Here is a 56,615-nt window from a genome sequence, read left to right on the forward strand (position 1 = left end):
CGATGTAATCCCAGCCGACGTGGGCGAGCCATTCCGTCGACACCGGGCTGTCGATCACGGACCAATAGCCGACGATCCGTTCCCGGCCGCGGAGGCGGGCGGCGAATTCCTGGGCACTCATGAGGGCGTTTCTCCTAGCGGTTGTAGTGGGGCATGGGTCCGCGCAGGGCGCTGCCCACTTCGTCGCACGCGTCGATCAGTTCGTCGTCGAGTGTGCCCTTCGCGACGGCGGCGATGTTCGACTGCAGGTGTGCCACCTTGGATCCACCGAGGAGGATCGGGCCCGCCGCCGGCTTGGACACGAGCCAGCGCAGCGCCAGTTCGGTGAGCGGGATGCCGGCCTTGTCGGCGATCACGGACAACTGCGTGATCGCATCGAAGATCGCGGTGTTCCAGTACCGCTCCTTGTACATCTGCGCCAACCGCGAATCACCGAAGCGGCCGTCGGCCGGCTGGGCGTCGAACGAGTGCCGTCCGGTGAGGAGACCGCCGCCGAGTGGGTTGTAGACCATCGTGATCAGTCCGGTGACTGCGGCGAATTCGACGTACTCCTCCTCGATCCGCCGGGCCAGCAGGTTGTACAGCTGCTGGGCCACGATCGGGCGGGGTGCGCCGACGGCGTCGGCCGTGTGGTTCAGTTCCGCGATCTGCCAGGCCGCGAAGTTGGAGACACCGAGGGCGCGGATCTTGCCCTCCGACACGAGATCGGCGACGGTGGACAGAGTGTCGGCGAGGGGTGTGGCCCGGTCGGGCTGGTGGAGATAGAACAGGTCGACGTAGTCGGTGTCAAGTCTCTTCAGGCTCGCCTCGACGCTCGCGCGGAGGCCCGCGGGGGACAGCGGTGAGTGGTCGCCCGCGTCGGGGTGGGGCATTCCCGCCTTGGTGGCGAGGGTGACACGGTCGCGACGCGTGCCCAGCAGTCGGGCGAGGATGCGTTCGGACTCTCCGCCGGCGTAGCCGTTGGCGGTGTCGACATGGGTGATGCCGGCGTCGAGCGCGGCGTCGACCATTGCGGCGGCACCGTCGAAGTCGACGGTGTCGCCGAACGTCATCGTGCCGAGAACGAGTGAGGTCAGGTCGAGTTCGGGCATCAAGCTACTCCTCGGGATACGGTTCGGGGAACCTCGGTTGCGCCGGGTGGGCGCGAGACGATGTGACGGGGTTTGATCCCGACCATGGTGGTGGGATCGAGCGCGGCGGCGCGGAGGGCCTGGGTGTACGGCTCGGCGGGACGTTCGAGAACATCGGTGGTGGAACCGCTTTCGACCACCCGTCCGCGCGACATGACGATCACGGTGTCGCTGATCTCGCGGACGACGCCGAGGTTGTGGGAAATGAAGACGTAGGTCAGGCCGGTGTCGTGCTGGATCTCGCGGAGGAGGTCGAGCACCTGAGCCTGCACCGACACGTCGAGCGCGCTGGTGGCCTCGTCGCACACGAGGAGTTCCGGTCCGCTCGCCAGAGCCCGGGCGATACCGATGCGTTGCCGCTGACCGCCGGAGAACTCGGCGGGTCGACGGTGGAGCGCCGTGGTGGGCAGGCCGACCTGATCGATCAGCGCCGCCGCCCTGCGCGCTCGCTCGGACTTGCTCCGGACGCCTTGGAGGCGGAGCGGCTCGCCGACGATGTCGACGGCGGTCAAGTGCGGGTCCAGCGATCCGTACGGGTCCTGGAAGACCATCTGCACGCGGGACCGGAAGGGACGCAGCGCCTTCTCCGACAATTGCGCGATGTCGGCACCGTCCACGAGGATGCGGCCGGACGTGGGCGTGAGGAGCCGGACGATCGCCTTCGCGATGGTCGATTTCCCGCACCCGGACTCGCCGACGACGGCGAGCGTCGCCCCCTTGTCCACCGCGAAGCTGACGGTGTCGACCGCGCGGAACACACCGTCGGGGACCGGGTATTCGACGACGAGATCTTCGACGGACAGCAGCGGTGCGCTCATGTCGATGCTCCTACGGTCGTGGTGTAGTCGCCGAGCCGCGGCACGGCGTCGAGCAGCTTCTTGGTGTAGGCGCTGCGAGGATGGAGGACGAGGTCTTCGGCCCCGCCGTTCTCGACGAACCGGCCGTCCTTCATGACGTAGATGCGGTCCGACATCAACCGGGCGACGCCGAGGTCGTGGGTGATGACGAGCAGTCCGACGCCCGTGCGCTCCTGCAGTTCGAGCAGCAGGTCGAGAATGCTCGCCTGCACGGTCACGTCGAGGGCGCTGGTGGGTTCGTCGGCGACGATCAGTTCGGGACCAGACGCGAGCGAGCAGGCGATCAGTACACGCTGCAGCATGCCGCCGGACAGCTGGTGGGGGTACTTCCCGAGTTGTCCCGCCGGATTCTGGATCCGTACCTGCTCGAGCAGTTCCACGGCCCGCGCGGTTTCCTTCGCCTTTCCGGTGATGCCGCTGTGGCGCACCGCCTCCCGCAGCTGGGACCCGATGGTGTGCACCGGGCTCAGTGCCGTCATCGGATCCTGCGGGATCAGGGCGATGTGCCGTCCCCGGACCTTCGCGAGAGCCTTCTTCTGTCCGAGGATGTCGCAGTCCTTGAACCGGACCGCGCCCGAGAGGACGGCGAGGTCGTCGGGCAGCAGACCGAGGATGCCCATCGCGGTGGTCGATTTACCCGACCCCGACTCGCCGATGATGGTCACGGTTTCGCCGGCGTCGATGCAGAAGGACACGCCGTCGACTGCGCGGATGACGCCCCGGGCGGTGATGAGTTCGATCTGCAGTTCGTCGACTCTGAGGAGATTCCCCATGTCAGACCTCTTCCTTCCGCAACGAGAATCGGTGCAGGAGCCCGCGACGCTTCCCGGGCGACCGAGCCGGGCGGTCGCGGAGCCCGTCGCCGAGCAGGTTCACGCCGATCACGAGCAGCACGATGACGAGGCCGGGGAGGGTCACGAGCCACCACGAGGTGGTGATGTAGTCCTGGCCGTCGGAGATGATCCGGCCCCAGGTGGCGAAGGGGCGTTGCGGTCCGGCGCCGAGGTAGCTCAGTGCGCTCTCGAGGAGGACGGCCTGCGCGAGCAGCAGCAGGACGACGAGGGATGCCTGCTTGATGATGTTGGGGATCACGTGGCGCAAGAGGATGGCGGTGCGTCCGAGTCCGAGTACCCGGGAGGCAGCCACGTACGGCTTCTCGCGTTCGACGAGGACGAGTGAGCGGGTCAGCCGCGCGATCTCCGGCCACTGGGCGATCGCGATGACGAACGTGATGACCGGGATCGACGGGCCGAACAGGGCGACGACGAGCAGCAGCATCATGAGGAGCGGCAGCGACAGCTGGGCCTCGAGCAGCCTGCTCACGACCGTGTCCGTCCAGCCGCCGAGGTAGCCGGCGAGTGCGCCGAGGCACAGGCCGATCAGTCCGGAGACGACGACCGCGAGAATTCCGATCGTCAGCGACACCTGTCCGCCGTAGAGGACGCGGGAGAGGAGGTCCCGGCCGAGCTGGTCGGTCCCGAAGAGGTGACCGTCCGTCAGCGGTGGCAGGCGGCGCTGGGCGAGGTCGGTGGCGTCCGGGGAGGGCAGGGGAAGTAGTTGCGCCAGTGCGACGGGCATGATGACGGCGAGTGCGCAGACGGTGCCCACCCAGATCTTCACGCGGCTGTCGCGGGCGCGCCGGGTGGCACCGGCCCGGGCGATGTCCCGGGTGGTCACGGCGCTCGGCCGCTCCTGTGCCGGGGGATCGATGACGGTGGTCATTTCGTCGTTCCCTTTCCGAGTCGGACGCGCGGGTCGAGGAGCGGATAGCAGAGGTCGACGAGGAGCTGGACGAGGACGGCGAGAACCGCGGTCACCAGGACGGTGGCCTGGATGAGGGGGTAGTCCCTCGTCTCGAGTGCACGCACGACCAGCGATCCCACGCCGGGCCACGCGAAGACGACCTCGACCACGACGACGCCGTTGAGCATCGAGGCGAACCGGGTACCGAGAGCGGTCAGCACCGGGATCGCGGAATTCCGCAGGGCGTACCGCCAGATGAGTTCGCGCTCCGGGACGCCCCGCGAGCGGGCCACGGTCATGTACGGCGAGGAGAACGCGCCGACCATCTCGCGGCGCACCATGCGGGAGATGAGGGCGATCTGTAGCACGGCCACGGTCACGGTCGGCAGCACCAGGCTCGACCACGTCGTGAAACCGGCGGCGGGAAAGATCGGGATCAGGACCGCGAACAGAGTGATGAGCATCAGTCCGGTCCAGAAGTCGGGCATGGACTGACCGGCGATCGTGACGACGTTTGCGCCGAGTTCGCGCCTCGTGTCCGCGCGGCGCGCCATCCACACACCCAGCGGAATCGCGACCAGCGTGGTGAGCAGGATCGCCGAGACTGCCAGGGTGATCGTGTAGGGGAGCCGGGCGAGGACGACGTCGAAGGCGGGTGCCTGGAACGAGTACGAGGTGCCGAGATCGAGGTGCACCAGGCCGCGGAGATACAGCAGGTACTGGGTGAACACGGATTGGTCGAGGCCCATGTCCGCTCTGATGCGGGCGAGGTCCTCGGTGCTGGCCAGCGGGCCGGCCATCGAGTAGGCGGGGTCGCCGGGCGCCATCCGGATGAGGACGAACACGGTGGTCAGTGTCAGGAAGACGGCCAGCGCGCTCTGTGCGAGGCGTTTTGCGACGTAGCGGGGCATGGCCGCCGTCAGCACCCTCGGGACACGGGAGGTCGGGGTCCGGCGGGGAGCCGGTGATGCCGAGCCGGTGGGCTGGGCTGCAAATGCCGTGTCGGCGGCGTGCTGCGTCATGAGGTCACCGGCCGTTCGGTGTCTGCGTGAGGGGTCATCGTCGACCTTTCGATAACGCCGGCGATGGAGGTGTCGACACCGCGGCGTGTCGGGTACAGCAGCTTCGTTTGTAACTCAGCTCACAATCGCACTAATGCGCGTTGTGCGCAAGTCTTGCCGTCATCTTGCGCATCTCAAGCAACTTTGAGTAGAGTTCGGATGTGCCGGCGATCACATCGTCTGGTGGGCAACCACCTCGCGCCGTGCCTGATCGCTGCGCCCCATACCCATAGTCCCGAGAGGTCGATGATGACCAATTCTCTTTTCGAACAGCGCTTTTCGAGGAGAACGCTGCTCAGGTCGGGTCTCCTGCTCGGAGCCGGCCTCACATTCGGATCCGCGGCGGGATGCGCGACGCCGACCGGAACGCCCGGACCGAAGACCGTGAGCCTGGCCCTCAACCGCTCGCTCGTGAGCCTCGACAACAAGCTGAACCAGTTCGATGCCGCGCTGACGGTGCAGCGGGGAGTGCGGCAGGCCCTCACCGAGATCGACCGGGACCTGCGCCCCCAGCTGGTGCTGGCCGACCGGTTCGAACTCGTCGCACCCACCCAGTGGTTCGTGCACCTGCGTCCCGGCATCCGGTATTCGGACGGCACCCCGGTGCAGGTTCAGGACGTCGCGACAGCCCTGCAGATGTACAGCCAGGTCGACGGCTCCTTCGTCGGGGGGTTCTTCCCCGAGTGGCCCACGGTCGAGCAGATCGACGACACCAGCTTCACCCTGAACACCCGGCGACCCGTCCCGGTCCTCGACTACCTCATGTCGAACATCCTCATCACCCCGGCGGCCGCGAACGTGCCGGAGGAACTGCAGTCCGGCGTGGGATCCGGACCGTACGTCGTGACGGAGAGCGACCGCGGTACCGGAAACTACACCCTGGTGCGTAACGAGAACTACTGGGGAACACCGGCACAGATCGAATCGGTGCGCGTCCGCTTCGTTCCGGACGAGTCGAACCGTGTCGTGACGTTGCGGAGTGGGGAGGTCGACGTGATCGACTCCATCACCCCGGATGCGGCCGACCAGCTCGCCGGGCTGTCGGGTGTCGCGATCGATCGGATCGACGGCGTCCGACTGAATCAGCTCTTCTTCAACTTCCGAAAGCCGCAGGGGCACCCGCTGGCCGACGCTCGGGTGCGCAGGGCTCTGACATATGCGATCGACGGGCGGGCCCTCGTCGACCAGGTCCTGCAGGGCTCCGCCACCCAGTCGCGCGGCGTCATTCCCCTCACTCTCGACGGTGCGGTCGAGACCGGCGAGTACAGCTACGACCCGGCCCGTGCCCGTGGCGAACTCGACGCCCTCGGTGTCCGCGATCTCGAGCTGAAGATCATCTGGGAGACAGGCGAGTTCGCGGCCGACACCGACATCATGGAGTCGGTGCTGCAGATGCTGTCCGCGGTCGGCGTGCGAACCACTCTCCAGCAGTTCGAACCCGGTGGCGACATCTCGCAGTGGCGGCAGGGCAAGGTCGGCGACTGGGACGTGCTGGGCAACGGCTTCCCGAGCCCGACCGGTCTGGCCCTGACCATCATGCAGGGCATGTACGCCGGCACGGCGGAGAAGGAAGCGACCCGGGATACCTACCACGGGTATATCTTTCCCGAGATCACCCGAATCATCACCCAGGCCTCGGAGGAGGCTGACGCCGTCCGGCGCGCCGAACTCCTCGCGGACGCGCAGCGCCAGATCTGGGACACGTGCCCGTGCCTGTGGGCGTTCGTTCCGAAAGCGGTTCTCGCGCGCCGCTCGCGGATCGACGGTGTCGCGCTGCGCCCCACGAACTCCTACGACCTGAGCGTCGCGGCGCTGCACACGTCGACGTGACCGCCGCACCGACAGCTCGCCCCATCCTCTCGACGCACAGGAGACGCAGATGACCACACCGAGTCCCGCAACCGATACCCGATCCGCCGACGGTGTCGTTCGACCTGCCGTCGAGGCGGGTCGACGCGACGCTCTGCTTCCCGCACCGCAGGTGCAGAACCACGCGGCCAATCTGACGGTCCTGCCGGACGGTTCCCTCGGCTGTGTGTGGTTCGCCGGCACCCAGGAGGGCGTGCCGGACATCAGTGTCTGGTTCTCCCGGCTCGCCCCGGATGCAGACGCATGGTCGGAGCCGGTGCAGCTGTCCGGCGATCCGACGAGGTCGGAACAGAATCCTGTTCTCCACGTGACGAATACGGAAACCGTGTGGTTGATGTGGACCTCCCAGCACGCCGGAAACCAGGACACCGCACGTGTCATGCGGCGCATCTCCGCCGACGGCGGCCGAACGTGGGGCGAGGCGCACACGCTGCTGCCGGAGACGGACGCCGGCGGTGTGTTCGTGCGACAGCCGGTGGTCGCACTCCCGACCGGGCGGCTTCTGCTCCCCGTGTTCCACTGTGTCCGCATCGAGGGCCGCAAGTGGGTGGGCGATCGCGACTACAGCAGCGTGATGATCTCCGACGATCAGGGCAACTCCTGGCGTGAGGTGACTGTGCCGGGCAGCGTCGGCTGCGTGCACATGAACATCGGCCGCCTCGCCGACGGCACCCTCGTGGCCCTCTATCGCAGCCGCTGGGCGGACTCGATCTACCGCAGCGTCTCGACGGACGACGGCGACACCTGGACCGAGCCGGAGGCCACCGAGCTTCCCAACAACAACTCGTCCATCCAGTTCGTCGTGCTGCCGGACGACCGCCTCGCTCTGGTGTTCAACGAGTCCAGCGCCGCCGACGCCACCGCGCGGCGGACGTCGCTCTACGACGAGATCGACGACGACGGACTCGCCGACGCGGTACCCGCAGCGGCGGAGGCGGAACCGGAGCCCCTCGACGACGGCGACAGTCGCAGCGCGTTCTGGGGTGCGCCCCGGGCGCCGATGACGCTGGCGATGTCCGAGGACGGCGGCAGGACGTGGCCGCTTCGCCGGGACATCGAGATCGGCGACGGGTACTGCCTGTCCAACAATTCTCGTGACGGGCTGAACCGCGAGTACTCGTACCCCAGCATCACCGCCGGGAACGACGGCCGCCTGCACGTCGCGTTCACCCGGTTCCGGCAGGCGATCGAGTACGTCGAGCTCGATCAGGCCTGGGTCTCCGAGGGGAGCCGGTCGTGACGCACGGCGACTCGATGCGTGCGGTCGTGACCGGGGTCAGCTCCGGCATCGGCGCCGCCACGGCCCGCCGGCTTCTGGACGACGGATGGTCGGTCACCGGATTCAGCCGGCGCGACCCCGGCATCGACGACGACCGATTCTCCTGGACGGCCGTCGATCTCGGCGACCTCGACGCACTCTCGGAGCACGCCGCCGCGGCCGGTTCGGTGGACGCCGTCGTGCACGCCGCCGGCCTGCAATCCTCAGCACCTCTCGGGAAACTGCAGGTCGACGACGGCCTGAAGATGTGGCGGATTCACGTCGCAGCCGCGGAGGTTCTCGTCAATGCACTCGCTCCGTCGATGCGCAACGGCGGCCGGGTGGTCCTGGTCGGCAGCCGCACGATGTCCGGAGCGGCGGGCAAGAGTCAGTACGTCGCCACCAAGTCGGCGCTCGTGGGAATGTCGCGGTCCTGGGCTGCGGAGTTGGTGGACCGGGCGATCACTGTCAACGTGGTTGCCCCCGGTCCGACGGACACCCCGATGCTGAACGATCCGGCTCGCACGTCGACGCCTCCGCGGGTCCCGCCGCTCGGTCGCTTCATCGCCCCCGACGAGGTGGCGGGACTGATCGGATTCCTCCTGGGACCGTACGGCGGGAGCATCACGGGTCAGGCGATCGTGCAGTGCGCGGGAGCGTCCCTGTGAAGAATCTGCGCGTAACGCGCAAAACTGCTACCATGAACTGCACGAAACACGCAGATTCTCGGGCGAAGGTGGCATCATGAGACCGAAATCGATCGGATCCGATCCGACCGTCGCGGTCTTCGCCGACGACCTGTCCGGTGCCGCCGAAGTGGCGAGCGCGTTCCTCGATCGGAGTGCGCCCGTATCGCTCCTTCTCGGCGCCGCCGAAACGCATGAACCGGGCGGAGTCGTCATCGCCGATCTCGATACGCGGTCGATGAGCCCGGAGGACGCGGCACGCGCGGTTCGACACGCGCTCGCCCGAGTTCCGTCAGACGCGCTCGTGGTGAAGAAGATCGACTCCCTCCTCCGCGGAAACATCGGGCCCGAGGTGGGGATCCTCGCCGAAACCGGTCCGGTGGTCGTCGCGGCAGGCCTGCCGGCGCTCGGCCGGACCGTTCGCCACGGCGTCGTGCACGTCGGAGCGACGCCGCTCCACCGTGCCGGGGTGTGGTCGGCGGAATCCACGCCGCCGCCGGAGTCGATAGCCGAACTCTTTCCGGGCACTCCCACGCAGTGCGTGCACCGCGGTCCCGGTGTCGAACGGTCGCTCGCCCGCGCGGCGTCCGCCGGCGCCATCGCGGTCTGCGACGTCGAGACCGACGAGGATCTCGACTCGATCGTCCACGCCTGCCGGGCAATCCCCGGAGTGCGACTGGTCGGGACTTCCGCCCTCGCGGCGGCGGTGGCACGCACGCTGCCGCTCCGGCACGTCCCCACCACGGAGGCCAAGCGGGCGGAATCCCTCCTGATCGTCGTCGGGACCGCAGAACCCGTTGCCGTGCAACAGGTTGCGTCGCTGGTCGCCGACGGCGTACGGCACGTGCCGGTCGACGCGACGCAACTTCTCCGCGGCGATGTGGACACGACACCACTGCGGCACGTTCTCGACGACGGTCCTGCGGTCGTGACGGTCTCCGGCGACGTGGAGCCGTCGAATGCCCGGGCGTTGTCGGCGGCGCTCGGACGGCTGGTCGCAGCCCTGCCGAACGACCGCCGAGCCGACCTCGTGCTCACCGGCGGTGAGACGGCCCGCGCCGTCGTCGACGCACTGGGGATCACGTCGCTTCGGCCGGTCCACGAAGTGCACCACGGCGCCGTCGCCTCCCTGGCGTCCGACGGACGGCGAGTCGTCACGAGGCCCGGCAGCTTCGGCGACGCGACCAGTCTCTCCGCGATCGCGGCCTACCTGCGCGGCGCTCAGCCGCCCACCCACACCCCCACACAGCGAGGACCTCACATGACAGCGTCAACTGATACCGCGAACCTTCCCGTCGTCGCCGTCACCATGGGCGACGGCGCCGGAATCGGCCCCGAGGTGATCGTCCCCGCCCTGCTGGACGAGGCCACTCGATCCTGGTGCAACCCCGTCGTCATCGGCGATGCCAAGCGGCTGCGGCTCGCGGCGAACGTCCTCGGCATCGACGCCGACATCGTGACCGTCGAGTCGGTCGCGGACGCGCAGTCGGTGCCCGGACGCGTCAACGTGATCGATCTCGACCTCCTTCCCGACGACCTGCCGTGGGGCGAACTGTCGCCGGTCGCCGGTCACGCCGCATACGAGTACATCCGCGTCGCCAGCGAACTGGCCGTCCGCGGAGAGGTGCAGGCCATCTGCACCGCCCCGCTCAACAAGGAGGCGCTGCACGCCGCCGGCCACATCTTCCCCGGGCACACCGAACTCCTCGCGCACCTCACCGGCACCGAGGAGGTGTCCATGATGCTGTCGACGCCCAAGCTGAAGGTGATCCACGTGACCACCCACATCGGCCTGCTCGACGCCGTCGCGAAGATCGAACCCGGGCTCGTCGAGCGGACGATCCGGCGTGGGCACGACGCGCTGGTGCGCTCCGGCATCCCGGAGCCGAAAATCGGGGTGTGCGGCATCAACCCGCACGCCGGCGAGCACGGGCTGTTCGGCTATGGGGAAGAGGAGCAGAAGATCATTCCCGCGGTCGAGGTGCTGAAGGCTGACGGTATCGACGTCCACGGACCCTTGCCTGCGGATACCGCGTTCTTCCTCGCGGGGCGCGGCGACTACGACCTCATCGTGGCGATGTATCACGACCAGGGGCACGGGCCGGTGAAGGTCCTCGGCATCGAGGCGGGGGTCAACATCACGGTGGGACTGCCCGTCATCCGGACGTCCGTCGACCACGGCACCGCCTTCGACATCGCAGGCAAGGGTATTGCCGAGGCCGGTAGTATGGTCGAAGCTCTTCGTCAGGCTGCCGAATTGGCAACCAGCACAGCGGTTGTGAAGTAGGGGGACGAAACATGGCGGTTCGCGAGTCGGAAGCACGCCGATCCGAGATCGTGCGACTGGCCCGGTCGAGCGGGTTGGCCAGCGTCGACGACCTGTCGGCGCAGTTCGGTGTCACCGCCTCCACCATCCGGCGGGACCTGAGCCAGCTCACGTCCCAGGGTCTGATCGCCCGAACCTACGGTGGCGCGATCGCGCTCGACCCCCAGCAGGAATCGTCACTCCGCCAGCGCGCTCTCGAGGGATTCGACGCGAAGCGCGCGATCGCGGAATGGGCCGCGAGCCAGGTCCGGCCAGGCGAGACCATCCTGCTCGACGCCGGCACCACCGTGGGTGCGATGGGGGAGTTTCTGCGCGAGATCGACGACATCACCGTCATCGCGGCCGGTCTGACCGCCCTCGAATCGCTGGCCGACGCGGACTCCGTGCGGGTCGAGTGCATCGGCGGCACACTCCGCCACCTCAGTCAGGGGTTCGTCGGACCGTTGGCCGAGGCCACGCTCCAACGCGTCACGTTCGATCGCGCGTTTCTCGGCGCGGACGCCGTCACCGCGGATCTGGGGATCTGTGAAGCAGAGCTGGAGCAGACGCGCCTCAAGGAGATCATGATTGCCCGCGCCGACGAGGTGTACGTGCTCGCGCATGCGGCGAAGCTCGGGCAGCGCCCGTTCCATGCGTGGGCGCCGATCCCTCCGGGAACCACGATCGTCACCGACGACTCGGCCGACACCGGGGAGACCGCGTCTTTCGAAGCCGCGGGGATGCGCGTGGTGCGCGTCTGACGAAGGGCGACGGGGACTTACCGCTTGTCCTTCTTCGCTTGACGTCGTGCGCCTGCGGCGATGGTGGATGCTTCGAACTTCTTGCGGCCGGATGATTTCCGGGTGGCGTCGACGCGTGCCTTGCCGGACGAGCCGACCTTGCCGTTGCTGTCGCCGAGTTCGCTGAAGGACGGGGAGTCGCTGCGGGCGCGGGCGAGGCGTTCGCCCTTCAGTTCGCGGGCACTCGCGCGGGCCGCCGACGCGAGTTGGCTGCTCACCCTGCTGAGTGCCGCCTCGAAGACTTCTGCCTTCTCCGAGTTTCGTATGTTGGCCGATTTACCGGCTCCGCGCGCGCCCTTGTCCGCGACCTTCGCTGCGCCTTCCTGGCGGTACAGCTTGACGTGCTTGTTGCGGGCACGGCGGATGCGAGTGTGCAGTTTGATCAGCTTGTCCTCGTCCAAGCCGGCCATCTGCGCCTTCTTGGTCTCGCGGATCAGCACGAACTCTTCTTCGGACAACGAGTTCAGGATCTTCTTCATGTCGGCTCCGATCCGGCCACAGGCCGTGAGTTGTAGTCATGGTAGCTGGGAAACGTTCGTGTCGGTCCGTTTTCGTGAGGTCGGGGTCGCTTGCCGAAGCAGGCGCTGATTGGTCTGTGCAAGTTGCCATTCCGTCTGCCTGCGCAACCGCTCCACCCGATCCGGATCGAGACGGTCGCACACGAAATCCCAGTGCACCGCCACCCGGTCACCCACGGTGAGATCGGCGACGAAAGCACCCTCGGGCACGCGGTAGTCGGCCGGGTCGTCCTGTTCGGGCCCGAGGGCCAGCCGGGTGCCGTCCCACGACAGGCGGCGGGACCGGACGACGGCCCGGTCGTGATCGATGCCGACGACCTCACCCCAGCGGATGCGGCACGAGTCGAGAACCTGCAGCGGCTGCGGCATTCCGGTGTCCAGCAGCCGCGACCACGGATACACGCCGAACACGTGAAAGTTGTGGGTGGGCGCCGCCTCCCCGAGCAGGTCCTCGGTCAGGTGCTTCCAGTAGTGGCCGGCCTGCGACGCGAGGCGGGCGAGCAGTGCCGCGCCGAACTCGGCGCGGTCGATGCGGTCGGAGAGTTCGTCCGAGGTCCAGTAGGCTCGAACGACGTTCTCGTCCAAGGGGTCCGGTATTCCGGCGAGCTGGGCGATCACCTCCTGGTACGGCCAGGCGCCGCTGAACTGCTTCGCCAACGCCACCACGTCGGTGTCCGGTGCCGCACCGCACGCGACCGCCTGCAGTCGCTCCGAACCGGGAGGACCGCAGTAGCCCAGGGCATTCGGGGCGTGTGCATACTGCGCGAACACGCGATGCCCGGACGGCATCCTGTGTTCGCGCGGCATCACCGGTCAGCCTCGCTGACCCAGCAATTGCGCCGTCTCGCGGTGGAGCCGGCCGAAGTTGTAGTACGCGGCGCACGCGCCCTCGGGGGAGACCATGCACGTGCCGATCGGTGTCTCCGGTGTGCAGGCCGTCCCGAAGACCTTGCATTCCCACGGTTTGATGACGCCTTTGAGAACCTCACCGCACTGGCAGGCCTTCGGATCCGCCACCCGCACACCCGGCATCGAGAACTTCTCCTCGGCGTCGAACTCGGCGTAGTTCCGGTGGACCTTGAGCGCGCTCTGCGAGATGAACCCGAGTCCGCGCCACTCGAAGTGTGGTCGCAGTTCGAATGTTTCGGCCATCAGCTTCAGCGCCTGCACGTTGCCCTCCGCGCGCACCACCCGCTTGTACTGGTTCTCGATTTCGCAGCGACCCTCACGGATCTGCTGGAGCAGCATGTGCACCGACGCGAGGATGTCGAGTGGCTCGAAGCCCGCGACCACCATCGGTTTGCCGTACACCTCGGACACGAACCGGTACGGCCGCAGCCCCACCACGGTGGACACGTGGCCCGGACCGAGGAAACCCGACAACCGCAGGTCGGGGGACTCGAGGATCGCCTTGATCGGCGGCACGATGGTGACGTGGTTGCAGAACACACTGAAGTTCTCGACGCCCAGCGCCCGCGCGCGCACCAACGTCACCGCGGTGGACGGTGCCGTCGTCTCGAACCCGACGGCGAAGAACACCACCTGGTGGTCGGGATTGTCGAGCGCCACCTTCAGCGCGTCCAGCGGTGAGTACACGAAACGGACGTCCGCGCCGCGGGCCTTGGCCTCGATGAGGTTGCCCTTGGATCCGGGCACCCGCATCATGTCGCCGAACGTCGTGAAGATGACGCCGGGCTGTTCGGCCAGCCACATGGCGTCGTCGACGCGGCCCATCGGGATGACGCACACCGGACATCCCGGTCCGTGCACCAGTTCGACCGATTCCGGCAGGAGATGCTCGATGCCGTGCCGGTAGATGGTGTGGGTGTGGCCGCCGCACACCTCCATGAATTTGAACTCGTCGCCACGGGCCAGTTCGGTGATGGACTTGACCAGGGCGCGTGCCGCCGCCGGGTCCCGGAATTCGTCGACGAACTTCATCCCTGTTACCTCGTTCTTGCTGTAGTCACGCGATTTCGGACGAGTTGAACGCGTCGATCTCGTTCACGTAGTCGGCGCCCATCTTCTGCACCTGATCCAACGTCAGCTGCGCCTCGATCTCGTCGATCTTCGCCATCGCGAAACCGACGTGCACGAGCACCCAGTCACCGACGACGAGACCTTCTTCGGCGAGCAGTCGCACACTGATCGTTCTCTGGACGCCGTTCACGTCCACCTTGGCCAGATGCTGTTCGGCGTCGACGATGTCGACCACCTGACCGGGTATCCCCAGACACATCGTGGTTCTCCTTCTCGGGCTGTTCTTCAGCAGATTCGGGGGAGCGGGTCGCCGACGAGCATGTCGACGATCCGGCTGCCGCCGAACGAGGTTCGCAGTGCGACGATGCCCGGCGGTTCGGCCAGGATTTCGCCCACCACGGTGGCATCGGCTCCCCGCGGGTGGGATCGCATCGCCGCGACGGCCGCATCCGCCTCGTCCGCCGCGACGATCGCGACGAACTTCCCCTCGTTCGCGACGTACAGCGGGTCGATGCCGAGCATGTCGCAGGCACCCAGCACCTGAGGCTCGATGGGCAGGGACTGCTCGTCGATGATCACGGCGAGTTGCGAGGCGTGGGCCAGTTCGTTGCACACGGTCCCGACGCCGCCGCGGGTCGCGTCCCGCATCCACCGTGTCGACGGTGCCGCCTTCAGCAGCTTCTCCACCAGCGAATTGAGCGGCGCCGTGTCGGAGGCGATGTCGGCTTCGATGGCCAGATCGCCGCGGGCGAGCATGACCGCCATGCCGTGTTCGCCGATGGTGCCCGACAACAGCACCTTGTCGCCGGCACGCACGAGATCCGCCGACAGCCGCCTGCCCTCCGGGATGACACCGACACCGGCGGTGGAGATGTAGACGCCGTCGGCGGCGCCCTTGCCGACGACCTTGGTGTCGCCGGTGACGATCTGCACGCCGGACAGGACGGCCGCCTCGCTCATGTCGGCGACGATCTCCCGCAGTTCGGCGATCGGGAAACCCTCCTCGATGACGAACGCCGCCGACAACCACCGCGGCCGCGCACCGGACACGGCGAGATCGTTCACCGTCCCGTGCACCGCGAGATGCCCGATGGAACCGCCGGGAAAACGCAGCGGCTGCACCACGTACGAATCGGTGGAGAACGCGAGCCGCTCACCCGACGGCATGGTGAGGGCGGCCGCGTCACCGAGTTGCTCGAGTTCCTCGTTGCGGAACGCCTCGACGAACACCGCGTCGACGAGGGCCGCCGACGACTTCCCGCCCGCACCGTGAGCGAGTGTCACCACCTCGTCCAGCAGCCGCGGCCGGCGTTGCCGGAACTTGTCGATCCGCTCGAGGACCCGGTCTTCCCGTTCCGCCGAGGTTGCCGGTTCGGTGGTGCTCATGAAGCCTCCACGGAGTTGGGAGCGGGCCGCGTCATGTGTTCCTGGGCCACCGACCACAGCCGGTACCCGAGCATCGCGTGGCTCTCCTGGATCCGGTGGATGCTCTGCGAGTGGACGGTGTAGCAGAAGTCGAGTTCGCCGGCGGACGCCATCGCCGCCATCCGGCCGCCCTCGTGCCCGGCGAACCCGATGGTCAGCAGCCCCCGCTGCTTCGCCTCGGTGAGTGCGGTCATCAGATCGTCGGAGTTGCCCGACGTCGAGAGTGCGATCGCGACGTCGCGGTCCCGGGCGTGCGCGATGATCTGCCGCTTGAAGATCAGATCGAAGCCTACGTCGTTGCCGAGCGCCGTCACCACGGCCTGATCGGCGGCGAGCGACCACGCCGCCACCGGGCGTCCGCGGGCGGGACGGCTGAACAGCGATGCCAGCGTGGCGGCGTCGGTGGAGCTGCCGCCGTTGCCGAACGTGTAGAGCCGGCCGCCGCGACGGAACCTGTCGGCCATGTCGATGCCGGCCGCGGTCAGGCCGTCGCCGTACTCGTCGAGGGACGCCTTCTGCAGGCGCGCGCTCTCCGCGGCCTTCCCCCGCGCGGACGCGGCGAGGTCGTCGAGGAGGCTCTGGGCGTCGGTTTCCTCCGAGTCGATGAACGGGTAGAGGAAGCTGGTGCTTTCCGAATCGTGCGTCGTCATCGGTTCGTCTCCTGCCCGGCGTCGTCGAGTCTGGTGATCGCGGCACCCGCATGCACCAGGACGAGGTCGTTCGGCTGGACCTCGCCGAGGACGCTGACGTCCACCCACTCCTCGCCCGCAGCGGTGCGGACCAGGGCAGGTCCGAGCGGTTCGGCCGGCTCGATCACCACCTCACCGAGACGGCCCTCGTCGCTGCACGTGACGCAGACCGTCTCGTCGCACTCCTCGGCGTCGGGCTTCAGCAGTCCCGAGTGCTCGAAGCAGACATGGGTGAGTTCCCACAGCAGGTGATACATGAGGACGAACCGCCCGGTGGCCGGCACCATCGCGTCGTCCGAGTCGACCCAGAGGATGTGGTTCGCCGCACCGGCCGGAGGCCGGGGGCCTGCCCCGATCCACAGCGTCATCGCGCCCCACGCCGGTGCGCGGCGCATCGCGTCGACCACGGCGGGCTCGTTCGCCGACGCCACGGCCAGCAGGATGTCGCCGGGCCTGCTCGCCACCCGGGCCTGCGCCACCGGATCGGGTTCGACGAGTGCCACCGACGGCAGCGCCCGTTTGCCCATGATCACGGGATGGACGAATTCGACGGCGACGTGATGGGCGTGCGGTTCCCACTGGGGTGAGATCACCCAGAGCGTCGCGCCGTCATGGAATCTGCGGGCGAGAGACAATGCTGCGGCAGCGAGATCCGCAGACAGATCGGTGTCGACGAGGTGCCCGCCCGCCTCTGCAGTGGTGGTCATTCACTAGCTCCCGTCCCGGACCGGCCGGTCGGGGGCTGCCGACGTCACGGTCCGCGCATGGTTGCCGCGGCACCGATCACCGCCTGGCCGAGGGAGAGTCCTCCGTCGTTGGGAGGCACCCGGTGGTGGGTGAGGACTCGATAACCGCTGCTCTCCCAGTGTGCTCTCACCAGTGCGAGGAATAAACGGTTTTGAAAGACTCCTCCGGTGAGTCCGATCGTCGACGCGCCGGTCGCGGTGGCGGCCCGGTCGACGAGGTCGGCGGTCGCGGCGGCGAGGGCATGGTGGAAGCCCAGTGCGAGCACCGCGGGCGGGGTTCCGTCGCGGAGACCGGCGACCAGTCCGGACACCAGACGAGGCAGTCCGATCTGGTCGTTCTCCACGCCCATGGCCAGGGGAGCCGGGTGCGGGGCGGTCCGGGCGAGGGCCTCGAGTTCGATGGCGGCCTGCGCCTCGTAGGTGACCCGGTGCCGGACCCCGAGCAGCGACGCGACCCCGTCGAACAGGCGGCCCGCGCTCGTCGTCCTGACGCAACCGAGACCCGACAGAAGTTGCGACTCCACGGCCGCGCGTTCCGCGGTGGGGACCGCCTCCATGCACGGCAGCCCGTCGACGTCGGTGATCCCGCACTCGTGCAGCAGAGCCAGCGCCACCCGCACCGGATTCCGGACGGCGGCGTCACCGCCCGGCAGTGAGAAGGGCTGGATATGTCCCACCCGCCTCGTGTCGAGGATGTTCGGACCGACCAGGAGGAGTTCGCCGCCCCACACGGTGGTGTCGCAGCCGTACCCGGTCCCGTCGAACGCGACACCGAGCACCGTCGTCCCGACCAGTCCGTGTTCGGCCATCAGCGACGCGACGTGCGCGTGGTGGTGCTGCACGGTGAGCAGGGGGACGCCGGTCCTGTCGCTGTAGCGCCGGGCCCAGTGGTGCGTCGAGTAGCCGGGGTGCCGGTCGGCGACCACCGCCTCCGGGGTGATGCCGTGCAGATGCGTCAACTGCCGCACCGACGTCTCGAAGGCGCGCTGACTCTCCAGGCTGCCCATGTCGCCGAGGTGCGCCGAGCAGAACGCGTAGTCCTGCCGGGTCAGGCAGAAGGTGTTCTTGATCTCCGCGCCCACCGCGAGGATCTCCGGGCCGTGCGCGGGGAGCACGACGGGCAGCGGTGCGAATCCGCGCGAGCGGCGGATCGGCAGCACCGCCCCGGCCTCGACCGCGAGCACGGAATCCTCGCAGGGCACCGCGATGCGGCGGTCGTGCATCAGGAACACGTCGGCGATGTCCGTCAGTCGAGTGCGGGCGTCGTCGTTGTCGAAACAGAGGGGCTCGCCGCTCAGGTTGCCGGACGTCATGACCAGCACCCGCGGAGGGTCGACGTCGCTGCCGGGGGTTCGGGTGAACAGGAGATGGTGCAGCGGGGTGTAGGGGAGCATCACCCCGAGGTCGTCGATCCCGGGCGCGATGCCGTCGGCAACCGACGCTGTGCTCTTCTTGTGCAGCAACAGGATCGGCCGGGCCGCGTGTCGCAGCAGGGCGCTCTCGGGCTCGGAGATCTCGCACAACTCGGCGGCGGCGGACAGGTCCGCGGTCATGACCGCGAACGGCTTGTCCGGGCGGTGCTTGCGCGCCCGCAGAGTCTCGACGGCGGTGGGGTCGGCGGCATCGCAGACGAGATGGAATCCGCCGAGGCCCTTGACCGCCACGATCCGGCCGTCCCGCAACGCCCCCTGCACCGCGGTGAGGACGGCGTCGTCCCCGTCGATCCGGTGCCCGTCGACCTCGGCGAACAGGTGCGGACCGCAGTCGGGGCAGCACACCGGCTGGGCATGGAACCGTCGATCCGCGGGGTCGCGGTACTCGGCGAGGCACGCGGCGCACAGCGGGAACTCGGCCATCGTGGTGTTGGGCCGGTCGTAGGGCAGGTCGGTGATCACCGTGAACCGCGGCCCGCAGTTGGTGCAGTTGACGAACGGGTGGCGATATCGCCGATCGTGCGGATCGGCCAGTTCGCGAAGACAATCCGCGCACGTCGCCACGTCCGGCGACACCAGTGTCCGCGCGCCGGGGACGTGCCGGCTGTCGATGATCCGGAACGACTCGTCGCCGCGTACCGGCACGGGCTGGGAGGTCGCGTCGACGATCACGGCCATCGGCGGCGCGTCCGTGCGGAGCCGGCGCACGAACTCGGACACCGACGCCGACTTGCCCTCGATCTCGATGAACACGCTGACGTCGTCGTTGCCGCAGTGGCCGTGCAGTCCCAGGTCGTCGGCCAGTCGCGCGACGAACGGGCGGAAGCCGACCCCCTGCACGACCCCGTGGACCGTGATGCGCGATCGTTCGACCGTCATCCTCGGATGATTCCCCCGTCGAGGTGCGGGGCGCAAGGGCCCTCCCGTGCACGTCCGGCGGCACAGCCGCACCCTTTCTCGGTTCGCGCACTCGAAATTGCGCCTGGAATTCGTGCGCGGGAACCGAAAAGGGGTGCGCCTGCCGGATCACTCGCCGTCGACGGAGCGTGCGCCGGTGACGGCGTCGATCAGCCCGTAGTCGCGCGCCTCGTCGGCGGTGAGGATCCGGTGGTCCCGCATGTCGCCGATCACCGTGTCGACGGGACGCCCGCAGGAGTCGGCGATCCGCTGCTGCAGCCTTCGGAGTTGCTGCTCGTGGTGTTCGGCGGCGATGGCGACGTCCGACGCCGGACCGGTGCAGGACGCCTGCGGTTCGCGGAGGTGGAACGTGGCGTGCGACGCCGACGTCCGGCGGTCGGCGGGCGCAAGGAGGGCGATCGCCATTCCCCGGACGTCGCCGCGGCAGTGGACGTGCAGCGGGACGCCCATCAGATCGAGGGTGTCGAGGAGGGTGGCGGCCGCGTCGATGTCGGCGTCGACGCCGTGCAGCCACAGCTGGACCTCCCCGTCGTCCGAGGCGTCGAGCAGTGCCAGCGACGCCGCCGTGCGGTTGGTGGCCTCGGCGTCGAGCCGGCCGGTCAGCGACACGATCCGTTTGTCGAACAGGCGCTCGGCCAGCCAGTCGGGACCGGGAGTGGGAGCGGGCACGGACGTGACGGGCATCGGGGCAGGCGGCTGCCGGGGGTCCGGCTGCCAGGGGGTGTGAAACGGCGGGACCGGTGGTGGGGTGGGTGGTGGCCAGATCATGGTGATGACTCCCGGTGCGCTGAGATCGTCCAGTCGACCGTCCGGCCCACGGCCTCCGCGTACCGTTCGAGCGTCGACAGGCGGGGGTCGACGTCGCCGCGTTCGAGCCGTGCCACGGCCGATTGTGACGTGCCCATGTGGGCGGCGATCTCCGTCTGCGTCAGGCCGCGCTCGCGGCGAGTGGTGACGAGCTCGTCCAGCAGCGCTCGACGCCGATCGGACAGGTGCTCCAGTCCGGGAAAAGACGTGCGTCGAGGGGTGGTCGACATACCATCGATGGTATCTCGAAAACGGTATATACGGAGGGGTGCTCATGGCGAAGGTTCGTGCCGCCGTCATCGGCGGCGGCATCATCGGTCTGGCGGTCGCCCGGGAACTTCTGCACCGGATGGACGTCGTCGAGGTGACGCTGTTCGAAAAGGAGACCCGGGTCGCGGCCCACCAGACCGGACACAACAGCGGCGTCGTCCACGCCGGCCTGTACTACCCGCCGGGCAGCCTCAAAGCTCGCCTGTGCCGCCGTGGTGTCACCCTCCTGCAGCAGTACGCGGAGAACAAGGGTGTGGCCTATGAGGAATGCGGCAAAGTGGTGGTCGCCCACGACTCGTCCGAAGTGGCGCGGATGGACGCCATCTTCGACAGAGCGGTGGCCAACGGCGTCCCCGGCATCCGCAAGGTCCCTGGGGAGGAGATCCCCGAGATCGAACCGCACGCACGCGGAGTCGCCGCGGTGCACTCGCCGCACACCGCGATCATCGACTACGTGGCGGTCGCGGAGGCTCTCGCCGCGGACATCGCCGCCGCGGGGGGACGCGTCCTGCTCGGCCGGGAGGTCGTGGGCCTGGACAGCCGGACCGCGGAAACGGTGGTCGCCACCCGGCAGGGCAGCGAGGTCTTCGACCTGGTGGTCACGTGCGCGGGACTGCAGTCCGATCGGGTGGCACTGATGTCGGGTGAACCGCGATCGCCTCGGGTGGTGCCCTTCTTCGGCGACTACTTCCTGCTCGAGCCCGAGCGGTCCTCGCTCGTGAAGGGGCTGATCTACCCGGTTCCGGACCCGCGGTACCCGTTCCTCGGCGTCCACCTCACCAAAAGGATCGACGGGCGAATCATGCTCGGACCGAACGCCTTTCTCTCCTTCGGTCGGGAGGCGTACGACCGTCGGGGGTGGTCAGCGGCGGACGTGATGTCGGCGGTCGGGTTTCCCGGGTTCTGGCGGTTCGCCGTGCACAACACCGCGGCGGCGGTCCGCGAGGCCCGCACCGTCCTCAGCACGGGCCAGTTCGTGAAGGAGGCGCAGAAGTACGTGCCCGACGTGCGCCGCTCCGACGTCACCCGCGGACCCCGGGGCATCCGCGCTCAGGCGATGAACGCCGACGGCAGCCTCGAGGACGACTTCGTCATCACCGGGTCCGGACGCGTCGTTCACGTCCGGAACGCGCCCTCACCGGGTGCGACGTCATCCCTCGCCATCGCCGAACACGTCGTGACGGAGGTTCTCGCCCGCGCGACCGCGTGACACGGCTTCGCCCAATGTCACACTGGTGCAGTCGAAGTAGACCGATGTGACATTGGGCGTCCGAGTCGCCGGCGCTACGACGTGCCACGCCCGAGCGGCAACCCGTCCTCGAGGAACTCCAGTGCGCGCAGGGCGAGTGGCAGGTCACCGGGAAGCAGATCGACCACACCGAGGATGACCCCGACGATCGCCCCGGCGAGCGCGCGGACCTCGAAGTCGTCGGCGGTGCGTCCGACCCTGCGCGCCATGACACCCGCGATCATGTCGATGTTGCGCACCATTTCCTGCATGATGGCACCGCGAAGTTCCGGGACCGAGTACAGCAGTTCCTGACGCTTCCGCTCGAAGTCCATGTCTGCCTCGGACAGGCCGGCGAACACGGACTCGGCCGCCTTCCGGAATGCGGTGATCAGCGGGACGTCCGGCGGTTGCGCTTCGATCGCCTCGATCATGACCGGATCGAGGTCGTCGGCGAGCACCAGTTGTTCCTTGGTGGGGAAGTATCGGAAGAACGTGCTCGGCGACACGTCCGCCGCCTCCGCGATCTGCTCGATCGTGGTTTCGGCGTAGCCCTGTTCACGGAACAACCGAAACGCCTCGGAACGGATGGTCAGCCGGGTGCGCGCCTTCTTCCGCTCCCGCAGGCCTGGTCGAGCGTCAATGGACATGTACCGATTCTGACTCATCCTGCTCCCGGGCCGGGGTATCGCGGGGCGTGAACCGCGCTGCGAGCACCATCGCGACGGCGCAGATGCCCGCGCACACCCACAGCATGAGCCCCATCCCGGACAGGAACGACGCCTGGACGTGCGCGAGCATCGTCGGGTCGCCGGTCGTCTTGGCCACCGCGACCCCGGCGTTGACTCCGTCGCGAATCGGATCCACGTCCAGGTCCCCCAGTTCGGACCGGTAGCGGGTGGCGAGGACGGTGCCCAGCACCGCGACCCCGATCGTTCCGCCTGCCTGCCGCAGCGCCTGGATCAGCGCGGAGCCGGAACCGGACCGTTCGGCCGACAGTGCGCCCAGGGCCGCACCCATCGCCGCCGGCATCACGAAACCCATTCCCGCGCCGACGAGTGCGATCCACGCCGCCGTGAACCAGTAAGCGGAATCGACGGAGGTCAGGGCGCCGGCCGCGAGTCCCGCCGTGAGGAGGGCGAACCCGATGACGATGACCGGCCGGGCGCCGGCCCGCCGAAGCAGTTGGTCGCAGAGCCGGGTGCCGACCAGCAGTCCGCCGATCAACGGCAGCAGACGGAGGCCGCTACCGAGCGCGTCGACCCCGAGCACCGCCTGGAAGTACTGCGGCACCGTGAAGAACAGCCCGAACATCCCGAAGTTGACCAGCGTGGTGAAGATCGTGCCCCAGCGGAACCCAGGGCTGGCGAACAGCGACGTGTCGATCAGCGGGTGACGCGACCGCCGTTCCCACATCGCGAACAGTCCGAGCACGACCACGCCCGCCGCGATCGTCGTCAATGCCAGTGTGTCACCCCAGCCGTCCTGGCCGGACCTGATGAAACCGTAAGTGAGGCTGAGTAATCCGAGCGAAGACAGTGCGGCGCCGAGATAGTCGGTGGGCGACTGCTCCTCGCTGCGCGATTCCGGTACCAGGGCCGCGACGGCGATCGCGCCGACGACGACCAGCGGCACGTTGATCAGGAACACCGATCCCCACCAGAAGTTTTCGAGCAACCACCCGCCGAGGATCGGTCCGAGGGGCAGGCCGATCGCGGTGGACGTCACCCAGATGGTCAGTGCCCGCGACCGTTCGCCGGCGTCGGGGAACAGGACGGGCAGTACCGCCATCGACAGCGGCATCATCACCGCGGCACCCAGTCCCAACAGGGTGCGTCCGGCGATCAGCTGACCCGACGTGCTCGCGTAACTGCAGAGCAGCGACGCGACGCCGAACAGGACGAGGGCGCCGAGCAGGAGTTTCTTGCGGCCGTACCGGTCGCCGAGCGCCCCGGCCGGCAGGAGCGCCGCGGCGAGCACGAGCGTGTACGCCGAGCTGAACCATTGCAGTTGCGAGTTGTCCGCGCCGAGGTCGACTGCCAGCGTCGGCAGTGCCACCGTCAGGACCGTGATGTCGAGACCGATGGTCAGCATGGCCACGGACAGGGCTCCGAGCGCCCACCAGCGGCGCGAGGCGACTTCGATGACCGTCGTTTCACTCATGACAGCTCCACTCGAAAGGAAGTTACTATATTTTGATAGTAACTCTCACTTTGTGGCTGTCAAGGGACCGGTCAGCGCCGGCGGAGCTGTAGCGTGAAGCCCTCGGGCATGAGGGTGAGCCGCTCGGCGACCTTCAGTCGATAGCTCGGGTCGCCCACGATGTCGTATCGACGCAGGATCGTGCCGAGAACCAGGACCGCCTCGTGGAGGGCGAACTGTCGTCCGATGCAGGCGCGCTCGCCGGTCCCGAACGGCTTGTAGACGTGCGCGGGGCGGGACCGGATGCGCTCGGGGAGGAAATGGTCGGGGTCGAACGCCTCGGGATCGTCACCCCACACGGGGTCGCGGTGCAGTGCGGGGATGAGGACGAGAACCCAGTCGCCGACCTTCATCGGGTACTTGCCGACGAGGGTCGTGTCGACGGTCGCCTCCCTGCCGTACGCGGGGGCAGTCGGCCACAGCCGCAACGATTCGTCGAGCACCCGGCGCACGTAGCGGAGCTTCGCGATCTGCTCGAACGCGGGCTCCTCGGCGCCCCAGACCGCATCGACCTCCGCCTGCGCCTTCGCGAGGACGTCGGGATGCCGCGACAGGTAGTACAGGGCGAACGACAGTGCACCGGAGGTGGTCTCGTGCCCCGCGACCAGGAACGTCACCACCTGGTGGCGGATGTTCAACTCGTCGATCCGATGGGGATCGTCCTCCCGCGCCGCCCGCAGCATGAGTTCGAGCAGGTCCTCGGGGCCGGTCTCGGCGCTGTCGCGACGGGCACGGATCACCTCGTCGACGACTTCGGCCATGTGTTCCAGGTTGGCGACGTTGCGGCGATCCGACCGTCGCGCCAGCAGTCGTCCGAGCGCGGTGGACTTCACGAACGTGGTGCGCTGCGAATGGCTCAGCGCTCCGACCATCGCCTGCACGAACGGGTGCGGCCGCTCGCGGGTGAAGGAGTCGAACGAATAGCTGAACCCGGTGCGGCCGATGGTCTCGAGCGTCAGCTTCGTCATGTCGGAAGAGACGTCGACGGGGGTGCCGTCCACCCGCTCGTCCCAGCGCTCCGTCAATTCGCCGGCGACATCCAGCATCGTGCGGTGATACGACCGCATCGCGGATTTCGTGAATGCGGGGGCGAGGAGGTTGTGCGCCTTGCTCCAGTTCGGCTCGTGGTTGTAGGCGGTGAACAGTCCGTCGCCGCCGACCTCGCGCAGCGACGCGACGCCGGGCGCCAGGTGCTTCGCGAACCGGGATTCGTCGGAAAGTTCGGCGACCATGTCTGCACCGGACGCGAAGACGAACCGATTGCCGAGGACGTTTCGCTCGAAGATGGGCCCGAGCTTTCTGCCGATCTCCATCGAATTCTGCACGGGAGTGCGGATGCTGATCCCGAAGACGTCGCCGACGACGGGAAACCGCCATCGGGGATGCGGGATGGTCGCCTCCGCTGTGGTGTGCAGTGATTCGACGCTCATGTCGACCCCCGTGTCGATGTGGCCTGCGTTACTGAATTGATGTCTAGTACGCAAGGTACGCCTTACTGAACCGGTGTCAAGCAGTACGGTGACTGGCATGACCAGCGCCCGCCGACGACTCGCCCCGGAGCAGCGCCGGGCGCAGTTGCTCGACATCGGCGCGCGGCTGTTCGCGGACCGCCCCTACGAGGACGTGTGGATCGAGGAGGTCGCGGAACTCGCCGAGGTGTCGCGCGGATTGATGTACCACTACTTCCCGACGAAGCGGGATTTCTTCGCCGCGATCGTCGAACGCGAATCCGAACGACTGCTCGAGGTGACGGCCCCCGACTCCACGCTCCCCGTCGAGGAACAGGTCGCGGCCGGCCTCGACGCGTACTTCGAGCACGTCGCGAGCCACCGGCACGGAGTCCGGGCCATCAACCACGGCGCACTGTCGGCCGATGCCGACATCCGGGCCATCGTCGAGCGGGAACTCGACGCCCAGCAGCGCCGCATCGTCGACGCTCTCGATCCCCCCGACGGCGAACGGGAACTCGTCGGCGTCGCGGTGCGCGGGTGGATCGCCTTCGTGCGCGCCGTCTGCATGGACTGGCTCGATCACCCGTCGATCGCCGAGGGCGAGCTACGTGAACTCTGCCTGCGCTCGCTGCGGGGCATGCTGGGTGGGCGGCTCGACTGATCTCAGGGCTGGCACTTAAATAAATCAGTTGATATATTTAAGCCGAAATCCCTTCCGTGATCAAGGAGATCCCGCATGAGTGCACCCACCGTTACGTCGCAGGGCCGAACGAACCCGGCGAAGACCGAGGCGGAACTGCGTCGTGAACTCGCGGCGGTGTACCGCCTGCTCGCGCATTTCAAGATGACCGACCTCATCTTCACGCACGTCTCGGTCCGGATTCCCGGGCCCGAACATCATTTCCTCATCAACCCGTACGGCCTGCTCTTCGAGGAGATCACCGCCTCCAACCTGGTGAAGATCGGGCTCGACGGCGAACTCGTCGAACCGTCCGAATATCACGTCAACCCGGCGGGATTCGTGATCCACGGCGCGATTCACGAGGCCCGGCCGGACGCGCACTGCGTGCTGCACACTCACACGAAGGCCGGGTGCGCGGTGGCCGCGCAGGAGCACGGACTGCTGCCGCTGAACCAGATCTCGATGGAGTTCTACAACCGGGTCGGCTACCACGACTACGAGGGCATCGCGCTCAACACGGCCGAACGCGTGCGGTTGGTCGAGGACCTGCGCGACAACCCCGCAATGATCCTGCGCAATCACGGACTGCTCACCGTGGGCGAATCCGCCGCCGAGGCGTTTCTGCGAATGTTCTACCTGGAGAAGGCGTGTGACATCCAGATCGCCGCCCAGGCGTCGGGTGAACTGCGCGTTCCGTCGCCCGAGATCGCCGAGCGCACCGCCCGGCAGTTCGCCGGCGAGGCCACCGACGACTACACCGACGATCAGGCGTACGAGATGGCGTGGGCGGCGCTGCTGCGGATGCTGGACCGCACCGCCCCCGATTACAAGGACTGACGGCGGCTCACGAGAACTGGCAGGGGTGATCACATCCCCGGTGCGGCAACGACTCCCACCGGGGATGCGCCCGTCAGGACCGCCGCGACGTTGCGCGCCGACTGCTGCGCCAGGGTGCGCGCGACCTCCGGTGAGTACCACGCGGCGTGCGGGGTGATCACGAGGTTCGGGATCTGCAGGATCGGATCGTCCTGTGCGGGAGGTTCGTTCGGGAGAACATCGACGGCGGCCCCGGCGAGGTGTCCGCTGCGCAGCGCGGCTCCGAGTGCGTCGTGGTCGACGAGACCGCCGCGGGAGACGTTCACCAGATACGCGCCGCGCGTCATCGCGGACAGGGCGCGGTCGTCGATCAGACCCTGCGTCTCGGATGTGAGGGGAACGTGCAGGCTCAGGACGTCGGAGCGGCGCAGCAGTTCCTCGAACCCGACCACCTCGATACCCTCGGCCGCCAGTTCCCCGGCTCGGTCGCCCAGTCCGCGGCCGCTGACGAGGACGGTCATCCCCACCGCTCGGGCCCGCACCGCGACAGCCGCGGCGATCCGGCCGAAGCCGTAGAGGCCCAGCACGGTTCCCGCGATCCTCCGCGGCGGCGCTGCGGTCACGTCCCACCCGCCGGCATGCACGGAGCGGTCGAGGGTGTGAGTGGATCGGAGCAGTCCGAGGGTGAGCGCGAGTGCGTGATCCGCGACCTCCTCGGTGCAGTAGTCCACTGCCCGCGTGACCCAGAGGCCGCGTTCGTGGGCTGCCGACACCGGCAGGTGGTCGTACCCGGCGGACGTGGCCGACAACAGTCGCAGGTCCGGGAGATCCGACAGGTGACGGGGCTCGAGTCCGGTGGTCTCCGGACCCACGAGCAGGGCGATGACGCCCGGCCCGGACGGGAACTCGGACTGGTGCACGACATCCGCGGAAATGCCTGCGGCGGCAAGCGAATCGGACAGTGCTTCGGCAGGAATGAAGTCGTCGAGGACGACGACACGATCGGTCATCTGCCTATCGCCCCCGCTTCTTCGGTGGTCCGTCGCACGGCGGCGTCGACGCAGCGGGCCGCCGCGTCCTCCGCGCTGATCGCCTCCATGACAACGGGATCCAGGATGGCCTGCAATGCGAGACCGTCGGTCAGTGCCACCAGCGCGACGGTGACGGCGTCCGCGTCGAGGTCGGCGGAGACGGTGCCCTCCCGCTGTGCGGCGACGACCGACTCGCGCACGACGCCCCGCCAGCGGGCGAGGAAGGCCGCGATCTCACCGCGCGCGGTTTCCTCGGCCGCGCCCTCCGCGTAGAAGAACAGGAACACGCGGGTCATCGCCAGTCGGCGTTCGTCGAGCGGCAGGATGCTGGCGGTGATGTTCCGCAGCTTCTCGATCGGGCCTGCGCCCTCCTCGTCGAGAATCGTGCGGTACCGGTCGCCCTGGATGTCGCCGGCCCGGCGCAGCGCTGCGAGGAGCAGTTCGTGCCGGGATCCGAAGTAGTGGTTCAACACTCCGGTCGACCACCCGCTCTCCTCCGCCACCGCTCGAGTGGTGACGGCGGAGATCCCCTCCCGGGCGATCAACGCGAGAACGGCGTCGGCGAGCGCCAGTCTCCGCTCGTCGTGGTCGACGATCTTCGGCACGATCTTTCCTCCCGCTAGTGCGCACTCACCCGCGTGCGCCGGTGTCACTCAGGCTATCGGTGCCGGGACCGGAACCGGATCTTCCTCGTCCTTTCCCGACACTCGCGCGTTCCACACGGACATCACGTTCGCCGGGGTGGGTTCGGTGAACAGGCTGGTGGCCACGAACACCACCAGCGCGCTGACGAGTCCGACGTACACGGGCTCGTTCGCCATGACGTCGCCGACGACGAACATCGTCGCGATGGTCCCCACGGTGCCCACCGCCATGGCCGCCATGGCGGCCGTACCCGTGGCGCGCTTCCAGACCAGTCCACCGAGGATGGGGACGAGGAGCCCGCCGACCAGGATGTCGTAGGCGATCGTGAGCGCGGAGACGATGTCGTTGATGAGCGCGGCGATCACGATGCTGACGAGGCCGATCACGATCACGTAGAGGCGGTTGCCGCGCACGTCGGCTTCCGGATCGGACGTGTCCAGTTCGGGGCGTGTGCGTCCGAAGATCTGGGCGACCAGCGGAAGGACGTCCTGCCGGGCGACGGTGGCGGTGGCGATCAGCGCGCCGGACGCGGTCGACATCATCGCGGCCACCGCGGCGGCGAGGACGATGCCGCTGAGACCGACGGGCAGGACGTGGACGGCGACGTCGGCGTACACGTCGTCGGACGATCCGATGTCGGGCATGAGGGCCGACGCGGCCAGACCGATCAGTGCGCCCGCGACGCCGTACAGCAGGCAGTAGACGCCGGCGGTGACGCCGCCCCACCGTGCGACCTCCGGCGACTTCGCGGTGAACACGCGCTGCCAGATGTCCTGTCCGATGAGGATGCCGAGCGTGTAGACGACGAAGAACGTGACGATGGTGCCGGTGCCGATGGTGCCGAGCCCGAGAGCCTGTTCGCCGACGCGCTCCTTGATGCCGGCGTACCCGCCCGCTTTGCTCCACGTGAACGGGAGAAGCAGGACGAAGACGCCGATGGTCTTGATGACGAACTGGACGACGTCGGTGAGCGTGATCGACCACATTCCGCCCATCGCGGAGTAGGCCACGACGATGAGGCCGCCGAGGATCACCGACAGGGTCCGGTCGAAGCCGAACAGCACGTTGAAGATGGTGGCGTAGGCGATCGTGGAGGTGACCGTGAGCATGAGGGTGTACGCCATCATCACGAGACCGGACGCGCCGGTGGCGTCGATGCCGTACCGGAGTTTGAGCATCCCGGAGACGGTGTAGACCTTGAGGCGCTGGATCCGCGCGGCGAAGAGCAGGCTGAGCAGGAGTACGCCGGCGGCGATCGACACGACCAGCCACATTCCGGAGATGCCGTACTTGTAGCCGAGGCCGACGCCGCCGACGGTGGAGGCGCCGCCGATGACGACCGCCGCCATCGTGCTGGTGTAGAGGAATCCGCCGAGGCGGCGGCCGGCGACGAGGTATTCGCTGGAGTTGCTCGCCCGGCGTTTGCCCCACCAGCCGAACGCGAGCATTGCGCCCAGGTAGATCAGGATGATGGTGATGTCCATGGTGCGTCCTTCACGTGTCCTAGCGGATCGGTGATGACGGGCGGTGGTCCCGTCGGTGCCGGTCTCGTCAGACCGTTGCCCTAGACGGTAGGAGAACATTGACGTGAAATAAATCACTTGATACAAATAATCACTTCAGAAAATCGTGAAGTAACGGTGCGAGCCAGCTCACACCCTGTTTTCGACCCCGCCGGAGGAGTGCGATGCGCAGCTCGCTGCCCGACCTGAAGCTCCTCCAGATCTTCGCGGCCGTCGTCCGCCACCAGGGGTTCGCGCCCGCGCAGCAGGAACTCGGACTGTCCGCCTCCGCGATCAGCACCTACATGAGCCAGCTCGAGCGCCACCTGGGCATCGTGCTGTGCCACCGCGGCCGGGGCGGATTCGGCCTCACCAGCAAGGGCGAGCTCTACCACAAGGAATGCCTGCGCATCCTCGGCGAACTCGAGGGCTTCGAACGCTACGGCGCCGCGCTGCAGGGGGAGCTCAGGGGAACCCTCACCATCGGGGTTCTCGATTCCACCGTCACCGACGCCACCCTGCCGCTCGCCGACGTGATCGGCGTGTTCAGCAAGGACCACCCCGCCGTCTACCTCGACCTGAAGATCCAGACGCCGCACGAACTGCAGGTCGGCGTGCTCGACGACCGGATCGACGTCGCGGTCGGCGCGTTCGCCTCACCGATGAACGGCCTCGTCTCCCAGGCGCTGCACCGGGAGCAGCACTGGCTGTACTGCAGCGACAAGCACCCACTGTTCGGCAGAAAACGGGTGCCGCCGGAGGTCATCACCCAACAGCGGATGGTGACCCGCGGTTACTGGTCCGAGCAGGAACTGGCCCGCCAGGGGTTCCCGCAACCCTCGGCGACGGTGGAGAACATGGAAGCGCAGCTCATCCTCGTGCTGTCCGGCGCGTACATCGGATACCTGCCCGAGCACTACGCGGAGTACTGGGTGGACCGGAACCGGCTGCGTCCGATCCTGCCGGCGTCGTTCGGTTATCAGGCGCCGTTCTCGCTGATCTACCGGCGCGGCCGGGCCCGCGAGCCGATGGTCCTCACGTTCCGCGAGTTCGTCCGGACCAGCATGGGCAGCTGACCACCGCTCACGGGGCCGGGGAGCCCAGTTCGGTCGACAGCGCACGGCAACGCTCGACGAGAACCAGGCCGTGCTGCGCGCAGAGTGCGTCGTCGAGGCGGAACGTCGGCCCGACGACGCTGAGCGCGCCCACGATCCGCCCCACCGCGTCGTAGATCGGGGCCGCCACACCCGTCGAGTGGTCCTCGATGGTGTCGTGGGCGATCGCATACCCCTCGCTGTGCAGGTCGCCCCGCAGTGCGGCGCCGACGGCCGTGCCCTCGAGCGGCACCGTCTGCCCCACCCATCCCATGTGCCGGATCGCGTGGGTGCCCTCGATCTGCGCGAGATACAGGGCAGTGCCCTTCGGGCCGTGGGTCGACAGGTACGTGGATTCGCGGGTTTCCTCCGCGATCGCGACCATCGCGGGCCGCGCCCGGGACAGCAGCTGGTTGTCGCTGATCGCGCGGGCGCCGATCTGGAGAAGTCGCGGCCCGGCCCGGTAGACGTTGTCGTCGCCGCGGACCAGGAACTCGCTCTGCTCCATGCTGCGGATCAGGCGCAGTGCGGTACTCGTGGCGAGACCGGCCGCTTTCGCGGCGTCGCCGAGCGTCAACCCGCCCTGCTCGGTGATCGCGCCGAGCAGTTCGAAGGTGCGGCTCGCGCTGCGGGTCACATCTCCGGGGGCCATGGGTCGTCTCCTGACGGTCGCGGGTGTCGGCGTGAATCTACCGCGACGCGATCTCGGACAGCAGGGGCTGCCGGTGTTCGTCGAGCAGTGGGCTGCGGCGGACCCCGGGGCGCGCGCTGTCGCCGAACACGACCGGCTGCCGGACGTAGTCGATCGTTCCCGCGACCGGATGATCGAACGACTCCACGAGTCCGCGGTGCCGGCTCTGCTCGGACGACAACGCCTGTTCGACGTTCCAGATCTCGGAGCTCGCCAGTCCGGCCGCGCCGAGGAGCGCGACCACCTCGGCGACCGTCTTGTCCTTCGCCCAGATCTCGATCTCCGCGCGCAGGGCGGGTTCGTGATCGGTGCGGGACGTGTCGTCGGCGAAACGGTTGTCGCCGAGAAGGTCTGCACGATCCATGGTGTGCGCCAGCTTCTCGAATCCGGATCGGCTGGCGACGGCGAGGACGAACAGGCCGTCCGACGCCCGGTACGTGTCGAACGGGGTGGAGACGGGATGGCGATTACCTACTCCCACCGGCGCGACCCCCGATGCCTGCAACTGGCTGTGCGCGGTGGGGAGCATGGCCAGCATGCTGTCGAACATGGCGACGTCGAGATGTTGCCCCACACCCGATTCCCGGGTGCCGACGAGGGCGGAGCTGATGCCCCATGCCGCGAACAGTCCCGCGACGAGGTCACCGAACGATTCGCCGAGCCGGGTCGGCCCGGATTCGGGGGAACCGGTGATGCTCATGATTCCCGACATCGCCTGCACGACGAGGTCGTAGGCGGCCGAACCCGCGAGCGGCCCGTCCTGCCCGAAACCGGAGATGGACGCGTAGACGAGCCGGGGGTTGCGGGCGTGGACGGTGTCGTAGTCGATGCCGAGACGGGCGGTCACCCCGGGCCGGAAGTTCTCGACGAGAACGTCCGCCGTATCGAGGAGGTCGAACAGCACCTTCCGATCCGCGTCGTCCTTGAGATTCAGTGCCAGCGAGCGTTTTCCGCGGTTCAGTACGTTGAAATAGATGCTCTCGCCGTCGCGGAACGGGCCCAGGTGCCGCGAGTCCTCGCCGGCGGCGGGTTCGATCTTGACGACGTCGGCGCCGGCGTCCGCGAGCAGCGCCGTACAGTACGGTCCGGCCAGGACGCGGGAGAGATCGACGACGCGGATGCCGTCGAGGGGAGGCAGTGTAGGCATGACGGGCCCTTCTCAGAATTCGGTAGAGCGCGGGGACGGTGCGTTGGAGGCGATGGTGAGCAGCTGGATCTGCGAGGTGCCCTCGAAGATCCGGAGGATCCGGCAGTCGCGGTAGAGGCGTTCGATCTCGGATTCGCGCATGAATCCGGCACCGCCGTGAATCTGCACGGTCTGGTCGACGATCGAGAAGCAGGCCTCCGTGGCCACGTACTTCGACACGGATGCGGCGCGGCGCAGGTCGGCCCCGGCATCCTTCACGTCCGCCGCCCAGTCCGCGGTGACGCGGGAGGCGACGAGCTGCGCGTCGCACGCACCCAGTAGCAGCTGAATCGCCTGGAATTCGGCGATGGGGTGACCGAACTGCTTGCGCTCCGCTGCGTAGGAGCGGCCCAGTTCCCACGCGCGCAGGGCGATTCCGTTGGCCATCGCGGCCACGTCGATGCGGGCGCGGTTGAGGGCGGTGAGCGCGATGTTGCCGCCGCGGCCCTCCGTTCCCACCACGGCGTCGTGGGGAAGCACCACGTCGTCGAGGTAGACGGTGTAGGTGGGGGCGGACCGGATGCCCAGCTTGTCCTGGGGCTCCGAGTAACTCACGCCGGGCGTGCCCTGGGGGAGGACGAACGCGGTGATGCCGCGGAAGCCTGCGGACGGATCGGTCTTGGCGAAGAGGACGACCAGATCGGCCTCCTTGGCGTTGGAGATGTACGTCTTCGAACCGGACAGGTGCCACCCGTCGTCCTCGCGCCGCGCCGTCGTCCGCATCGAGGCGATGTCGGAGCCGGCGTCCGGTTCGGTGAGGGCGAACCCGGCGAGCAGTTCGCCGGACGCGAGCCGGGGCAGCCACCGGCGCTTCTGCTCCTCGGTTCCGCCGACGAGGATCGGCTCGAGCCCCAGGTAGTGCGCGGTGTAGATCGAGGCGAGGGCGGCGTCGGTGCGGGCCACCTCCTCGATCGCGATCAGCTGTGTCTTGGTGGACAGGCCCAGCCCGCCGAACTCTTCGGGCACCGAGATCCCCATGAGGTCCTGCTCGCCCAGTCGCTTCACCAGCTCCGCCGGGAACTCGCGCGTCTCGTCACGGAACGCCGCGCCGGGATGGATCTCGCGGTTGGCGAACGCGCGCACCGTGGTGCGGAACTCGGCGGCATCGAGCAGCTGATCGGTCACGGGAACTCCTGTCGGAAAGGTCAGATTGCCATCTAGTGAAATAGCAATGCCACTTGGTGGCATATCGACTATGAAGGAGATCGCCGAATTTGTCCAGGGGCGGCCCGGTGTCCACAGCGAAGGAGCGGGTACTCGACTACGGACGGGCACTCCACATCCCGTCGGGCACGGCAGAGGGAGGCATGATGCGCGTGATCGCAGGAGGACTCGTCGCCGCGGGCATCGCTGTCAGCGGCGCACTTGCCGGCGTGGGCACGGCCGGCGGCGAACCCATCCCGTCCGGCACCTATCAGGGAACGACCACGGTGCCGGCGGGGGAGCTGATCTGGAAGGGGAAAACCTTCCAGGAGGGCACGGTCGTCAACAACTTCACGTTCGGCCTGACCGGACTCGCGGGCACGACCTCGCAGGACGGGAACGGAAACACCGTCATCGATTACAGCCCATCGGGACTGGGGTTCCTGACCGACAGGATTTCCCCCAACGCAGACGGGACCTACACCGGGGCCGTGTACGTGGGCGGCAACCAGGTGGGAAGCTTCGGCCTCGCGAGATAGCTGTCCCGGGGCCCACTACGACGACGAGGCCGCACCGCTCGGGTGCGACCTCGTCGTCACAGTGTCATCGGGGCGTCGGTCAGACGGCCCGGACATTCTGGGCCTGCGGGCCCTTCTGGCCCTGTCCGACCTCGAACTCCACCCGCTGGTTCTCCTCCAGCGACTTGTAGCCGCTGCCCGAGATCTCGGAGTAATGAACGAACACGTCCGCGCTGCCGTCGTCCGGCGCAATGAACCCGAAGCCCTTCTCACTGTTGAACCACTTCACAACACCCTGCGCCATACCGTTCACTCCCTGCAGTTGCCGCCCGGGACCTCACATCGAGATCCCGTTCGCGTGGATATCATCCTCGCATCCTGGCGCGCGTGCTTCCAGTGCAACGCCCACGATTCCTGCGGATATCGGTCGTCGGGCCCGGTCTGTGGAGGAAATTTCCCCCACGACCGATGATTCTGCCCGTCGACGGCGGTCCTACGTTCGACTCGACATCACAGCCCGAGGAGACCCGATGAACCCGATATCGACCGCCACCGCCAACACAGGAACCCTGCAGGTCCCCGGTGCGAGCCTGTACTACGAGGTTCGCGGCGCAGGCCCCCTCGTGGTGCTCGTGGGCGCCCCGATGGACGCAGATTCCTTCGCAGCGGCGGCCGATCTGCTCGCCTCCGACTACACGGTGGTCACCACGGATCCCCGGGGCATCCACCGCAGCCCGGTCGACGACCGCGAGCGGGATTCGACTCCCGAGATGCGCGCCGACGACCTCGCCCGCATCCTGACGCACCTCGACGCCGGACCGGCCGCCGTCTTCGGCTCCAGCGGCGGCGCCGTCAGCGCGCTCGCACTCGTGCAGGCGCATCCGGAACTCGTGCACACCGTGGTCGCGCACGAGCCGCCGCTGGACGAGTTGCTCGACGACCGTGAGGAACTGCGGGTGAAGACCGACGACATCATCGACGCGCACCTCTCCGGCGACGTCGTGGGTGCGTGGAGGAAGTTTCTCGCCCTGGCGAACATTCACCTGCCCGAGGAGGTGTTTCAGCAGATGTTCGCGGGCGAGCGTGATGCGCAGACGGAGGCGGACGACTACTTCCAGCATGCGCACATGCTGCGTCCGACCACCCGCTGGTGCCCGGACGTCGCCGCCCTGCGCTCGGTGACGACCCGTGTGCTGGTCGGCCTCGGTGAGGAGTCGGGTGGCCAGCTCTGCGACCGTACGTCGCGTGCGCTCGCCGCGGAACTCGGCATCGAACCCACCCTGTTCCCCGGCGGCCACATCGGTTTCGCCGAGGACCCGGCCTCGTTCGCCCCTCGTCTGCGCGTCGTGCTGCGGGAGGGCTGAGCGGACGGTCGTGGGCGACCTCAGCGGACGATCGGAACCCGCTTCGTGACGATCCGATGGATCAACCGGGCCGCGGTGCGGGCGGTGCGGTTGTCGATGTCGAACGACGGATTGAGCTCGGCCACATCGCACACGGCGAGCTTGCCACTGGCGGCGACGGCGTCGCACACGAATTGGATCGTCTCCGCAGGCACACCGTACGCGGCGGGAGCGCTCACTCCCGGCGCGACGGCGGCGGGAAGCACGTCGAGGTCGATGGTGAGGTAGACGAGATCGACGTCCGACAGGAACTCGCTGACGAAGACGGCCACCCGGTGCCGGTCGGAGACCGAGCAGTCGTCGTCCAGGAGGTACCGGACGTCGTATCCGCGTGCGGTGTCGAACAGCGCGGTGGTGTTGCTCGGCTGGCTGATGCCGAGCACCGAATACTGCAGGGCGGTGCCCGCCGCATGCTCCTGTTCGAGGATCTGCCGGAACGGTGTGCCCGAACTGGGGACCGGATCGGACCGCAGGTCGAAGTGGGCGTCCAGGTTCAGGATCCCGATCCGCCGCTTGGGCGTGCGGACGGCTGCCTGCGCCAGACCGAGGTACGTCCCGTAGGCCACCTCGTGGCCGCCGCCGAGGACCACCGGGAACTGGCCGGCGTCGAGGGTCGCGGCTACCACCGCGCCGAGAGCCATCTGCCCGGCTTCGAGGCGGTTGTCGGTGACCGCGACGGTGCCGGCGTCATACGCGCGGAGCGGCTCGGCGAGCGCCATCGACGACAGCGCGGCCCGCAGCGCGTCCGGGCCGCGGGCAGCCCCGCGGCGTCCCTTGTTCCGCTCCACGCCCTCGTCGCTCGAGAAGCCGACGAACACGCATGCGCCGGGTTCGGAGTCGTCGTGAAGTGGCGTGACCGCCTGGTGCCAGCGGAGGTGGTGACTCGACGTGCCGTCCACCCTGCCGATCCAGGGGGGTGGGGGAATCAGCAGGTTCTCCATCATCGCAGGGCCCTCGCTTTCTCGTGACCGGTGTGCGCGGACCAGGCGAGTTCGCCGCCCCGCCACACATCGCGGACCAGGGGGACGCCGGGCCGGTAGGCCAAGTGTAGGTACGACGGTGCGTCGAGGGCGAGGACATCGGCCCGCGCGCCGGGACGGAGGACGCCGATGTCCTCGCGTTGCAGCGCGCGGGCGCCGCCTGCCGTTGCCGCCCAGATCGCCTCGTCCGGGGTCATGTGCATGTCCCGCACCGCGATCGCGATGCAGAACGGCAGGCTGGTGGTGTAGCTGGTGCCGGGGTTGCAATCCGCGCCGAGCGCCACCGTGACACCCGCGTCGAGCAGGGCCCGAGCGTCCGGGTACTTGTTCCGGGTCGAGAAATCCGCGCCGGGCAGCAGGGTGGCCACCGTCGAACTCTGTGCCAGCGCATCGATGTCGGCCTGCGTGGTGTAGCAGACGTGGTCGACGGACGCGGCCCCCAGTTCGACGGCGAGCTGGACTCCGGGGCCCTCGCGGAGCTGGTTGCCGTGGACACGGGGGATGAGCCCCTTCGCCATTCCGGCGGTGAGAACGGCGTGTGCCTGATCGCGGTCGAACGCGCCGGTCTCGCAGAACACGTCGATCCATTTCGCCTGCGGTGCACAGGCGTCGATCATCTCCGCGCACACCATGGCGACGTAGTCGTCGGCGCGCCCCGCGTATTCCGGCGGCGGAACGTGAGCGGCGAGCAGCGTCACCTCGTCGGTGAGGGACGCCGCGATCTTCGTGCTGCGCAGTTCGTGCGCGACCGTCTGCCCGTACCCGGTCTTGCACTCCACGGTGGTGCTGCCCGACCGCAGGGACTCGTCCAGCAGCCGCCGCGTGTTCGCCTCGAGCTGTTCGTCGGTCGCGTTCCGTGTCGCCTCGATCGTGTTGCGGATGCCACCCGCCGCGTACGGCTGTCCCGCCATGCGCGCCGCGAATTCCTCCGCGCGTTCCCCGCCGAACACGAGGTGCGAGTGGCTCTCCACGAAGCCCGGTAACACCGCCCGGCCGTCGAGATCGTGCCCGACGTCGCCGGCCGGCGCCGAGTCGGCGCGGCCGACCCAGGCCACCACGCCGCCGTCGAAGACGACGGCGGCGTCGCGGATCAGCCCGAGCGGACCTTCCCCCACTGTCGGGTCGTTGGTCACCATGGTGCCGATGCCGGTCAGCACTGTGGAGCGGGAGGTGTTCGCTGTCACTGCTGTTCCTTCCAGCGGTTCGAAAATACGGTCGCTCGGGCCTGCGGTCATCCCTCGGACATCGGCACGCGCACGCCGCGCTCCTTGGCGACGTCGATCGCGTGGTCGTATCCGGCGTCGACGTGCCGGATGACGCCCATGCCGGGATCATTGGTCAGGACCCGCTCCAGCTTCTCTGCGGCCAGGTCGGTGCCGTCCGCGATGCACACCTGACCGGCGTGGATGGACCGTCCCATGCCGACGCCGCCGCCCTGGTGGATGGACACCCACGACGCGCCCGACGCCGTGTTGACGAGTGCGTTGAGCAGCGGCCAGTCGGCGATCGCGTCGGAGCCGTCGAGCATCGACTCGGTCTCGCGGTACGGGGACGCGACGGATCCGGAGTCGAGGTGGTCGCGGCCGATGGCGACGGGCGCGGACAGCTCACCGGACGCCACCATCTCGTTGAACTTCAGGCCGGCCTTGTGCCGTTCGCCGTAGCCGAGCCAGCAGATCCGGGCCGGCAGACCCTCGAACGCCACCTTCTCGCCCGCCATCGTGATCCAGCGCTTGAGGTGCTCGTTCTCGGGGAACAGTTCGAGGATCGCCTTGTCGGTGGCGGCGATGTCCTTCGGATCACCCGACAGCGCGGCCCAGCGGAACGGGCCGAGGCCCTCCTCGAACAGCGGGCGGATGTAGGCGGGCACGAATCCGGGGAAGTCGAACGCGCGGTAGTAGCCGGCCTTGCGGGCCTCGTCGCGGATGGAGTTGCCGTAGTCGAACACCTCGGCGCCCTTGTCGAGGAAGCCGACCATCGCGGCGACATGCCGTGCCATCGACGCGCGGGAGTCCTCGGTGAACTTCACCGGGTCCTTGTCGGCCATCGCCTTCATGTCGGCGAAATCGACCCCGAGCGGCAGGTACGACAGCGGGTCGTGTGCCGACGTCTGGTCGGTGACGATGTCGATGGGGGCGTTCATGGCGAGCAGTTCGGGGAAGATCTCCGCGGCGTTGCCTTCGAGGCCGATCGACAGCGGGCGCTTCGCGTCGCGGGCCTCGATCGCGAGACGCAGGGCGTCGTGGATGTCGGTGGCCTTGGTGTCGAGGTACTTGTGCGCGATCCGGCGGTCGATGCGGGTGACGTCGCAGTCGACGCAGATCGCGACGCCGTCGTTCATCGTCACGGCCAGGGGCTGGGCGCCGCCCATGCCGCCGAGTCCCGCCGTCAGCGTGATGGTGCCTGCGAGCGAACCGCCGAAGCGCTTCCGGCCCACGGCGCCGAACGTCTCGTACGTGCCCTGCAGGATGCCCTGCGTGCCGATGTAGATCCACGACCCGGCCGTCATCTGCCCGTACATGATCAGTCCGAGGGCGTCGAGCTTGCGGAACTCCTCCCAGTTGGCCCAGTCGCCCACCAGGTTCGAGTTCGCGAGGAGGACGCGGGGCGCCCACTCGCTGGTGCGGAACACGCCGACCGGCTTGCCGGACTGCACCAGCATCGTCTCGTCCGACTTCAGGGTCTTCAACGTCCGGACCATCGCGTCGAACGCCTCCCAGCTGCGCGCGGCCTTGCCGGTGCCGCCGTAGACGACGAGGGAGTCGGGATGCTCGGCGACCTCGGGGTCGAGGTTGTTCATCAGCATGCGCAGGGCGCCTTCTTGCTGCCAGCCGAGTGTCGTCAGTTCGGTGCCGCGGGGCGCCGACACGTGGCGGGGTCCGGAAACCGGAGGCGTCGTGGTGGTCATGTCGTGTACTCCTTGATGGTCGAACGAGAAAGGTGGAAGAGTCTGGGGGTCTGCGTGATTCACAGTCGCGAATCCGCCATGGCGGTGTGTGCGGGGTAGATCATGGCCGCGGGTGGGTTGCTGTTGCGCCGCGCGAGCGGGTAGTAGATGGCGCCGGTGAAGACGATGCCGACGATCCACGAGATGTCCGCGCCGCCCAGCATGTCCGTGACCGGTCCCGTGTAGAGCTTCTGGGCGAGGAACGGGATCTGCGCGAGAACGCCGACGGTGTAACAGGTCATCGCCGTCTTGTTCCAGCGGCCGTAGCGGCCCGCCGGGTCGTACAGCGCCGGGATGTCCACGCGCTCCTTGGAGATGAGGTAGTAGTCGATCAGGTTGATGGCGCTCCAGGGAGTGAAGACCATCAGCAGCACGAGGACGAAGTTCTTGAAGTTGTTGAGGAAGTCGGCGCTGGCACCGATCGCGATCAGCATCGACACGGCGACGAACCCGATGATGTACAGGGTGCGGGCCCGCGACGAGATGCGGGACTGCCCGTTGAACGCCGTCACCGTGGTGAGGATCGACATGAATCCGCCGTAGGCGTTGAGGCAGTTGATCGTGAGCTTCCCGACCAGGATCACCAGGTAGATCATCAGGGCGATCACCGCCGGTCCGGCGAGGCCGCCGATCCACCCGACCTGGTCGCTGAGGAACGCGTCGCCGGCGACGGCGGCGACGAGTGCACCGAACGTCATCGACCACTGCGAGCCGATCACGCTGCCCGCGAACGTCGACCAGAAGGTCGTCCGCTCGCTCGTCGAGCGCGGCAGGTAGCGGGAGTAGTCCGCGACGTACGGTCCGAACGTGAGCTGCCAGCCGGCGCCGAGCGAGATCGCGAGGAGGAACGTGACGATGTCGAAGCCCTTGATCCCGACGAACGAGGCCACGTCGTACTCGGCGAACAACCGGATCGCGAGGTAGGTGAAGCCGAGGATGCCGACAACGGTCGCGATCTTGCCGACGACGTGGATCAGCTTGTACCCCGTCACCGCGACGAATGCGGTCATCGCGCCGAAGATCAGGATTCCGACGGTGGGGCTGTCGATGTGGAGGATCTCGTTCACGGCCTGACCTGCGAGGACGCTGCCGGTGGCGGCGAAACCGAGGTACATCAGGACGACGAGAACCAACGGGAGCACGGCACCCAGAACGCCGAACTGCGCTCGGCTCGAAATCATCTGCGGCAGTCCGAGGCGCGGTCCCTGAGCGGAGTGCAGCGCCATCACGGCGCCGCCGAAGAGATTGCCGATCAGCAGGCCCACGATGGCCCACAGCGCGTCGGCGCCGAAGACGACCGCGAGGGCGCCGTCGACGATCGCGGTGATCTGCATGTTGGCGCCGAACCAGAGCGTGAACTGGCTGCGCGGAGATCCGTGGCGCTCGTCGTCCGGGACGACGTCGATGGTGCGACGCTCCGGCGCGAGGCTGATCTCGGGAGGTCCCTCGTGTGTCATAGGCCTGTTTGTCTCTCTGTGACGAGTCCGGCGCTGCTGGGTCGGTCCCGGGTGCTCTGTCCCATGTCCTGAATCCAGTGTGCTCTGACTCACGTTTTTTATCGCCTTAGATGTATAGTCCTGTATAGACAACCCCCTGTCAAGCGTTCTCCAAGGACCCAGCCGAGAGGCGTGCCGGCCCGCCACTGCACCAGTCGGAAGTGTCGATGCTTCCGACGGAAGGTACTGACATGAGAGTAATTTCGACGTCCTCACATTCGCTCGACCGCGATGAACAGCAGTTTTCCGCTCCGGAAGCGCCCCAGCGTTTCCGAGACCTGTACCTCCGCACCGCCGGTCATCCCACCGCCGACGGCGCAGATCCACAGGCGCGTGATCGCATCGCGAACACGCATCTCCGGACCGGGTGGATCCGGAACCCCGGGACCGCGGTGGTGCGCGGAATCGACGCCGCAGACCCCGGCGGGATCGGGCCCGCGGTGCAGATCGTCACCGACGACATGGCCCTGCTCGTCGAATCGGTACTGCTGACCGCGGCCAGGGTCGGCGCCCCGATCGAGGAGGCGCTGCATCCGGTCCTCGTCGCCCGCCGCGCGGAGTCGGGCACCCTCACCGACCTCCTGCCTGTCACCGACTCGGGGACGGCGGAGTCGTGGATTCACGTGGGTCTGCGCTCGGACACGCCGGACGCCGTCGTCGCGGCACTGGTCGAGGCATTGCACACCGTCCTCGCCGACGTGCGCCGGGTGGACCGGGATCTGGCGCGCATGCGCGAACTGCAGATCCAGGTCTCCGAACAACTCGACTCGCAGACCGGGCAGGACTCGCTGTCCGAAGAACTCCGCGAGGCCGCCGACTTCCTGCGGTGGTGCGAGGCGGGCAACTTCACCGTCCTCGGGTACGCGCGGTACGGCGCCGACGGCGCACCCGAGGAGAGTCTCGGCGTGCTCCACGACCGGGAGGGCGATCGGGCGCCGACCACGGAACCCGGTCCCGTCCTGGCGATCGGGCAGGCGGCGCTTCCGGTGTCCGTGCACCGGTCGTCGTACCCGTCGGTGGTCGGGGTTCGGGCCGGAGGAGTGGAGCACCGGTTCGTCGGCGCGTTCACCCCCGCGGGCAGGCACGAGAACGTCCTGGACATCCCGGGTGCGGGACGCCGGGTGCGGGCCCTGCTCGACCGTGCCGGTTTCGACATCGACTCCTTCTCCGGGCAGGCCGTGCTGCAGGTCGTGCAGGCGCTGCCGCTGACCGAGTTGTTCGCGGCGAGCCCGGACTCGCTGCATTCGGCCCTCACCGAGGTCGCCGGCATCACCGCGCGCGAGCACATTCACCTCTTCCTGCGCACGGATGTCCCGGGCGACAGCATGTCGGCGCTGGTGTTCATTCCCCGCGATCGATACAACACGCGGACGCGTCTGGCGACCCAGCGCGTCCTGCTGGACGAACTGGACGGCACGGCAGTCGAATACACCACGAACGTGTCCGAGTACCCGCTGGCGATGGTGCACTTCACGATGCGGGTTCCGGCGGACACCGAGGTGACGGACACCCGGCGACTGGAAATTCAGCGTCGGATCTCCCGGGCCTGCCGGACCTGGGACGACCGGTTCCACGACGAACTCGCCACCGCCGAACGCGAACTCCTCGCACACTATTCGGAGCACTTTCCGGAGGTGTACAAGCACGACTTCGACGCCCGGCGCGCGCATGCGGATCTGGCGGTGTTCGAGAGGCTGACGGACGGCGCGATCGACACCCGGCTCGACGCGAACGCGGCGGACTGGCGCTTCACCTTCTTCGTCGGCGGTGCATCCGCCTCCCTCAGCGATGTTCTCCCGATCCTGCAGAGCATGGGGGTCGCGGTCCTCGACGAGCGTCCGTACACGGTCGCGAACAGTCGCGGAACGGTGTGCTGGATGTACGAGTTCGGGATCCGCTACGCGTCACCGGGGCCGGTGGACGACGCGCTGCCGCGCCGCTTCACGGAGACGTTCGCCGCGGCCTGGGCATCTCGCGCCGAGACGGACACCTTCAACGAACTCGTACTCCGCGCGGGCCTGGACTGGCGTGAGGTGGAGGTGCTGCGGGCCTACGCGCGGTACCTCCGGCAGGGTGGATTCCCCTACAGCCAGAACCACATCGCGACGGTTCTCGGTGATCATCCGGAGATCTCCCAGGCACTGATCCGGCTGTTCGCCGCGAGGTTCGATCCGGACGGCACAGCGGAGTGCGGTGACCTGATCGCGTCGCTGGAAGCGGCGATCGGCGACGTCCTCGGCCTGGACGCCGACCGCATCCTGCGCGCCTACCTGAACGTGGTCCTGGCGACGCTGCGCACCAACCGCTACGCCCCCTCGGGCCGGGAACGTCAGGTCCTGTCGTTCAAGTTCGATCCGCAGCGGATCCCGGAACTGCCGCAGCCGCGGCCCCGCTTCGAGATCTACGTCTACTCGCCGTGGGTCGAGGGCGTGCACATGCGGTTCGGTGCCGTGGCACGGGGAGGCCTGCGGTGGTCAGACCGCAAGGAGGACTTCCGCACCGAGGTGCTCGGCCTGGTGAAGGCGCAGGCGGTCAAGAACTCGGTGATCGTGCCCGTCGGCGCGAAGGGCGGGTTCGTCGTCGCGCGCCCGCCTGCTCCCACCGGCGACCCGCTGCGGGATCGCGACGCCCAGCGCGCGGAGGGGGTTCGCTGCTACCGCAGCTTCATCAGCGGACTGCTGGACGTCACCGACAACGTGGACCTCGCGACGGGTGCCGTGATCCCCGCGCCGCGGGTGGTGCGGCACGACGGCGACGACACGTACCTCGTCGTCGCCGCGGACAAGGGCACCGCGACGTTCTCCGACATCGCCAACGACGTTGCAGCACAGTACGGGTTCTGGCTGGGTGACGCATTCGCATCGGGCGGATCCGTCGGCTACGACCACAAGGCGCTCGGCATCACCGCCCGGGGTGCGTGGGAGAGCGTGAAGCGGCACTTTCGCGAAATGGGTGTCGACACCCAGTCGCAGGAGTTCACGGCCGTCGGGATCGGCGACATGAGCGGCGACGTGTTCGGCAACGGAATGCTCGCGAGTCCGCACATCCGGCTCGTCGCCGCATTCGACCACCGGCACGTGTTCCTCGACCCGAACCCCGACGCGGCCACATCGTTCGCGGAGCGGGAACGACTCTTCGCGCTGCCGAGGTCGTCGTGGGCGGACTATGCGCCCGGTCTGATCAGCGCAGGCGGCGGTGTGTGGGAACGGTCGAGGAAGAGTGTTCCGATCAGCGAGGAGGCGCGGCGCGCACTCGGACTGAGCCCCGGGACCACCGAACTGTCCCCACCGGACCTCGTCCGCGCGATCCTGCAGGCACCGGTGGATCTGCTGTGGAACGGCGGCATCGGAACATACGTGAAGTCGGGCACCGAAACCCACCTGGACGTGGGGGACAAGGGTAACGACGGCGTCCGCGTCGACGGTGCCGACGTCCGGGCCCGGGTGGTCGGTGAGGGCGGCAACCTCGGCTTCACCCAGCTGGGACGTATCGACTTCTCCCGCTCCGGAGGGCGAATCAACACGGACGCTCTCGACAACTCGGCGGGCGTGGACTGCTCCGACCACGAGGTCAACATCAAGGTTCTGCTCGACGCCCTGGTCAGCGGCGGCCGTCTCGCCGCCGACGACCGTGCGGGTCTGCTCGCCGAGATGTCCGGGGAGGTGTCGCGTCTCGTGCTCTCCGACAACGTCGCCCAGAACGACGTGCTGGGCACGTGCCGGGCCGACGCAACCGCGTCCCTCACGGTGCACGGACGGCTCATCGGCCATCTGGAAGGCCGCTACGGTCTGGACCGCGCCATCGAGGTGCTGCCGTCCAGGAAGGAGATCGCCGCCCGGGAGCGCGCGGAGACGGGACTCACCTCGCCCGAACTAGCGACCCTCATGGCGCACGTGAAGCTGGCGCTGAAGTCGGACCTGCTGGCCGGCGACCTGCCCGACAGCCCGGCTTTCGCGGACGCACTCGCCGGGTACTTCCCGCGCAGGCTCCGGGAGTCCTTCGGCGACGCCATCGGCGACCATCCGCTGCGCCGGGAGATCGTCGCGACGGTCCTCACCAACGACGTCGTCGACAACGGCGGCATCACCTACGCCTTCCGGCTGGGCGAGGAGGCCGGAGCGAGCAGCGCCGACGCCGTGCGGGCGTTCGCCGTGGTGTCGGCCGTGTTCGACCTGCCGTCGCTCCGGCGCGACATCCGGGACGCCGATCTCGACGCCGCGCTCTCGGACGACCTCACGCTGTTCACCCGGCGGCTGCTCGACCGGGCGTCGCGATGGATGCTCACCCGCAGGCCCCAGTCGCTCGCGGTCGGGGCGGAGATCACCCGATTCCGTGACCGCGTCGCGGACCTGACACCGCACGTCGCGGGCTGGCTCTGCGGTGAGGACGCGGAGAACCTCCGGAGTCGCACGGCCGCGCTGGTGGCCCGTGGTGTCCCCGCGGACCTGGCCGGGCGGGTGCAACTGCTCCTGGACCGGTTCGCGCTGCTGGACATCGTCGAGATCGCCGACATCACCCAACGCGATCCCCGCGAAGTGGCCGAGGTGTACTACCGGCTCGGGGAGTGCCTCGGGTTGGTGCACCTCCTGGTGGGGGTCTCGCAGCTGGGACGGGGAACTCGGTGGAACGCGCTGGCCCGGTTGTCGTTGCGCGACGAGTTGTACGACACGGTCCGGGCACTGTGCCTCGACGTGATCTCGGGCAGTGAAGTGGTGGACACGGCGGAACAGAAGATCGGGGAGTGGGAGGACCGCAACGCGGCCCGGCTGGCGCGCGCCCGGCACACGCTCGACGCCGTCACGGAATCGGGGGAGCACGACCTGGCGGCCCTTTCCGTCGCGACCAGGCAACTGCGCAGCATGGTGAGGTGACACCGGGCGCACCGCGCGATGAGGGCTTACCCGTGCAGTCGGCCGATAGACTGCAACGGCCGACTGCACGGGAAGTTCATCGGTGTTGCAGAGGGATGGGTGTCAGTGGTGGTGGAGATCGCAGTAGTCGACGCGGAGCTTGCTGCGTTGTACAACGGACCGGGGACGGAGTCGGCCCCGGCGTACGAACGCGTCAAGCAGTTGATCGTGTCGCAGATCAATGCCGGCCGCTGGCAGGAGGGCGATCAGTTGCCCTCGGAGAATCAGCTGGTGGGCGCTCTGGGCCTCTCCCGCATGACCATCAACCGCGCGCTGCGCGAACTCAGCGCCGAGGGGCTCGTGGTGCGCCTGATGGGTGTGGGGACGTTCGTGGCGGCCACGAAGACGGCGTCGTCTCTGTTCGAGGTCAAGAACATCGCGGACGAGATTCAGCAACGCGGACACCGCCATCGAACCGAAGTGGTGTACGTGCGTGAGGAAGACGCCGATCCGGCGAACGCCTTCATCCGGGATTCGATCCGCGGCAAGGTGTTCCACTCTCTGATGATCCACTACGAGGACGACACGCCGATCCAGCTCGAAGACCGGTTCGTCAATCCCGCCGAGGCTCCCGGGTATCTCGATCAGGACTTCACCCAGCAGACGCCCAATCACTATCTGAGCGTGGAGGCTCCCCTGACGAGGGGCGAGCACGTGGTCGAAGCGATCCTCGCGTCGCCCGAGGAATGCCGGCTCCTCCACATCGAGCGCGCCGAACCGTGTCTGATGATCCGGCGCCGCACGTGGTCCTCGCGGGGCCTCGTCAGTGCTGCGCGTCTCGTCCATCCCGGTTCGCGGAACCGGCTCGAAGGGACGTTCGGGACCGGCTGACCGGGGTAGATGCCGAACACCAGGCTCACGGCTGCACGTCCTTCGTCTGCGGGGCGGGCCAGGTGAGATGGCCCGCGTGGATGTCGGAGATCGTCGACGCGATCCAGGCGAGTTCGCCCCGCGCCGCGTGGAGTGCGTAGTCCGCTTCGACGACGAACAGCGCAGGCACTCCGCCGTCGAGCGCTCGGGTGAGCCGTGCCTGGTCGGATTCGATTCTCGCGGTGAGTCGTTCGGCGCGTTCGCGCAGCGCGTCCACGGCGCGTTCGCGTCCCAGCGCGCCGAGGTAACTGATCGCCGCGAAGAACGGGGAGAACTCTCGTGCGGCACTGCGGATCTGGAGGTCGAGTCGGCTCACGAGTTCCGCGTGCCCGGCCTCGGTGAGGGCGTAGACGGTGCGGGCGGGCCGACCTTCCCGTTGCGCACGTTCGTGTTCCTCGATCCAGCCCGCCGAGTCGAGGGCCGCGACCACATTGTTCAGCGAGCCGCGATTGAGCGGCCACTGGCCCTCCTCGCTGCGCTCGCGCAGCGTGACCTCCAACTGATACGGGTGCATCGGCGATTCGAGGAGCAGGCCGAGCACCGGCAGGACGAGAGGATTGTCGAGAGTGCGCGCAGGCATGGTTGAAATATATCAGTCTAAATAAACTATGACGAAGTGCGCGGTTCGGACACTGCGACCTCGCCTTTGTCACGATTGGGTCACGGCCCGCTACGGTGGATCGTTGACCACGACGCCGATCATGAAAGAACAAATTCTTGTTACAGAGTGAATCGAAGTTCAGGGCTTATCGTCTCCACGCCGTCGCGCTCCTCGTGGGCGTCCTCTCCTTGGGGGCGGTGGCCTACCGAGAGTTCGATGCGGCGACGGGCTACCTGATGGACCTCTCCGTGTTCCGCGACGCCGGCTACGCCTTCGTCAGCGGCCTGCCGCTCTACTCCGCGGACTTCCCGAGCAGCTCCGGGTTCAGGTTCATCTACGCACCCTTCGCGGCGATCCTCTTCGCGCCGATGGCGGAGATCGACCCCGCGGTCCTGCAGGCGCTGTGGTGCGCCCTCAACCTCGGACTCGTGTGGTGGATGGTCAAGGTGGCGCTGTCGAAGCTCGACGTCGCACGCCCCGAACTTCTCGCTCTGCTGTCGATGGGCCCGGTACTTCTCCTCGAGCCGATGCGCTCGAACTTCGACTTCGGTCAGATCAACATCATCCTGATGGCGCTCGTGGTCGCCGACTGCACCGGTGTGATCCCGAAGAGGTTCCGCGGAGTCGCGATCGGTCTCGCCGCGGCCGTCAAGATCACCCCGGCAGCCTTTCTGCTGGTCCTGCTCGTCCGCCGCGACTTCCGTTCGATCGGACGATCGCTCGCCACGATCCTGGTCACCGTCGGACTCGGCTTCTGGCTGCTGCCGCAGTCGTCGGTGTGGTTCTGGACCACCGAATTCTTCGCCACCGGCCGCGCGGGTGCGCCCGACTTCTTCCGCAACCAGGCCGTCACCGGCGTCATCGCGCGGCTCGGGGCGGAGGGCCGGCCGGCCAGCGTTCTCTGGGTCCTCAGCGCAGCCGTCATCGTGTCCGCCGCGGCGTGGTCGGCGCATCGCTTCACCCGGTCCGGTGAGCACCTGATCGCGCTGTCGGTCGTGGCCCTGGCATCCCTGCTCGCCGCGCCGTTCGCCGTCACCCACCACTGGGCGTACAGCATCCTGCTGATTCCGATCCTGATCGCACCGCAGTACCGCAGCTGGCGACCCCTGATCGGCGCCGCGACCCTGATCTTCCTGATCGGCCCGAACTTCGTCCTGCAGTCCTCGTCGTCGGGCTGGGTGGAGGCGGCCGTGCGTGAGGTGATCGGAAGCTCGCAGTGCCTCATCGCGCTGGTCCTGCTCGGCGCGGCAGTCGTGGCCGCACGCTCCCGCACCCCACTCCCGGACGTCGAGACGGACGCCGTGCCCGCGGACGAAGAGGCGCTGGAGCCCGCCCGCAGCTGAGGCGTCGCTACCCCCGGCGGGCGAATGTACCTTCCGGCGCCTCAGGTGCGCCGAAAGGTACATTCGCCCAGCGCCGAGGTGCCGCGGAGACGGCCGAGCGGCGCTATCGTCGAGTCATGTGCCGAAACATCACCGAGCTGCGCGGACTCGAACCGGCGGCCACCGCGGAGGAGATCGAGGCGGCGGCGCGTCAGTACGTCCGGAAGGTCAGCGGAATCCAGAAGCTGTCGGACGCCAACCGTGAGCCCTTCGAGGAGGCGGTAGCCGTCGTCACCGAGGCCACCACGAAGCTGCTCGCGGCACTGCCGCCGCGGAAGCAGCCGCCCCAGACGGTGCCCCCGCTGCGCCGGCCGGAGGTCCGGGCGCGCATCGCGGCGAAGGCCGCGTCATCCAGCTGAGCGCGGCGAAGGCCGCGTCATCCAGCTGAGCGCGGCGAAGGCCGCGTCATCCAGCTGAGCGCCGCGAAGGCCGCCGCCACCCCCTAGCCGGACGAACGGGACGCTCGTTGCGTCAGATCGAACGAGCGTCCCGTTGGTTCAGGCGCGCAGGGCGCCGAGTGCGTCGATGCGTTTGATCGCGTCGGCGACGATGCCGTCGATGAGGTCCTTGCAGGTGGGCAGGTCGTCGAGTAGTCCGACGACCTGTCCGGAGGCGAGGACGCCGGCGTGGGTGTTGCCGTCGACGAGCCCGGCTTTGAGCAGCATCGGGGTGTTGGCGGCCATGATGATCTGCTGCCAGGTGCGGTCGCTGGACTTCTTCATGGCGAGGCCGTCCTTGACGAGCGTCGACCATTTCATGCCGGTCATGGCCTTGAACTTGGACGCGTTGCGGGCGGCCGCGACCAGGCCGCGCACGTTGCCGGAGTGTTCGAGGCTGTTGACGAGGTCGGTGTCGAGGACCCGGTGGGGCATGCCGTCGACCTTGCGGGAGACGGTGGTGTCCTGCAGTCCCCGGGCGAGGTATTCCTGTTTGACGGAGTCGGGGACGGTGGATTCCTGGGTGAGCAGGAAGCGGGTGCCCATCGCGATGCCGGCGGCGCCGTAGGCGAGGGCGGCGGCGAGTCCGCGTCCGTCGTAGAAGCCGCCGGCGGCGACGACGGGGATGTCGACGGCGTCGAGGACCGATGGCAGCAGCAGTGTGGTGGCCACGGGGCCGGTGTGCCCGCCGCCCTCGCCGCCCTGGACGATGACGGCGTCGGCGCCCCACGACGCGACCTTCTTTGCGTGTTTGGCGGCGCCGATCGACGGGATGACCACCACTGCGGCGGCTTTCAGCTTCGCGATCAGTTCCTGCTTCGGTGCCAGCGCGAACGAGGCGACGCGCACGTTCTCCCGGATGAGCAGGTCGATGCGTTGCGGGGCGTCGGTGGCGTCGGCGCGGATGTTGACCCCGAACGGTTTGTCGGTGAGCGTCTTGGTCTTGGCGACGGCCGCCTCGAGTTCCTCGTACGTCATCGTCGCCGACGCGAGGATGCCGAGACCGCCGGCGTTGGCGGTGCCGGCGACGAGTCGCGGTCCGGCGACCCAGCCCATCCCGGTCTGGACCACCGGGTGCTGCACGCCGACCAACTCGGTCAGCGCGGTGCGGAGGGTGCTCATTCCGACACCTCCCGGTCCCGCAGGCTGCGGGGGTCGAGGACCTCGCGGATCAGCCGCAGTTCTTCGTCGGTGGGTTCGCGGGTCAGGCCGGCGTCGGCGAGCCCTGCCACCTCGAACGAGGTGTTCTCGGCGACCTGGTCGGCGGTGACGCCGGGGTGCAGCGACAGCGCGCGGAACGTGTGGTCGGGTCCGCCGAAGTCGAACACCCCGAGGTTGCTCACCACCCGGTGCAGGTGGTGGAAGCGGTATGCGGGGTTTTCCGGGTCGATCTGGTCGTAGCCGACGCCCGAGACGATGTCGACCTTGTCGCAGAACACCCGCGAGGTGTGCTTGCCCACCCAGTAGCTGGTGGGGTGGTTGATCGTGTTGCCGGGAGCGCCGCGGACGCCGAACATCTGCCGCGTGGGCTGCTGCAGCGGACCGAACGCCGAGAGGTTCTGGTTGCCGTGCCGGTCGATCTGGTTGGCGCCCATCACCACGTGCCGCCGGCCGGAGGCGACGACGTCGAACACCTTCCGGAACGGCATCCAGCCCTCGATCGGGGCCTTCGCGCCGACGGCGGGGGTGTCGGCGAAGATCAGGGCCTCGCCGTCGGTGATCAGCAGGTCGGGTTCGGTGGTCAGTCGCGCGAGCCGGGCGCCGATCAGCGGCAGGGTCGCCATCGGGCTGGCCATGATCTCGCCTGCCCCGGAGAAGATGTCGGCGCACGCGATCGCGCAGTACTCCGCGCGGGTGACGTCGGTGATCGTCTCGCTCATGCCTGCTCCTCTGCAAATTTCTTCACGGCGGCCTGGTAGTCGTCCTCGCTGCCGGACAGGTAGGTGTCGACGAACTGCTGCCACGCCTCGGGGGTCTTCGCCGCTTCCGCGTAGTGGCGCTGGAACTTCTCGTCGCGTCCGTAGCTGTCTCCGGCGAGGGTGAAGTGGGCGCCGTTCGGGGCCTCGACCACGCCGTCGACCATCATGCGGTTGAGGATGAGGTTTTGCAGTGGAACGGTTTTCACCAGTTCCTCGGTTTCCACCACCCGCTCGACGGAGACGAACCTCTTCTCGGCGGCCGCGCAGTACAGGTCGTCGAAGTAGGGGTCGACTCCGGTGTAGGCGGCGTTGCCGTGCTTGTCGCCGAGGTTCAGATGGACCAGTGCCGCATCGAGATTCAGGGCCGGCATCGCGATCAGCGTCTCCGACTTGCCGGACGCGTCCGGGTACGGGGAGGTGACGGTGCGCAGTTCGTCGCCCCAGAAAGCCCGGACGTCGGAGCCGAGCCCGGCGCGGATCGGCAGGAACGGCAGCCGGGCGGCGGCGGCCTCGAGGCCGCACTTGACCATGCCCTCGTCCATTTCGCGGACCTCGATCTCACCCGTGGTGCGCGCCTTCGCGAACCACGGGTCGTAGAACGGGGCCGAATCGAGGGACACGAAACCGTAGTACGCCTTCGTGACCTTGCCCGCCGAGCACAGCAACCCCAGGTCGGGGCCGCCGTAGGTGACGACGGTGAGGTCGGTGACGTCCGAGCGCAGCAGCGCCCGGACCAGCGCCATCGGCTTGCGGCGCGAACCCCAGCCGCCGATGCCGATGGTCATTCCGCTGCGCAGTTGTCCGACCGCGTCGTCGAGCGAGATCCTCTTGTCGCGCTTGCTCGCCATCGATGTCAGCCTTTCCTGTTGTTCGAGTGGGAGCGGGGCTTACCGGTTTCGACGAACTCGTCGCGGTGCTCGTCCGCGATACCGGCCAGGTTGAGTTCGAAGGTGTAGCCCTGCTCGAGGCGGTAACTGGTCTTCACGTCGACGGGGTCGATGCCGTTGATGGCTTCCTTGGCGCAGCGGATGACCCGGGTGTCCTTGGCCGCGATCTTGGCGGCGATGTCGCGGGCGGTGTCGTCGAGTTTCTCGCGCGGCACCACCTCGTACACCGATCCGAAGTGCTGGAGTTGCTGGGCGGTGACGTTCTGCGCCGTGTAGTACAGCGTGCGCATCATGTGCTGGGGGACGAGCCGGGCGAGGTGGGTGGCGGCGCCGAGTGCGCCGCGGTCGACCTCGGGAAGTCCGAAGACGGCATCGTCGGACGCGACGATCACGTCGGCGTTCCCGACCAGGCCGACGCCGCCGCCGACGCAGAATCCGTTGACCGCGACGACGACGGGGACGGCGCAGTCGTAGACGGCGGCGAACGCGGCCGCGCAGCCCCGGTTGGCGTCGACCAGCGCGCCGTAGCCGTCGGTGGCCTGCATTTCCTTGATGTCGACGCCGGCGTTGAACCCGCGTCCCTCCGCTCGCAGGATCACCACGTGGGTGTCCGGATTCCGGCCCGCGTCGAGTACGGCGTCGGCCAACTCGAACCAGCCCCGGGACGGGATGGCGTTCACGGGCGGGTAGTCGACGGTGACCGTGGTGATGCCGTCTCCGTCGGTGGTGGAGGTGATGCCCATGGCATGTTCCTAACGTCTTGTACCGAACCAAGCGATTGCTTGGTAAGTTAGCACATGTGCGGGCCGGAGAGCTCTGAGCTGGGCCTGCCGGAACATGCAACAGCGGAGGTATTCGTGGATTCAGGTCTGGACGGGGCGATCGTGCTCGTGACCGGCGGTGTTCGCGGGGTGGGCGCGGGCATCAGCCGCACCTTCCTGCGGGCGGGCGCGACGGTGGTGGCCTGCGCCCGCCGGCCGGGGGAGGCGCCGGTGGAGGTGGACGGCCGGGCCGTCGAATTCCTGCCGTGCGACATCCGCGATCCGGAGCAGGTGCAGGGTCTCGTCGACCGGATCGTCGAGCGGCACGGCCGGCTCGATGTCCTGGTCAACAATGCCGGCGGCGCACCGTTCGCGCTCGCCGCGGATGCGAGTCCGAAGTTCCACTCCAAGATCGTCGAGCTGAATCTGCTCGCCCCGCTGCTGGTGTCGCAGGTCGCGAATGCGGTGATGCAGAAGCAGGATTCCGGTGGCGCGATCGTGAACATCTCCAGCGTCAGCGGCTCGCGACCGTCGCCCGGGACCGCGGCGTACGGTGCGGCGAAGGCGGGGGTCGACAGTCTCACCGGCAGTCTCGCGGTCGAGTGGGCGCCCAAGGTGCGGGTCAACTCGGTGGTGGTCGGCCTGGTCCGCACCGAACTCGCGCATCTGCACTACGGCGACGAGGCGGGGATCGCGGCGGTCGGGGACACGGTCCCGCTGGGCCGGATGGCCTGCCCCGAGGACATCGGCAACTGCGCGGTGTTCCTGGCTTCACCGCTGGCGGCGTACGTCAGCGGTTCGACACTGACCGTCCACGGCGGCGGAGAACGTCCCGCCTTCCTGGCGGCAGCTACAGCATCTACAGAGGAGAAGGCATGAGTGGAGTGGTCGACGGTCGCGTCGTCATCGTGACGGGCGCCGGACGCGGAATCGGACGCGCCCATGCGCTGGCGTTCGCCGCCGAGGGCGCGAAGGTCGTGGTCAACGACATCGGAGCCGGCATCGACGGTTCCGCCACCGGGGAGAGTCCCGCGGAACAGGTGGTCGCGGAGATCGTCGCCGCGGGCGGCGAGGCCGTTGTGAACGGTGACGACGTCGCGGACTGGGCAGGCGCCGAGAATCTGATCAACACCGCCATCGACGCGTACGGACGCCTCGACGTGCTGGTGAACAATGCCGGGTTCCTGCGCGACCGCATGCTCGTCGGGATGAGCGAGCAGGAGTGGGACGCCGTCGTGCGTGTGCATCTGAAGGGGCATTTCGCGACGCTGCGCCACGCCGCCGCGTACTGGCGCGCCGAGGCGAAGGCGGGCAACCCGGTCGACGCCCGGATCGTCAACACCAGTTCCGGTGCCGGACTGCAGGGTTCGATCGGGCAGGGCAATTACGCCGCCGCGAAGGCGGGCATCGCGGAGATGACCATTCAGGCGGCCGCGGAACTGAAGAACTACGGCGTCACCGTCAACGCGATCGCCCCGGCCGCACGCACCCGGATGACGGTCGGCGCGGGTGGCGCGATGGCGGAGGCGATGGCCGCGCCCGAGGAGGGGTTCGACGCGATGGCGCCGGAGAACATCTCCCCGCTCGTCGTGTGGCTGGGCAGCACGGAGTCGAAGGACGTCACCGGGCGCGTGTTCGAGGTGGAGGGCGGCAAGATCACCGTCGCCGAGGGCTGGCGGCACGGTCCCACCCAGGACAAGGGTGCGCGCTGGGAACCGAAGGAGATCGGACCCGTCGTCGCCGACCTTCTCGCCAAGGCCGAAACCCCGGTCCCGGTCTACGGCGCCTGAGTACGTGAGTGGCGAAGTGTGCCGGGGCACGCTTCGCCACTCACGTGGAAGGGTGTTTGGACACATTGATAAACAGGTGTCCAGAAGTTAGTGTGCAAGAAGGAAAAGGCTCTCGGCCAAGGAGAATTCGTGAAATTCGGCATTACGTTGTTTACGAGTGACCGCGGGATCGGGCCGGCCTCGGCCGCGAGGGGTGCAGAGGCCAACGGATTCGACTCGTTCTACGTGCCCGAGCACACGCACATTCCGGTGAAACGCGATGCGGCGCATCCTCAGACGGGTGACGCGTCGCTGCCCGACGACCGCTACATGCGCACCCTCGACCCGTGGGTGGCGCTGGCCTCGGCGTCGGCGGTCACGGAGCGAATCGAACTCGGGACGTCGGTCGCGCTACCGGTCGAGCACGACCCGATCACGCTGGCCAAGACGATCGCCTCCCTCGACCACCTCAGCGGCGGACGGGTCATCCTCGGCGTGGGGTACGGGTGGAATCTGGACGAGCTCACCGATCACAACGTTCCGCCGGGACGGCGCCGGACGATGCTGCGCGAGTACCTCGAGGCGATGCGTGCGCTGTGGACGCAGGACGAGGCGTCCTACGCCGGCGAGTTCGTGAACTTCGGTCCGAGCTGGGCGTGGCCCAAGCCGGCCCGGGTGCCTCCGGTGATCGTCGGCGCCGCCGGCAACGACAAGAACTTCCGGTGGATCGTGAAATCGGCCGACGGGTGGATGACCACTCCGATCGAGCAGGACATCGACGACCGCGTCGCCACGCTGCGACGGAGGTGGCGCGAGGCCGGCCGGGACGGCGAACCGCGGATCGTCGTGCTCGACGGCAAGCCGGACGTGGACAAGTTGCGGCGGTGGAAGGACCTCGGCGTCACCGAGGTGGTGTACGGACTGCCCGACCGCAGTGAGGAAGAGGTCCTGGCGTACCTGGGCCGTCTGTCCGGAAAACTCGAGGGATTGCGCGAGTCGACCGCGGTGGGGTGAGGGAGTGCGGTTGGATGGGATGAGGGCACACTCGAGTAAGAACGTGTTCTAGTATTGCTTGCCAACTGCTCGAGGAGAGGCCGAAGTCCGTGCGCATCGCACTCTTGTCGTATCGAAGCAAGCCCCACTGTGGTGGGCAGGGTGTGTACGTACGCCATCTCAGCCGTGAGCTGGTCGAACTCGGCCATCAGGTCGAGGTGTTCTCGGGGCAGCCGTACCCGGACGTCGACCCGCGGGTGACGTTGACGAAGGTCCCCAGCCTCGACCTGTATCGCGAGCCGGATCCGTTCAGAACGCCGCACCCACGCGAGTTCCGCGACGCCGTCGACGTGCTCGAGGTCGCGACCATGTGGACGGCCGGTTTCCCGGAGCCGCTCACGTTCAGCCTCCGCGCGGCGCGACTGCTGAAGGAGCGCGCCGACGAGTTCGACGTGGTGCACGACAACCAGTGCCTCGGATACGGGCTGCTGCAGCTCCAGAAGGCCGGACTTCCGGTCGTCGCGACAATCCACCATCCGATCACCCGCGACCGCGAACTGGACCTGGCGTCGGCGA

At 68.2% G+C, this 56,615-nt stretch carries 54 protein-coding genes (2 of these 54 cut by a window edge); 19 read left to right on the forward strand and 35 right to left on the reverse strand.

Features of this window, described 5'->3' with window-relative positions:
- The 6 genes in view from CJ177_RS25725 to CJ177_RS25750 are tightly spaced (at most 13 nt apart) and all read right to left on the reverse strand, a layout consistent with a single transcriptional unit that may run on beyond the window.
- Positions 1-121: the 5' end (the start) of an HpcH/HpaI aldolase/citrate lyase family protein gene (locus tag CJ177_RS25725; RefSeq protein WP_061042309.1), read on the reverse strand. The gene continues 647 nt to the left of window position 1, outside the view; 121 of the gene's 768 nt are visible here — the first part of the coding sequence; the start codon lies at positions 119-121; its stop codon lies off the left edge, out of view.
- A gap of 13 nt (positions 122-134) precedes the next feature.
- Positions 135-1,091, reverse strand: a complete 957-nt coding sequence (locus CJ177_RS25730) for an aldo/keto reductase (protein ID WP_061042308.1) — start codon at positions 1,089-1,091, stop codon at positions 135-137.
- Entirely contained in the window at positions 1,091-1,948 is an 858-nt protein-coding gene (locus CJ177_RS25735; RefSeq protein WP_061042307.1) for an ATP-binding cassette domain-containing protein, read from the reverse strand. Before CJ177_RS25735 ends, CJ177_RS25730 begins: the two co-directional genes overlap by 1 nt.
- A complete protein-coding gene (locus tag CJ177_RS25740) occupies positions 1,945-2,760 on the reverse strand; it encodes an ABC transporter ATP-binding protein (protein WP_005244654.1) in 816 nt (271 codons plus the stop codon). Before CJ177_RS25740 ends, CJ177_RS25735 begins: the two co-directional genes overlap by 4 nt.
- A 1-nt stretch (position 2,761) precedes the next feature.
- Positions 2,762-3,709 carry an ABC transporter permease gene (locus CJ177_RS25745; RefSeq protein WP_005244653.1) on the reverse strand — a complete coding sequence of 316 codons (948 nt, stop codon included), beginning with the start codon at positions 3,707-3,709 and terminating at the stop codon, positions 2,762-2,764.
- Positions 3,706-4,752: an ABC transporter permease gene (locus tag CJ177_RS25750; protein ID WP_257014680.1), complete on the reverse strand. Its 1,047-nt coding sequence runs from the start codon at positions 4,750-4,752 to the stop codon at positions 3,706-3,708. The genes CJ177_RS25745 and CJ177_RS25750 overlap by 4 nt, the downstream gene beginning before the upstream one ends.
- Positions 4,753-5,040: 288 nt before the next feature.
- Between CJ177_RS25750 and CJ177_RS25755 the strand changes: the two genes are divergently transcribed.
- From CJ177_RS25755 to CJ177_RS25775, 5 genes are all read left to right on the forward strand, one after another.
- Positions 5,041-6,621, forward strand: a complete 1,581-nt coding sequence (locus CJ177_RS25755; RefSeq protein ID WP_095869226.1) for an ABC transporter substrate-binding protein — start codon at positions 5,041-5,043, stop codon at positions 6,619-6,621.
- A 49-nt stretch (positions 6,622-6,670) separates the two neighbouring features.
- Positions 6,671-7,900 carry an exo-alpha-sialidase gene (locus CJ177_RS25760; RefSeq protein ID WP_095868941.1) on the forward strand — a complete coding sequence of 410 codons (1,230 nt, stop codon included), beginning with the start codon at positions 6,671-6,673 and terminating at the stop codon, positions 7,898-7,900.
- Positions 7,897-8,586: an SDR family NAD(P)-dependent oxidoreductase gene (locus tag CJ177_RS25765; protein WP_257014682.1), complete on the forward strand. Its 690-nt coding sequence runs from the start codon at positions 7,897-7,899 to the stop codon at positions 8,584-8,586. The genes CJ177_RS25760 and CJ177_RS25765 overlap by 4 nt, the downstream gene beginning before the upstream one ends.
- Before the next feature lie 76 nt (positions 8,587-8,662).
- Positions 8,663-10,891 carry a 4-hydroxythreonine-4-phosphate dehydrogenase PdxA gene (gene pdxA, locus CJ177_RS25770; protein ID WP_095868942.1) on the forward strand — a complete coding sequence of 743 codons (2,229 nt, stop codon included), beginning with the start codon at positions 8,663-8,665 and terminating at the stop codon, positions 10,889-10,891.
- Between the two features lie 11 nt (positions 10,892-10,902).
- Positions 10,903-11,670 carry a DeoR/GlpR family DNA-binding transcription regulator gene (locus tag CJ177_RS25775; protein ID WP_005244647.1) on the forward strand — a complete coding sequence of 256 codons (768 nt, stop codon included), beginning with the start codon at positions 10,903-10,905 and terminating at the stop codon, positions 11,668-11,670.
- Positions 11,671-11,687: 17 nt separating this feature from the next.
- On the opposite strand, the gene CJ177_RS25780 is transcribed toward CJ177_RS25775, so the two are convergent.
- From CJ177_RS25780 to CJ177_RS25825, 10 genes are all read right to left on the reverse strand, one after another.
- Entirely contained in the window at positions 11,688-12,188 is a 501-nt protein-coding gene (locus CJ177_RS25780) for a hypothetical protein (RefSeq protein WP_095868943.1), read from the reverse strand.
- Positions 12,189-12,224: 36 nt separating this feature from the next.
- On the reverse strand, positions 12,225-13,016 hold the full coding sequence (locus CJ177_RS25785) for a DUF6390 family protein (RefSeq protein WP_005244645.1): 792 nt from the start codon (positions 13,014-13,016) through the stop codon (positions 12,225-12,227).
- A 24-nt stretch (positions 13,017-13,040) separates the two neighbouring features.
- Positions 13,041-14,168, reverse strand: coding sequence for a hydrogenase formation protein HypD (gene hypD / locus CJ177_RS25790; RefSeq protein WP_005244644.1), 1,128 nt, complete (start codon positions 14,166-14,168; stop codon positions 13,041-13,043).
- A gap of 25 nt (positions 14,169-14,193) precedes the next feature.
- The gene (locus CJ177_RS25795) at positions 14,194-14,466 is read right to left on the reverse strand and encodes a HypC/HybG/HupF family hydrogenase formation chaperone (protein WP_005244643.1); all 273 of its coding nucleotides are present in this window, start codon (positions 14,464-14,466) and stop codon (positions 14,194-14,196) included.
- Between the two features lie 26 nt (positions 14,467-14,492).
- The gene (gene hypE, locus CJ177_RS25800) at positions 14,493-15,593 is read right to left on the reverse strand and encodes a hydrogenase expression/formation protein HypE (protein ID WP_095868944.1); all 1,101 of its coding nucleotides are present in this window, start codon (positions 15,591-15,593) and stop codon (positions 14,493-14,495) included.
- Positions 15,590-16,282, reverse strand: coding sequence for an SIS domain-containing protein (locus CJ177_RS25805; RefSeq protein WP_072938917.1), 693 nt, complete (start codon positions 16,280-16,282; stop codon positions 15,590-15,592). Before CJ177_RS25805 ends, hypE begins: the two co-directional genes overlap by 4 nt.
- The gene (locus tag CJ177_RS25810) at positions 16,279-17,028 is read right to left on the reverse strand and encodes a HypC/HybG/HupF family hydrogenase formation chaperone (RefSeq protein ID WP_095868945.1); all 750 of its coding nucleotides are present in this window, start codon (positions 17,026-17,028) and stop codon (positions 16,279-16,281) included. The genes CJ177_RS25805 and CJ177_RS25810 overlap by 4 nt, the downstream gene beginning before the upstream one ends.
- A 44-nt stretch (positions 17,029-17,072) precedes the next feature.
- Positions 17,073-19,379 (reverse strand): carbamoyltransferase HypF, encoded by a 2,307-nt coding sequence (gene hypF, locus CJ177_RS25815; RefSeq protein ID WP_095868946.1) that lies wholly within the window; start codon positions 19,377-19,379, stop codon positions 17,073-17,075.
- A 147-nt stretch (positions 19,380-19,526) separates the two neighbouring features.
- Positions 19,527-20,102: an ATP-dependent Clp protease proteolytic subunit gene (locus CJ177_RS25820; protein WP_095868947.1), complete on the reverse strand. Its 576-nt coding sequence runs from the start codon at positions 20,100-20,102 to the stop codon at positions 19,527-19,529.
- An 80-nt stretch (positions 20,103-20,182) separates the two neighbouring features.
- Positions 20,183-20,455: a helix-turn-helix transcriptional regulator gene (locus CJ177_RS25825; RefSeq protein WP_061042299.1), complete on the reverse strand. Its 273-nt coding sequence runs from the start codon at positions 20,453-20,455 to the stop codon at positions 20,183-20,185.
- 44 nt (positions 20,456-20,499) lie between these two features.
- On the opposite strand from CJ177_RS25825, the gene lhgO reads away from it, so the two are divergent.
- Positions 20,500-21,705, forward strand: a complete 1,206-nt coding sequence (gene lhgO, locus CJ177_RS25830; protein ID WP_095869228.1) for an L-2-hydroxyglutarate oxidase — start codon at positions 20,500-20,502, stop codon at positions 21,703-21,705.
- A 74-nt stretch (positions 21,706-21,779) separates the two neighbouring features.
- Here lhgO and CJ177_RS25835 read toward each other — a convergent pair whose 3' ends face one another.
- From CJ177_RS25835 to CJ177_RS25845, 3 genes are all read right to left on the reverse strand, one after another.
- Complete coding sequence (locus tag CJ177_RS25835; RefSeq protein ID WP_095868948.1) at positions 21,780-22,373, reverse strand: TetR family transcriptional regulator; 594 nt, start codon at positions 22,371-22,373, stop codon at positions 21,780-21,782.
- Positions 22,363-23,886 carry an MFS transporter gene (locus CJ177_RS25840; RefSeq protein WP_095868949.1) on the reverse strand — a complete coding sequence of 508 codons (1,524 nt, stop codon included), beginning with the start codon at positions 23,884-23,886 and terminating at the stop codon, positions 22,363-22,365. Before CJ177_RS25840 ends, CJ177_RS25835 begins: the two co-directional genes overlap by 11 nt.
- A 71-nt stretch (positions 23,887-23,957) precedes the next feature.
- Complete coding sequence (locus tag CJ177_RS25845; protein WP_095868950.1) at positions 23,958-25,355, reverse strand: cytochrome P450; 1,398 nt, start codon at positions 25,353-25,355, stop codon at positions 23,958-23,960.
- 97 nt (positions 25,356-25,452) lie between these two features.
- On the opposite strand from CJ177_RS25845, the gene CJ177_RS25850 reads away from it, so the two are divergent.
- Together CJ177_RS25850 and CJ177_RS25855 are read left to right on the forward strand one after the other, a co-directional pair.
- Positions 25,453-26,037, forward strand: coding sequence for a TetR/AcrR family transcriptional regulator (locus CJ177_RS25850; protein ID WP_005258658.1), 585 nt, complete (start codon positions 25,453-25,455; stop codon positions 26,035-26,037).
- A gap of 75 nt (positions 26,038-26,112) precedes the next feature.
- Positions 26,113-26,895, forward strand: coding sequence for a class II aldolase/adducin family protein (locus CJ177_RS25855; RefSeq protein WP_005244621.1), 783 nt, complete (start codon positions 26,113-26,115; stop codon positions 26,893-26,895).
- Between the two features lie 29 nt (positions 26,896-26,924).
- On the opposite strand, the gene CJ177_RS25860 is transcribed toward CJ177_RS25855, so the two are convergent.
- From CJ177_RS25860 to CJ177_RS25870, 3 genes are read right to left on the reverse strand one after another with little or no spacing between them, the layout of a single operon-like run.
- Positions 26,925-27,884, reverse strand: a complete 960-nt coding sequence (locus CJ177_RS25860; RefSeq protein WP_005244620.1) for a C-terminal binding protein — start codon at positions 27,882-27,884, stop codon at positions 26,925-26,927.
- A complete protein-coding gene (locus CJ177_RS25865) occupies positions 27,881-28,510 on the reverse strand; it encodes a TetR/AcrR family transcriptional regulator (RefSeq protein WP_095869229.1) in 630 nt (209 codons plus the stop codon). The genes CJ177_RS25860 and CJ177_RS25865 overlap by 4 nt, the downstream gene beginning before the upstream one ends.
- A gap of 48 nt (positions 28,511-28,558) precedes the next feature.
- A complete protein-coding gene (locus CJ177_RS25870; protein ID WP_005244618.1) occupies positions 28,559-30,034 on the reverse strand; it encodes a sodium:solute symporter in 1,476 nt (491 codons plus the stop codon).
- Between the two features lie 203 nt (positions 30,035-30,237).
- Here CJ177_RS25870 and CJ177_RS25875 point away from each other — a divergent pair, with 203 nt between their 5' ends.
- Positions 30,238-31,128 (forward strand): LysR family transcriptional regulator, encoded by an 891-nt coding sequence (locus CJ177_RS25875; RefSeq protein ID WP_005244617.1) that lies wholly within the window; start codon positions 30,238-30,240, stop codon positions 31,126-31,128.
- Between the two features lie 7 nt (positions 31,129-31,135).
- On the opposite strand, the gene CJ177_RS25880 is transcribed toward CJ177_RS25875, so the two are convergent.
- The 3 genes from CJ177_RS25880 to CJ177_RS25890 are packed head-to-tail and all read right to left on the reverse strand — an operon-like array spanning position 31,136 to position 34,148.
- Positions 31,136-31,798 carry an IclR family transcriptional regulator gene (locus tag CJ177_RS25880; RefSeq protein ID WP_005244616.1) on the reverse strand — a complete coding sequence of 221 codons (663 nt, stop codon included), beginning with the start codon at positions 31,796-31,798 and terminating at the stop codon, positions 31,136-31,138.
- Positions 31,799-31,835: 37 nt separating this feature from the next.
- Positions 31,836-32,984, reverse strand: a complete 1,149-nt coding sequence (locus CJ177_RS25885) for a CaiB/BaiF CoA-transferase family protein (RefSeq protein WP_095868951.1) — start codon at positions 32,982-32,984, stop codon at positions 31,836-31,838.
- Between the two features lie 12 nt (positions 32,985-32,996).
- Entirely contained in the window at positions 32,997-34,148 is a 1,152-nt protein-coding gene (locus tag CJ177_RS25890; RefSeq protein ID WP_005244614.1) for an acyl-CoA dehydrogenase family protein, read from the reverse strand.
- 107 nt (positions 34,149-34,255) lie between these two features.
- Here CJ177_RS25890 and CJ177_RS25895 point away from each other — a divergent pair, with 107 nt between their 5' ends.
- Positions 34,256-34,705, forward strand: coding sequence for a hypothetical protein (locus CJ177_RS25895; RefSeq protein ID WP_231913931.1), 450 nt, complete (start codon positions 34,256-34,258; stop codon positions 34,703-34,705).
- 79 nt (positions 34,706-34,784) lie between these two features.
- Here the strand turns inward: CJ177_RS25895 and CJ177_RS25900 are convergent, their stop codons facing one another.
- Entirely contained in the window at positions 34,785-34,988 is a 204-nt protein-coding gene (locus tag CJ177_RS25900) for a cold-shock protein (protein ID WP_005244612.1), read from the reverse strand.
- A gap of 226 nt (positions 34,989-35,214) precedes the next feature.
- On the opposite strand from CJ177_RS25900, the gene CJ177_RS25905 reads away from it, so the two are divergent.
- Positions 35,215-36,048: an alpha/beta fold hydrolase gene (locus CJ177_RS25905; protein WP_095868952.1), complete on the forward strand. Its 834-nt coding sequence runs from the start codon at positions 35,215-35,217 to the stop codon at positions 36,046-36,048.
- A 20-nt stretch (positions 36,049-36,068) separates the two neighbouring features.
- Here CJ177_RS25905 and hutG read toward each other — a convergent pair whose 3' ends face one another.
- The 4 genes from hutG to CJ177_RS25925 are packed head-to-tail and all read right to left on the reverse strand — an operon-like array spanning position 36,069 to position 41,471.
- The gene (hutG, locus tag CJ177_RS25910) at positions 36,069-37,031 is read right to left on the reverse strand and encodes a formimidoylglutamase (RefSeq protein ID WP_095868953.1); all 963 of its coding nucleotides are present in this window, start codon (positions 37,029-37,031) and stop codon (positions 36,069-36,071) included.
- Positions 37,028-38,251, reverse strand: a complete 1,224-nt coding sequence (gene hutI, locus CJ177_RS25915; RefSeq protein WP_095869230.1) for an imidazolonepropionase — start codon at positions 38,249-38,251, stop codon at positions 37,028-37,030. The genes hutG and hutI overlap by 4 nt, the downstream gene beginning before the upstream one ends.
- 47 nt (positions 38,252-38,298) lie before the next feature.
- Positions 38,299-39,975: a urocanate hydratase gene (gene hutU / locus CJ177_RS25920; RefSeq protein ID WP_061042292.1), complete on the reverse strand. Its 1,677-nt coding sequence runs from the start codon at positions 39,973-39,975 to the stop codon at positions 38,299-38,301.
- A 59-nt stretch (positions 39,976-40,034) separates the two neighbouring features.
- Complete coding sequence (locus CJ177_RS25925) at positions 40,035-41,471, reverse strand: cytosine permease (RefSeq protein WP_095868954.1); 1,437 nt, start codon at positions 41,469-41,471, stop codon at positions 40,035-40,037.
- A gap of 230 nt (positions 41,472-41,701) precedes the next feature.
- Here CJ177_RS25925 and CJ177_RS25930 point away from each other — a divergent pair, with 230 nt between their 5' ends.
- Both CJ177_RS25930 and hutC read left to right on the forward strand, forming a co-directional pair.
- Positions 41,702-46,381 (forward strand): NAD-glutamate dehydrogenase, encoded by a 4,680-nt coding sequence (locus CJ177_RS25930; RefSeq protein ID WP_095868955.1) that lies wholly within the window; start codon positions 41,702-41,704, stop codon positions 46,379-46,381.
- 105 nt (positions 46,382-46,486) lie between these two features.
- Positions 46,487-47,251: a histidine utilization repressor gene (gene hutC / locus CJ177_RS25935; protein ID WP_005258713.1), complete on the forward strand. Its 765-nt coding sequence runs from the start codon at positions 46,487-46,489 to the stop codon at positions 47,249-47,251.
- Positions 47,252-47,276: 25 nt separating this feature from the next.
- Here hutC and CJ177_RS25940 read toward each other — a convergent pair whose 3' ends face one another.
- Positions 47,277-47,870 (reverse strand): PadR family transcriptional regulator, encoded by a 594-nt coding sequence (locus CJ177_RS25940; protein WP_095868956.1) that lies wholly within the window; start codon positions 47,868-47,870, stop codon positions 47,277-47,279.
- Between the two features lie 137 nt (positions 47,871-48,007).
- Here CJ177_RS25940 and CJ177_RS25945 point away from each other — a divergent pair, with 137 nt between their 5' ends.
- Complete coding sequence (locus tag CJ177_RS25945) at positions 48,008-49,234, forward strand: glycosyltransferase family 87 protein (RefSeq protein ID WP_095868957.1); 1,227 nt, start codon at positions 48,008-48,010, stop codon at positions 49,232-49,234.
- A gap of 116 nt (positions 49,235-49,350) precedes the next feature.
- Positions 49,351-49,632: a DUF2277 domain-containing protein gene (locus CJ177_RS25950; protein ID WP_005258716.1), complete on the forward strand. Its 282-nt coding sequence runs from the start codon at positions 49,351-49,353 to the stop codon at positions 49,630-49,632.
- Between the two features lie 138 nt (positions 49,633-49,770).
- Here CJ177_RS25950 and ipdC read toward each other — a convergent pair whose 3' ends face one another.
- From ipdC to echA20, 4 genes are read right to left on the reverse strand one after another with little or no spacing between them, the layout of a single operon-like run.
- Positions 49,771-50,832, reverse strand: a complete 1,062-nt coding sequence (ipdC, locus tag CJ177_RS25955) for a (3aS,4S,5R,7aS)-5-hydroxy-7a-methyl-1-oxo-octahydro-1H-indene-4-carboxyl-CoA dehydrogenase (RefSeq protein WP_095868958.1) — start codon at positions 50,830-50,832, stop codon at positions 49,771-49,773.
- The gene (gene ipdB / locus CJ177_RS25960) at positions 50,829-51,590 is read right to left on the reverse strand and encodes a cholesterol ring-cleaving hydrolase subunit IpdB (protein ID WP_095868959.1); all 762 of its coding nucleotides are present in this window, start codon (positions 51,588-51,590) and stop codon (positions 50,829-50,831) included. The genes ipdC and ipdB overlap by 4 nt, the downstream gene beginning before the upstream one ends.
- Positions 51,587-52,477, reverse strand: coding sequence for a cholesterol ring-cleaving hydrolase subunit IpdA (gene ipdA, locus CJ177_RS25965; RefSeq protein WP_095868960.1), 891 nt, complete (start codon positions 52,475-52,477; stop codon positions 51,587-51,589). Before ipdA ends, ipdB begins: the two co-directional genes overlap by 4 nt.
- A gap of 5 nt (positions 52,478-52,482) precedes the next feature.
- Entirely contained in the window at positions 52,483-53,259 is a 777-nt protein-coding gene (gene echA20, locus CJ177_RS25970; RefSeq protein ID WP_005244596.1) for a (7aS)-7a-methyl-1,5-dioxo-2,3,5,6,7,7a-hexahydro-1H-indene-carboxyl-CoA hydrolase, read from the reverse strand.
- Between the two features lie 114 nt (positions 53,260-53,373).
- On the opposite strand from echA20, the gene CJ177_RS25975 reads away from it, so the two are divergent.
- From CJ177_RS25975 to CJ177_RS25990, 4 genes are all read left to right on the forward strand, one after another.
- The gene (locus CJ177_RS25975) at positions 53,374-54,156 is read left to right on the forward strand and encodes an SDR family oxidoreductase (protein ID WP_061042285.1); all 783 of its coding nucleotides are present in this window, start codon (positions 53,374-53,376) and stop codon (positions 54,154-54,156) included.
- Positions 54,153-55,067: an SDR family oxidoreductase gene (locus CJ177_RS25980; protein ID WP_095868961.1), complete on the forward strand. Its 915-nt coding sequence runs from the start codon at positions 54,153-54,155 to the stop codon at positions 55,065-55,067. The genes CJ177_RS25975 and CJ177_RS25980 overlap by 4 nt, the downstream gene beginning before the upstream one ends.
- Before the next feature lie 129 nt (positions 55,068-55,196).
- On the forward strand, positions 55,197-56,060 hold the full coding sequence (locus CJ177_RS25985) for an LLM class F420-dependent oxidoreductase (RefSeq protein ID WP_095869231.1): 864 nt from the start codon (positions 55,197-55,199) through the stop codon (positions 56,058-56,060).
- 89 nt (positions 56,061-56,149) lie between these two features.
- Positions 56,150-56,615: the start of a glycosyltransferase family 4 protein gene (locus tag CJ177_RS25990; protein WP_095868962.1), read on the forward strand. Its footprint extends 782 nt past the window's final position; the window shows 466 of its 1,248 coding nt (coding positions 1-466); the start codon lies at positions 56,150-56,152; its stop codon lies beyond the right edge, outside the window.

Origin of the sequence: Rhodococcus sp. ACPA1, assembly GCF_002300195.1 — a bacterium.
Taxonomy (GTDB): Bacteria; Actinomycetota; Actinomycetes; order Mycobacteriales; family Mycobacteriaceae; genus Rhodococcus_F; species Rhodococcus_F opacus.

Coding starts and splice junctions, on each gene's coding strand:
- CJ177_RS25730 (WP_061042308.1), bottom strand. CDS start 1,091: ATGCCCGAACTCGACCTGACCTCACTCGTTCTCGGCACGATGACGTTC.
- CJ177_RS25735 (WP_061042307.1), bottom strand. CDS start 1,948: ATGAGCGCACCGCTGCTGTCCGTCGAAGATCTCGTCGTCGAATACCCG.
- CJ177_RS25740 (WP_005244654.1), bottom strand. CDS start 2,760: ATGGGGAATCTCCTCAGAGTCGACGAACTGCAGATCGAACTCATCACC.
- CJ177_RS25745 (WP_005244653.1), bottom strand. CDS start 3,709: ATGACCACCGTCATCGATCCCCCGGCACAGGAGCGGCCGAGCGCCGTG.
- CJ177_RS25750 (WP_257014680.1), bottom strand. CDS start 4,752: ATGACGCAGCACGCCGCCGACACGGCATTTGCAGCCCAGCCCACCGGC.
- CJ177_RS25755 (WP_095869226.1), top strand. CDS start 5,041: ATGACCAATTCTCTTTTCGAACAGCGCTTTTCGAGGAGAACGCTGCTC.
- CJ177_RS25760 (WP_095868941.1), top strand. CDS start 6,671: ATGACCACACCGAGTCCCGCAACCGATACCCGATCCGCCGACGGTGTC.
- pdxA (WP_095868942.1), top strand. CDS start 8,663: ATGAGACCGAAATCGATCGGATCCGATCCGACCGTCGCGGTCTTCGCC.
- CJ177_RS25775 (WP_005244647.1), top strand. CDS start 10,903: ATGGCGGTTCGCGAGTCGGAAGCACGCCGATCCGAGATCGTGCGACTG.
- CJ177_RS25780 (WP_095868943.1), bottom strand. CDS start 12,188: ATGAAGAAGATCCTGAACTCGTTGTCCGAAGAAGAGTTCGTGCTGATC.
- CJ177_RS25785 (WP_005244645.1), bottom strand. CDS start 13,016: ATGCCGTCCGGGCATCGCGTGTTCGCGCAGTATGCACACGCCCCGAAT.
- hypD (WP_005244644.1), bottom strand. CDS start 14,168: ATGAAGTTCGTCGACGAATTCCGGGACCCGGCGGCGGCACGCGCCCTG.
- CJ177_RS25795 (WP_005244643.1), bottom strand. CDS start 14,466: ATGTGTCTGGGGATACCCGGTCAGGTGGTCGACATCGTCGACGCCGAA.
- hypE (WP_095868944.1), bottom strand. CDS start 15,593: ATGAGCACCACCGAACCGGCAACCTCGGCGGAACGGGAAGACCGGGTC.
- CJ177_RS25805 (WP_072938917.1), bottom strand. CDS start 16,282: ATGACGACGCACGATTCGGAAAGCACCAGCTTCCTCTACCCGTTCATC.
- CJ177_RS25810 (WP_095868945.1), bottom strand. CDS start 17,028: ATGACCACCACTGCAGAGGCGGGCGGGCACCTCGTCGACACCGATCTG.
- hypF (WP_095868946.1), bottom strand. CDS start 19,379: ATGACGGTCGAACGATCGCGCATCACGGTCCACGGGGTCGTGCAGGGG.
- CJ177_RS25820 (WP_095868947.1), bottom strand. CDS start 20,102: ATGCCCGTCACGTCCGTGCCCGCTCCCACTCCCGGTCCCGACTGGCTG.
- CJ177_RS25825 (WP_061042299.1), bottom strand. CDS start 20,455: ATGTCGACCACCCCTCGACGCACGTCTTTTCCCGGACTGGAGCACCTG.
- lhgO (WP_095869228.1), top strand. CDS start 20,500: ATGGCGAAGGTTCGTGCCGCCGTCATCGGCGGCGGCATCATCGGTCTG.
- CJ177_RS25835 (WP_095868948.1), bottom strand. CDS start 22,373: ATGTCCATTGACGCTCGACCAGGCCTGCGGGAGCGGAAGAAGGCGCGC.
- CJ177_RS25840 (WP_095868949.1), bottom strand. CDS start 23,886: ATGAGTGAAACGACGGTCATCGAAGTCGCCTCGCGCCGCTGGTGGGCG.
- CJ177_RS25845 (WP_095868950.1), bottom strand. CDS start 25,355: ATGAGCGTCGAATCACTGCACACCACAGCGGAGGCGACCATCCCGCAT.
- CJ177_RS25850 (WP_005258658.1), top strand. CDS start 25,453: ATGACCAGCGCCCGCCGACGACTCGCCCCGGAGCAGCGCCGGGCGCAG.
- CJ177_RS25855 (WP_005244621.1), top strand. CDS start 26,113: ATGAGTGCACCCACCGTTACGTCGCAGGGCCGAACGAACCCGGCGAAG.
- CJ177_RS25860 (WP_005244620.1), bottom strand. CDS start 27,884: ATGACCGATCGTGTCGTCGTCCTCGACGACTTCATTCCTGCCGAAGCA.
- CJ177_RS25870 (WP_005244618.1), bottom strand. CDS start 30,034: ATGGACATCACCATCATCCTGATCTACCTGGGCGCAATGCTCGCGTTC.
- CJ177_RS25875 (WP_005244617.1), top strand. CDS start 30,238: ATGCGCAGCTCGCTGCCCGACCTGAAGCTCCTCCAGATCTTCGCGGCC.
- CJ177_RS25880 (WP_005244616.1), bottom strand. CDS start 31,798: ATGGCCCCCGGAGATGTGACCCGCAGCGCGAGCCGCACCTTCGAACTG.
- CJ177_RS25885 (WP_095868951.1), bottom strand. CDS start 32,984: ATGCCTACACTGCCTCCCCTCGACGGCATCCGCGTCGTCGATCTCTCC.
- CJ177_RS25900 (WP_005244612.1), bottom strand. CDS start 34,988: ATGGCGCAGGGTGTTGTGAAGTGGTTCAACAGTGAGAAGGGCTTCGGG.
- CJ177_RS25905 (WP_095868952.1), top strand. CDS start 35,215: ATGAACCCGATATCGACCGCCACCGCCAACACAGGAACCCTGCAGGTC.
- hutG (WP_095868953.1), bottom strand. CDS start 37,031: ATGATGGAGAACCTGCTGATTCCCCCACCCCCCTGGATCGGCAGGGTG.
- hutU (WP_061042292.1), bottom strand. CDS start 39,975: ATGACCACCACGACGCCTCCGGTTTCCGGACCCCGCCACGTGTCGGCG.
- CJ177_RS25925 (WP_095868954.1), bottom strand. CDS start 41,471: ATGACACACGAGGGACCTCCCGAGATCAGCCTCGCGCCGGAGCGTCGC.
- CJ177_RS25930 (WP_095868955.1), top strand. CDS start 41,702: ATGAGAGTAATTTCGACGTCCTCACATTCGCTCGACCGCGATGAACAG.
- CJ177_RS25940 (WP_095868956.1), bottom strand. CDS start 47,870: ATGCCTGCGCGCACTCTCGACAATCCTCTCGTCCTGCCGGTGCTCGGC.
- CJ177_RS25950 (WP_005258716.1), top strand. CDS start 49,351: ATGTGCCGAAACATCACCGAGCTGCGCGGACTCGAACCGGCGGCCACC.
- ipdC (WP_095868958.1), bottom strand. CDS start 50,832: ATGAGCACCCTCCGCACCGCGCTGACCGAGTTGGTCGGCGTGCAGCAC.
- ipdB (WP_095868959.1), bottom strand. CDS start 51,590: ATGAGCGAGACGATCACCGACGTCACCCGCGCGGAGTACTGCGCGATC.
- ipdA (WP_095868960.1), bottom strand. CDS start 52,477: ATGGCGAGCAAGCGCGACAAGAGGATCTCGCTCGACGACGCGGTCGGA.
- echA20 (WP_005244596.1), bottom strand. CDS start 53,259: ATGGGCATCACCTCCACCACCGACGGAGACGGCATCACCACGGTCACC.
- CJ177_RS25980 (WP_095868961.1), top strand. CDS start 54,153: ATGAGTGGAGTGGTCGACGGTCGCGTCGTCATCGTGACGGGCGCCGGA.